Origin of the sequence: Sphingomonas sp. TF3, from assembly GCF_003985085.1 — a bacterium.
Taxonomy (GTDB): domain Bacteria; phylum Pseudomonadota; class Alphaproteobacteria; order Sphingomonadales; family Sphingomonadaceae; genus Sphingomonas.
Genome location: NZ_RWKS01000009.1, coordinates 56,171 through 111,378 on the forward strand (window position 1 = coordinate 56,171; position 55,208 = coordinate 111,378).

At 63.9% G+C, this 55,208-nt stretch carries 60 protein-coding genes (2 of these 60 running past the window's edge); 36 read left to right on the forward strand and 24 right to left on the reverse strand.

Translation table 11 applies throughout. From position 1 onward, the window contains the following. The 23 genes from efp to EJC47_RS10000 all read left to right on the forward strand — a co-directional run. A protein-coding gene (efp, locus tag EJC47_RS09890; RefSeq protein WP_126847269.1) for an elongation factor P crosses the window boundary here: on the forward strand, window positions 1-399 show its 3' portion. Its footprint begins 165 nt before the window's first position; only the last 399 of its 564 coding nucleotides appear in the window; its start codon lies off the left edge, out of view; it ends in the stop codon at window positions 397-399. Window positions 400-547: 148 nt separating this feature from the next. Further along, on the forward strand, window positions 548-1,360 hold the full coding sequence (locus EJC47_RS09895) for an inositol monophosphatase family protein (RefSeq protein ID WP_033963272.1): 813 nt from the start codon (window positions 548-550) through the stop codon (window positions 1,358-1,360). Window positions 1,361-1,642: 282 nt separating this feature from the next. After that, a complete protein-coding gene (ndhC, locus tag EJC47_RS09900; RefSeq protein ID WP_010402587.1) occupies window positions 1,643-2,017 on the forward strand; it encodes an NADH-quinone oxidoreductase subunit A in 375 nt (124 codons plus the stop codon). Further along, a complete protein-coding gene (locus EJC47_RS09905) occupies window positions 2,008-2,550 on the forward strand; it encodes a NuoB/complex I 20 kDa subunit family protein (RefSeq protein WP_010402589.1) in 543 nt (180 codons plus the stop codon). Before ndhC ends, EJC47_RS09905 begins: the two co-directional genes overlap by 10 nt. After that, a complete protein-coding gene (locus EJC47_RS09910; RefSeq protein WP_126847271.1) occupies window positions 2,547-3,386 on the forward strand; it encodes an NADH-quinone oxidoreductase subunit C in 840 nt (279 codons plus the stop codon). Before EJC47_RS09905 ends, EJC47_RS09910 begins: the two co-directional genes overlap by 4 nt. Before the next feature lie 121 nt (window positions 3,387-3,507). Beyond that, window positions 3,508-4,743, forward strand: a complete 1,236-nt coding sequence (locus tag EJC47_RS09920; protein WP_126847273.1) for an NADH-quinone oxidoreductase subunit D — start codon at window positions 3,508-3,510, stop codon at window positions 4,741-4,743. Then, entirely contained in the window at window positions 4,740-5,078 is a 339-nt protein-coding gene (locus tag EJC47_RS09925; RefSeq protein ID WP_126847275.1) for a nuclear transport factor 2 family protein, read from the forward strand. Before EJC47_RS09920 ends, EJC47_RS09925 begins: the two co-directional genes overlap by 4 nt. Then, a complete protein-coding gene (locus EJC47_RS09930; protein WP_010402596.1) occupies window positions 5,078-5,746 on the forward strand; it encodes a complex I 24 kDa subunit family protein in 669 nt (222 codons plus the stop codon). Before EJC47_RS09925 ends, EJC47_RS09930 begins: the two co-directional genes overlap by 1 nt. Beyond that, window positions 5,743-5,913 (forward strand): hypothetical protein, encoded by a 171-nt coding sequence (locus EJC47_RS21020; protein ID WP_185867630.1) that lies wholly within the window; start codon window positions 5,743-5,745, stop codon window positions 5,911-5,913. Before EJC47_RS09930 ends, EJC47_RS21020 begins: the two co-directional genes overlap by 4 nt. Before the next feature lies 1 nt (window position 5,914). Beyond that, window positions 5,915-7,219 carry an NADH-quinone oxidoreductase subunit NuoF gene (gene nuoF / locus EJC47_RS09935; protein WP_126847277.1) on the forward strand — a complete coding sequence of 435 codons (1,305 nt, stop codon included), beginning with the start codon at window positions 5,915-5,917 and terminating at the stop codon, window positions 7,217-7,219. Next, complete coding sequence (locus EJC47_RS09940) at window positions 7,216-7,446, forward strand: hypothetical protein (RefSeq protein WP_126847279.1); 231 nt, start codon at window positions 7,216-7,218, stop codon at window positions 7,444-7,446. Before nuoF ends, EJC47_RS09940 begins: the two co-directional genes overlap by 4 nt. A 1-nt stretch (window position 7,447) precedes the next feature. Beyond that, window positions 7,448-9,448, forward strand: coding sequence for an NADH-quinone oxidoreductase subunit NuoG (gene nuoG / locus EJC47_RS09945; RefSeq protein ID WP_126847281.1), 2,001 nt, complete (start codon window positions 7,448-7,450; stop codon window positions 9,446-9,448). After that, a complete protein-coding gene (gene nuoH, locus EJC47_RS09950) occupies window positions 9,445-10,500 on the forward strand; it encodes an NADH-quinone oxidoreductase subunit NuoH (protein ID WP_126847283.1) in 1,056 nt (351 codons plus the stop codon). Before nuoG ends, nuoH begins: the two co-directional genes overlap by 4 nt. After that, window positions 10,497-10,982, forward strand: a complete 486-nt coding sequence (nuoI, locus tag EJC47_RS09955) for an NADH-quinone oxidoreductase subunit NuoI (protein WP_126847286.1) — start codon at window positions 10,497-10,499, stop codon at window positions 10,980-10,982. Before nuoH ends, nuoI begins: the two co-directional genes overlap by 4 nt. 33 nt (window positions 10,983-11,015) lie before the next feature. Next, the gene (locus EJC47_RS09960) at window positions 11,016-11,627 is read left to right on the forward strand and encodes an NADH-quinone oxidoreductase subunit J (RefSeq protein ID WP_033963256.1); all 612 of its coding nucleotides are present in this window, start codon (window positions 11,016-11,018) and stop codon (window positions 11,625-11,627) included. Beyond that, window positions 11,624-11,929: an NADH-quinone oxidoreductase subunit NuoK gene (gene nuoK, locus EJC47_RS09965; RefSeq protein ID WP_010402606.1), complete on the forward strand. Its 306-nt coding sequence runs from the start codon at window positions 11,624-11,626 to the stop codon at window positions 11,927-11,929. Before EJC47_RS09960 ends, nuoK begins: the two co-directional genes overlap by 4 nt. Before the next feature lie 7 nt (window positions 11,930-11,936). Continuing rightward, window positions 11,937-14,024: an NADH-quinone oxidoreductase subunit L gene (gene nuoL, locus EJC47_RS09970; protein WP_126847288.1), complete on the forward strand. Its 2,088-nt coding sequence runs from the start codon at window positions 11,937-11,939 to the stop codon at window positions 14,022-14,024. Then, complete coding sequence (locus EJC47_RS09975; RefSeq protein ID WP_126847290.1) at window positions 14,021-15,550, forward strand: NADH-quinone oxidoreductase subunit M; 1,530 nt, start codon at window positions 14,021-14,023, stop codon at window positions 15,548-15,550. The genes nuoL and EJC47_RS09975 overlap by 4 nt, the downstream gene beginning before the upstream one ends. Next, window positions 15,547-16,986, forward strand: coding sequence for an NADH-quinone oxidoreductase subunit NuoN (gene nuoN, locus EJC47_RS09980; RefSeq protein WP_126847292.1), 1,440 nt, complete (start codon window positions 15,547-15,549; stop codon window positions 16,984-16,986). The genes EJC47_RS09975 and nuoN overlap by 4 nt, the downstream gene beginning before the upstream one ends. 8 nt (window positions 16,987-16,994) lie before the next feature. Beyond that, window positions 16,995-17,705 carry a biotin--[acetyl-CoA-carboxylase] ligase gene (locus EJC47_RS09985; protein ID WP_126847460.1) on the forward strand — a complete coding sequence of 237 codons (711 nt, stop codon included), beginning with the start codon at window positions 16,995-16,997 and terminating at the stop codon, window positions 17,703-17,705. Window positions 17,706-17,719: 14 nt separating this feature from the next. Then, window positions 17,720-18,502, forward strand: coding sequence for a type III pantothenate kinase (locus EJC47_RS09990; protein WP_126847294.1), 783 nt, complete (start codon window positions 17,720-17,722; stop codon window positions 18,500-18,502). Between the two features lie 201 nt (window positions 18,503-18,703). Next, a complete protein-coding gene (locus EJC47_RS09995; protein ID WP_185867637.1) occupies window positions 18,704-20,281 on the forward strand; it encodes a ribonuclease J in 1,578 nt (525 codons plus the stop codon). A 5-nt stretch (window positions 20,282-20,286) separates the two neighbouring features. Further along, window positions 20,287-20,565, forward strand: a complete 279-nt coding sequence (locus tag EJC47_RS10000; protein WP_010402623.1) for a DUF1467 family protein — start codon at window positions 20,287-20,289, stop codon at window positions 20,563-20,565. Between the two features lie 39 nt (window positions 20,566-20,604). Here the strand turns inward: EJC47_RS10000 and bfr are convergent, their stop codons facing one another. The 6 genes from bfr to aroQ form a co-directional block, all read right to left on the reverse strand. Further along, on the reverse strand, window positions 20,605-21,090 hold the full coding sequence (gene bfr / locus EJC47_RS10005; protein WP_010402625.1) for a bacterioferritin: 486 nt from the start codon (window positions 21,088-21,090) through the stop codon (window positions 20,605-20,607). Window positions 21,091-21,122: 32 nt separating this feature from the next. Then, window positions 21,123-21,293, reverse strand: coding sequence for a (2Fe-2S)-binding protein (locus tag EJC47_RS10010; protein WP_081988574.1), 171 nt, complete (start codon window positions 21,291-21,293; stop codon window positions 21,123-21,125). Window positions 21,294-21,375: 82 nt separating this feature from the next. Further along, entirely contained in the window at window positions 21,376-23,616 is a 2,241-nt protein-coding gene (purL, locus tag EJC47_RS10015) for a phosphoribosylformylglycinamidine synthase subunit PurL (protein WP_126847298.1), read from the reverse strand. 135 nt (window positions 23,617-23,751) lie between these two features. Continuing rightward, a complete protein-coding gene (gene accC / locus EJC47_RS10020; RefSeq protein WP_126847300.1) occupies window positions 23,752-25,104 on the reverse strand; it encodes an acetyl-CoA carboxylase biotin carboxylase subunit in 1,353 nt (450 codons plus the stop codon). Between the two features lie 129 nt (window positions 25,105-25,233). After that, window positions 25,234-25,713 (reverse strand): acetyl-CoA carboxylase biotin carboxyl carrier protein, encoded by a 480-nt coding sequence (gene accB / locus EJC47_RS10025; RefSeq protein ID WP_126847302.1) that lies wholly within the window; start codon window positions 25,711-25,713, stop codon window positions 25,234-25,236. 36 nt (window positions 25,714-25,749) lie between these two features. Beyond that, the gene (gene aroQ, locus EJC47_RS10030) at window positions 25,750-26,196 is read right to left on the reverse strand and encodes a type II 3-dehydroquinate dehydratase (RefSeq protein ID WP_126847304.1); all 447 of its coding nucleotides are present in this window, start codon (window positions 26,194-26,196) and stop codon (window positions 25,750-25,752) included. A gap of 173 nt (window positions 26,197-26,369) precedes the next feature. On the opposite strand from aroQ, the gene thiS reads away from it, so the two are divergent. Both thiS and EJC47_RS10040 read left to right on the forward strand, forming a co-directional pair. Then, window positions 26,370-27,374 (forward strand): sulfur carrier protein ThiS, encoded by a 1,005-nt coding sequence (gene thiS / locus EJC47_RS10035; protein ID WP_126847306.1) that lies wholly within the window; start codon window positions 26,370-26,372, stop codon window positions 27,372-27,374. A 45-nt stretch (window positions 27,375-27,419) separates the two neighbouring features. Beyond that, on the forward strand, window positions 27,420-28,175 hold the full coding sequence (locus EJC47_RS10040; RefSeq protein ID WP_260591536.1) for an alpha/beta hydrolase: 756 nt from the start codon (window positions 27,420-27,422) through the stop codon (window positions 28,173-28,175). Here the strand turns inward: EJC47_RS10040 and EJC47_RS10045 are convergent. After that, window positions 28,172-28,669, reverse strand: coding sequence for a class I SAM-dependent methyltransferase (locus EJC47_RS10045; RefSeq protein ID WP_126847308.1), 498 nt, complete (start codon window positions 28,667-28,669; stop codon window positions 28,172-28,174). The genes EJC47_RS10040 and EJC47_RS10045 overlap by 4 nt on opposite strands. A 160-nt stretch (window positions 28,670-28,829) precedes the next feature. On the opposite strand from EJC47_RS10045, the gene EJC47_RS10050 reads away from it, so the two are divergent. Further along, on the forward strand, window positions 28,830-29,000 hold the full coding sequence (locus EJC47_RS10050; RefSeq protein ID WP_029622322.1) for a CsbD family protein: 171 nt from the start codon (window positions 28,830-28,832) through the stop codon (window positions 28,998-29,000). A gap of 33 nt (window positions 29,001-29,033) precedes the next feature. On the opposite strand, the gene EJC47_RS10055 is transcribed toward EJC47_RS10050, so the two are convergent. From EJC47_RS10055 to EJC47_RS10070, 4 genes are all read right to left on the reverse strand, one after another. After that, complete coding sequence (locus tag EJC47_RS10055) at window positions 29,034-30,701, reverse strand: thiamine pyrophosphate-binding protein (RefSeq protein ID WP_126847310.1); 1,668 nt, start codon at window positions 30,699-30,701, stop codon at window positions 29,034-29,036. A 261-nt stretch (window positions 30,702-30,962) separates the two neighbouring features. Further along, the gene (gene grxD, locus EJC47_RS10060; RefSeq protein ID WP_010402645.1) at window positions 30,963-31,298 is read right to left on the reverse strand and encodes a Grx4 family monothiol glutaredoxin; all 336 of its coding nucleotides are present in this window, start codon (window positions 31,296-31,298) and stop codon (window positions 30,963-30,965) included. Window positions 31,299-31,302: 4 nt separating this feature from the next. Beyond that, complete coding sequence (locus tag EJC47_RS10065) at window positions 31,303-31,542, reverse strand: BolA/IbaG family iron-sulfur metabolism protein (protein ID WP_010402646.1); 240 nt, start codon at window positions 31,540-31,542, stop codon at window positions 31,303-31,305. Continuing rightward, on the reverse strand, window positions 31,542-31,865 hold the full coding sequence (locus EJC47_RS10070) for a DUF1476 domain-containing protein (RefSeq protein ID WP_033963241.1): 324 nt from the start codon (window positions 31,863-31,865) through the stop codon (window positions 31,542-31,544). The genes EJC47_RS10065 and EJC47_RS10070 overlap by 1 nt, the downstream gene beginning before the upstream one ends. Window positions 31,866-32,058: 193 nt before the next feature. Here EJC47_RS10070 and EJC47_RS10075 point away from each other — a divergent pair, with 193 nt between their 5' ends. After that, window positions 32,059-33,504 carry an Nramp family divalent metal transporter gene (locus EJC47_RS10075; protein ID WP_126847312.1) on the forward strand — a complete coding sequence of 482 codons (1,446 nt, stop codon included), beginning with the start codon at window positions 32,059-32,061 and terminating at the stop codon, window positions 33,502-33,504. 15 nt (window positions 33,505-33,519) lie between these two features. Here the strand turns inward: EJC47_RS10075 and EJC47_RS10080 are convergent, their stop codons facing one another. The 8 genes from EJC47_RS10080 to EJC47_RS10115 form a co-directional block, all read right to left on the reverse strand. Then, window positions 33,520-34,521, reverse strand: a complete 1,002-nt coding sequence (locus EJC47_RS10080) for an NADPH:quinone oxidoreductase family protein (RefSeq protein ID WP_185867631.1) — start codon at window positions 34,519-34,521, stop codon at window positions 33,520-33,522. Continuing rightward, the gene (gene leuD / locus EJC47_RS10085; RefSeq protein WP_126847315.1) at window positions 34,484-35,113 is read right to left on the reverse strand and encodes a 3-isopropylmalate dehydratase small subunit; all 630 of its coding nucleotides are present in this window, start codon (window positions 35,111-35,113) and stop codon (window positions 34,484-34,486) included. Before leuD ends, EJC47_RS10080 begins: the two co-directional genes overlap by 38 nt. A 226-nt stretch (window positions 35,114-35,339) precedes the next feature. After that, window positions 35,340-36,794 (reverse strand): 3-isopropylmalate dehydratase large subunit, encoded by a 1,455-nt coding sequence (gene leuC, locus EJC47_RS10090; protein ID WP_033963240.1) that lies wholly within the window; start codon window positions 36,792-36,794, stop codon window positions 35,340-35,342. Window positions 36,795-36,892: 98 nt separating this feature from the next. Next, the gene (locus tag EJC47_RS10095; RefSeq protein ID WP_033963239.1) at window positions 36,893-37,528 is read right to left on the reverse strand and encodes a CoA transferase subunit B; all 636 of its coding nucleotides are present in this window, start codon (window positions 37,526-37,528) and stop codon (window positions 36,893-36,895) included. After that, the gene (locus EJC47_RS10100; protein WP_126847317.1) at window positions 37,528-38,409 is read right to left on the reverse strand and encodes an HAD family acid phosphatase; all 882 of its coding nucleotides are present in this window, start codon (window positions 38,407-38,409) and stop codon (window positions 37,528-37,530) included. Before EJC47_RS10100 ends, EJC47_RS10095 begins: the two co-directional genes overlap by 1 nt. A 128-nt stretch (window positions 38,410-38,537) precedes the next feature. Continuing rightward, window positions 38,538-39,239, reverse strand: coding sequence for a CoA transferase subunit A (locus EJC47_RS10105; RefSeq protein ID WP_033963235.1), 702 nt, complete (start codon window positions 39,237-39,239; stop codon window positions 38,538-38,540). Window positions 39,240-39,322: 83 nt separating this feature from the next. Next, the gene (locus EJC47_RS10110) at window positions 39,323-40,015 is read right to left on the reverse strand and encodes a VIT1/CCC1 transporter family protein (RefSeq protein ID WP_033963230.1); all 693 of its coding nucleotides are present in this window, start codon (window positions 40,013-40,015) and stop codon (window positions 39,323-39,325) included. Window positions 40,016-40,039: 24 nt separating this feature from the next. Further along, window positions 40,040-40,954: an SMP-30/gluconolactonase/LRE family protein gene (locus tag EJC47_RS10115; protein WP_126847319.1), complete on the reverse strand. Its 915-nt coding sequence runs from the start codon at window positions 40,952-40,954 to the stop codon at window positions 40,040-40,042. Window positions 40,955-41,068: 114 nt separating this feature from the next. On the opposite strand from EJC47_RS10115, the gene EJC47_RS10120 reads away from it, so the two are divergent. The 8 genes from EJC47_RS10120 (at window position 41,069) to EJC47_RS10155 (ending at window position 48,052) form a co-directional block, all read left to right on the forward strand. Continuing rightward, entirely contained in the window at window positions 41,069-41,437 is a 369-nt protein-coding gene (locus tag EJC47_RS10120) for a BlaI/MecI/CopY family transcriptional regulator (RefSeq protein ID WP_033963229.1), read from the forward strand. Continuing rightward, window positions 41,434-42,990, forward strand: a complete 1,557-nt coding sequence (locus tag EJC47_RS10125; RefSeq protein ID WP_126847321.1) for a M56 family metallopeptidase — start codon at window positions 41,434-41,436, stop codon at window positions 42,988-42,990. Before EJC47_RS10120 ends, EJC47_RS10125 begins: the two co-directional genes overlap by 4 nt. A gap of 56 nt (window positions 42,991-43,046) precedes the next feature. Further along, entirely contained in the window at window positions 43,047-43,904 is an 858-nt protein-coding gene (locus tag EJC47_RS10130) for an MBL fold metallo-hydrolase (RefSeq protein WP_126847466.1), read from the forward strand. After that, on the forward strand, window positions 43,901-44,584 hold the full coding sequence (locus EJC47_RS10135) for a DUF4230 domain-containing protein (RefSeq protein ID WP_052191980.1): 684 nt from the start codon (window positions 43,901-43,903) through the stop codon (window positions 44,582-44,584). The genes EJC47_RS10130 and EJC47_RS10135 overlap by 4 nt, the downstream gene beginning before the upstream one ends. 74 nt (window positions 44,585-44,658) lie before the next feature. Further along, the gene (locus EJC47_RS10140; protein WP_033963223.1) at window positions 44,659-45,432 is read left to right on the forward strand and encodes a hypothetical protein; all 774 of its coding nucleotides are present in this window, start codon (window positions 44,659-44,661) and stop codon (window positions 45,430-45,432) included. Window positions 45,433-45,483: 51 nt separating this feature from the next. After that, on the forward strand, window positions 45,484-46,485 hold the full coding sequence (nadA, locus tag EJC47_RS10145; protein WP_126847324.1) for a quinolinate synthase NadA: 1,002 nt from the start codon (window positions 45,484-45,486) through the stop codon (window positions 46,483-46,485). Beyond that, window positions 46,482-47,327, forward strand: coding sequence for a carboxylating nicotinate-nucleotide diphosphorylase (gene nadC / locus EJC47_RS10150; RefSeq protein ID WP_033963221.1), 846 nt, complete (start codon window positions 46,482-46,484; stop codon window positions 47,325-47,327). The genes nadA and nadC overlap by 4 nt, the downstream gene beginning before the upstream one ends. A gap of 11 nt (window positions 47,328-47,338) precedes the next feature. Further along, window positions 47,339-48,052 carry a ribonuclease T2 family protein gene (locus tag EJC47_RS10155; protein ID WP_126847326.1) on the forward strand — a complete coding sequence of 238 codons (714 nt, stop codon included), beginning with the start codon at window positions 47,339-47,341 and terminating at the stop codon, window positions 48,050-48,052. A gap of 22 nt (window positions 48,053-48,074) precedes the next feature. Here EJC47_RS10155 and EJC47_RS10160 read toward each other — a convergent pair whose 3' ends face one another. The 5 genes from EJC47_RS10160 to EJC47_RS10180 all read right to left on the reverse strand — a co-directional run bounded on the left by EJC47_RS10160 (window position 48,075) and on the right by EJC47_RS10180 (window position 54,529). Beyond that, a complete protein-coding gene (locus EJC47_RS10160) occupies window positions 48,075-48,485 on the reverse strand; it encodes a DUF4112 domain-containing protein (protein WP_033963280.1) in 411 nt (136 codons plus the stop codon). Between the two features lie 27 nt (window positions 48,486-48,512). Beyond that, window positions 48,513-49,991 (reverse strand): ABC transporter substrate-binding protein, encoded by a 1,479-nt coding sequence (locus tag EJC47_RS10165; RefSeq protein ID WP_185867632.1) that lies wholly within the window; start codon window positions 49,989-49,991, stop codon window positions 48,513-48,515. A 67-nt stretch (window positions 49,992-50,058) separates the two neighbouring features. After that, entirely contained in the window at window positions 50,059-51,372 is a 1,314-nt protein-coding gene (gene fdhD, locus EJC47_RS21510) for a formate dehydrogenase accessory sulfurtransferase FdhD (protein WP_185867633.1), read from the reverse strand. 7 nt (window positions 51,373-51,379) lie between these two features. Then, window positions 51,380-52,189 carry a formate/nitrite transporter family protein gene (locus EJC47_RS10175; RefSeq protein ID WP_126847330.1) on the reverse strand — a complete coding sequence of 270 codons (810 nt, stop codon included), beginning with the start codon at window positions 52,187-52,189 and terminating at the stop codon, window positions 51,380-51,382. A gap of 54 nt (window positions 52,190-52,243) precedes the next feature. After that, complete coding sequence (locus EJC47_RS10180) at window positions 52,244-54,529, reverse strand: FdhF/YdeP family oxidoreductase (RefSeq protein WP_126847332.1); 2,286 nt, start codon at window positions 54,527-54,529, stop codon at window positions 52,244-52,246. A 236-nt stretch (window positions 54,530-54,765) separates the two neighbouring features. Between EJC47_RS10180 and EJC47_RS10185 the strand changes: the two genes are divergently transcribed. Next, window positions 54,766-55,208: the 5' portion of a 2-dehydro-3-deoxygalactonokinase gene (locus EJC47_RS10185; RefSeq protein ID WP_052191979.1), read on the forward strand. The gene runs 442 nt beyond the window's last position; the window shows 443 of its 885 coding nt (coding positions 1-443); the start codon lies at window positions 54,766-54,768; its stop codon lies beyond the right edge, outside the window.

The window sequence follows — 55,208 nt, forward strand, 5'->3', positions numbered from 1 at the left end:
CGCTCGGCGGAAAGCGTCGAGAAGGTCCGGCTCGATACGGTCGATTTCCAGTTCCTGTTCCGCGAAGGCGACACGCTGACCTTCATGGACAAGATCAATTACGAGCAGATCTCGCTCGACGCCGACATTCTGGGCGATGCCGCCGCCTTCCTGCAGGATGGCATGGATGTCGTGATGGAGCTGTGGGAAGAGCGGCCGATCTCGGTGCAGTTGCCCGACACGATCGAGGCGCTGATCGTCGAGGCCGACGCGGTGGTGAAGGGGCAGACCGCCTCGTCCAGCTACAAGCCCGCGATCCTGGAAAATGGCGTGCGCGTGATGGTGCCGCCGCACATTGGCGCGGGCACGCGCATTGTGGTCGATGTTTATGAACAGAGCTACGTCCGGCGGGCCGACTAACTAATGTCTCCCTCTCCCCGCTTGCGGGGAGAGGGTGGCCGAGCATAGCGAGGACGGGAGAGGGGCCGTTGTCGGGCGTAGCGCTCGAACCTGCCCCTCTCCCCGACCCTCTCCCCTGAAGGGGGAGAGGGAGATAGAAAGTAAGAATATGGCATCCCATTCCGGCCTGATGACGATCATGGACCGCGCCGCGCGCAAGGCCGGCCCGCGCTTGCGTCGCGATTTCAACGAGGTCCAGCAGTTGCAGGTCAGCCGCAAGGGGCCGGCCGACTTCGTGTCGATGGCCGATCAGCGCGCCGAGCAGACGCTGTATGAAGAATTGTCGCGCGCGCGGCCCGATTGGGGTTTCCTGATGGAGGAGCGCGGCGAGGTCGCGGGCGACCCCAACAAGCCGCGCTTCATCGTCGATCCGCTCGACGGCACGACCAACTTTCTCCACGGCATTCCGCATTTCGCGATTTCGATCGCGGTCGAGGAGCCGATGCCCAATGGCAAGCGCGAGATCACCTCGGGCCTGATCTATCAGCCGATCACCGACGAAGCGTTCTGGGCCGAAAAGGGGCGCGGCGCGTGGGTGCAGGAGCAGCGGCTGCGCGTATCGGCGCGCCGCGACCTGGCCGATTCGCTGATCGCGACGGGTATCCCGTTCCTGGGGCACGGCAATTTCGTCGAATGGAGCCGCATTTTCGGTGCGATTGCGCCGGAAGTCGCTGGGATCCGGCGGATGGGATCGGCCGCGCTCGATCTCGCCTGGGTCGCCGCTGGCCGGTATGACGGCTATTGGGAATCGGCGCTGCAGCCGTGGGACGTCGCGGCAGGGCTGTTGCTGGTCAAGGAGGCCGGTGGTTTCGTCACCGATTTCCGGGGTGGCGACCGCATGATGGAGCGCAGCGAATTCCTGGCGGCCAACGACGCGCTGCAATCGCGTTTGCACAAGCTGCTCGCGGGGGCACTCCGCTAAAATTTCGTCTCTCCCTCGACGCGAAGGGGAGCGGTACAGTCGAGCACCAACGCGATCGCTTCGTGCCTTTGTGTCTTCGTGCGAGAAGCTGTTTTTGCTCGCACGAAGACACAAACTCATAAAGAGCAGAACCGACTGCCACCGGCTGCGCTTATGGGCGAGACCGTCGGTCCTTGGGGGAAGGATTTTAGTTGCGATTCATTCTCACTCCCGCGACCCTTGCCCCTCAAAGTGCATCGTCCTAAAGCCCACGCACACCTGTTCGCACATGCGAGAAACCCATTGGTTGACCTGTCCCACTATTTGCCGATCCTGCTGTTCCTCGGCGTGGCACTCGCGCTCTCCAGCGCGTTCGTGTTTCTGCCGATGATCGTTGCCCGCCTGACCGGCGCGCACAAGCCGACCCCCGAAAAGCTGAGCGAATATGAGTGCGGCTTCCCCGCGTTCGAAGATCCGCGCAGCCAGTTCGACGTGCGCTTTTATCTCGTCGCCATCCTGTTCATCATCTTCGATCTGGAAGCGGCGTTTCTGTATCCCTGGGCCGTGTCGGTCTTCAAACTTGGCTGGGTCGCCTGGGGCTCGATGATGCTGTTCATCGTCGAACTGGCGCTCGGCCTGGTCTATGCGTGGAAGAAGGGAGCGCTCGAATGGGAGTAGAACTCATCCGTCCGTCCGGTCAGGATATCGTCCAGCCCGACGCGTCGTTCTTCAACGATCTCAATGGCGAACTCGGCGACAAGGGTTTCCTCGTCACCTCGACCGAAGAACTGTTCCAGTGGGCGCGTACCGGCTCGCTGTGGTGGATGACCTTCGGGCTCGCCTGCTGCGCGGTCGAGATGATCCACGTCAACATGCCGCGCTATGATCTCGAGCGTTTCGGCGCGGCACCGCGCGCGTCTCCGCGCCAGTCGGACGTGATGATCGTCGCAGGCACGCTGTGCAACAAGATGGCCCCGGCGCTGCGCAAGGTCTATGACCAGATGTCCGAGCCGAAATACGTCATCTCGATGGGGAGCTGCGCCAATGGCGGCGGCTATTACCATTACAGCTATTCGGTGGTGCGTGGCTGCGACCGGATCGTGCCGGTCGACATCTATGTGCCCGGTTGTCCGCCGACCGCCGAAGCGCTGCTCTACGGCATCATGCAGCTTCAGCGGAAGATCCGCCGTGTCGGGACGATCGAACGGTGAGGGCCCCCGCTCCAGCCTATGTCGCCAATGACGGCGTAATCGACGCGGCCCGCGCTGCGCTTGGTGCCAAGTTGCTCGCGCCGGTCGAGGCGGTGGGTGAGGTTGCGCTGCATGTCGATCGTGCCTCGCTGGTCGAGACGATGGTCGCACTGCGCGACACGCCGGGCCTCGAATATCAGCAGCTGATGGAAATCGCGGGCGTCGATTATCCCGATCGCGGTGTCGATCGGTTCGAGGTCGTCTATTGCCTGCTATCGCTGACGCGCAACCACCGCATCCGCGTGCATGTGCAGACCGATGACGAGAAGCCGGTGCCGTCCGTGACGGGCATCTGGCCGGTCGCGGGCTGGCTCGAGCGCGAAGTGTACGACATGTATGGCGTGCTGTTCTCGGGCAATGCCGATCTCCGTCGCATCCTGACCGATTACGGCTTTCGTGGTCATCCGCAGCGCAAGGACTTTCCGCTCAGCGGCTATGTCGAACTGCGCTATTCGGAAGAAGCCAAGCGCGTTGTATACGAGCCTGTCGCGCTGGCGCAGGATTTCCGCACCTTCGATTTCATGAGTCCCTGGGAAGGTGCCGAATACGTCCTGCCCGGCGATGAAAAGGCCAAGCTGCCTGAGGAAAAGGGCGCGCCGACGCCGCTCAAGGCCGACGAGGTCGTCAAGGCGGATGCGGCTGCCTCGCCCAAACAGGCATCGAGCCAGCCCAAGACGACCGACAGCACCGCGCAGTCCGGTGCCGGTAAGGCGGGGCCCGATGCGGGCGATAAGCCGGCCAATCCCGATCTCGTCCCTTCGAAGGGCAGCGGCACTGGCGGAGGACAGAACCAGTGAGCACTCTTCTTCCGTTCGTTTCGAGCGAAGTCGAGAAACCGACACGCGCGCCCGGATCCTGTTTCTCGACTTCGCTCGAGACGAACGGGGCGGGGGTGGCCGTACACTCAGAGGTGGTCGCATGACCGAATATCTCGACCAGATCGAACATCGCCTTGACGGGGAAGATCCCGAAGTCGGCGATGTCGAGATTCAGAATTACACGATCAACTTTGGCCCGCAGCATCCCGCCGCGCACGGTGTTTTGCGTTTGGTGATGGAGCTGGACGGTGAAATCGTCGAGCGAGTCGACCCGCATGTCGGCTTGCTGCACCGCGGCACCGAGAAGCTGATCGAGTACAAGACCTACACGCAGGCGCTGCCGTATTTCGACCGGCTCGATTATTGCTCGCCGCTGTGCATGGAGCATAGCTATGTGCTCGCGGTCGAGAAATTGCTCGATCTCGAAGTGCCACTGCGCGCGCAATATCTCCGCGTGCTGTTCGCCGAGCTGACGCGCATTTCCAACCACATGCTGAACCTTGGTTCGCATGTCATGGACGTCGGCGCGATGACGCCGAACCTGTGGCTGTTCGAAATCCGCGAAGATTGCATGAACTTCTTCGAACGCGTCTCGGGCGCGCGGATGCACAGCGCCTATTTCCGGCCGGGCGGCGTCCATCAGGATGCGCCGCTCAAGCTGCTGACCGACATCGCCGACTGGCTCGACACGCGCTTGCCGCGTTTGTTCGAGGATGCGATCTCGCTCGTTGCCGACAACCGCATCTTCAAGCAGCGCAACGTCGATATCGCGACGGTCAGCCGTGACGATGCGATCAAATGGGGCTTTTCGGGCCCGATGATCCGCGGTTCGGGCATCGCCTGGGATTTGCGCAAGGCGCAGCCTTATGACGTTTACGCCAAGATGGACTTTGAGGTGCCGGTCGGCACGCGCGGCGATTGCTATGACCGGTTCATGGTGCGCGTCGAGGAAGTCCGTCAGTCCGCGAAGATCATGAAGCAGTGCCTGCGTGATATGCCCGAAGGTCCGATCGCGTCGCTCGACCGCAAGGTGGTGCCGCCCAAGCGCGCGGAAATGAAGCGCTCGATGGAAGCGCTGATCCATCACTTCAAGCTCTACACCGAAGGCTATCACGTGCCTGCGGGCGACGTGTATGTCGCAACCGAAAGCCCCAAGGGCGAGTTCGGCGTGTATCTGGTCGCCGACGGCACCAACAAGCCGTATCGCTGCAAGATCCGCCCGACGGCGTTCTCGCATTTGCAGGCGATGGACTTCATGGCGAAGGGCCACATGCTGGCGGACACCACCGCGATTCTGGGCGCGATGGATATCGTGTTCGGGGAGTGCGACCGGTGAGCAGCGCCCGTCTCGCCACCGCGCATCGCATGATCGCGCGCTACAATGCGCAGGATGCCGATGGCTATGTCGCGGAGATGACCGGCGATGCGTGCGAGGCGACCTATCGCGGGGCGGTCATCCGCGACGGGCAGGAGGGCGTTCGCGCGGGCTTGAAGGCGATGTTCGCGCAATATCCCGAGAACCGGGCCGAGGTGCTGTCTTCCTACGTGCTCGGTGAGACGGTCGTCTTGCACGAAAACGTGTCGCGCGGCCCCGGTGCCGAACAGTTTGAAGTCATGTCCATTTATTCGTTTGAGGGCGACAAGGTCGCCCGCGTGGAGTTCATCCGCTAATGGCCGACGCGCCCAAAATTCCTGACGAAGCCGAAACCCGCGCGCGCTGGGGCGCGTTTGCGTGGACCGAGGAAAACCAGAAAAAGGCGAACGAGATCCTCGGTCGCTATCCCAAGGGCCGCGAGCAATCGGCGTCGATCCCGTTCCTTGACTTGGCCCAGCGCCAGGTCGGGGCGGAGACGCAGACGCAAGGCTGGTTGCCGGTCCCGGTGATCGAATTCGTCGCGCGGCAGATCGGCGTGCCGTACATGCGCGTCTATGAGGTCGCGACCTTCTACACGATGTTCAACATGGCACCGGTCGGCCGCTATCACGTTCAGGTGTGCGGCACGACGCCGTGCCTGTTGGGTGGCAGCGACGATGTACTGTCGGCGTGCAAGAATAAGGGCTTGTCCAAGGGGCACACCACCCCGGACGGCCTGTTCACGCTGACCGAGGTGGAGTGTCTGGGCGCGTGCGCCAATGCGCCGATGGTCCAGATCAACGACGATAATTTCGAAGACCTGGATTACGACAAGACGATCGCGCTGCTCGAGGCGCTGGCCGAGGGTAAGCCGGTGACGCCGGGTTCGCAGACCGGGCGCCGCGATAGCTGCCCGGCAGGCGGGCCGACCTCGCTCAAGGACATGGTTGCCGAGAACCACGATTATCGCGGGGAATGGGCATGAACAAAAACACCATCGTACTGATCCTGGCGATCATCGGCGGCATCGTGGTCGCGGGTTGGGTGTTGCGGCTGACGCTGTCGCTGCTCGGGCCGTTGGTCGTGATCGGTCTTGGCGTGGTGATCTATCTCGCGCTCACCGGCAACAAGCGGATCGGGGGGGGCAAGTAACGTGCTCGCTGACAAGGATCGCATTTTCACCAACGTCTACGGCTTCCAGCCGTGGACCCTCGACGCCGCGATCATGCGTGGCGATTGGGACGACACCAAGGGCCTGATGGCGCGCGGGCAGGATGCCCTGATCGACGCGGTCAAGGCGTCCGGCCTGCGTGGCCGTGGCGGCGCGGGTTTCCCGACCGGCACCAAATGGTCGTTCATGCCCAAGGAGCCGAAGGCCGATCGCCCGAACTTCCTGGTGATCAACGCCGACGAATCCGAGCCGGGTTCGTGCAAGGACCGCGAGATCATCCGGCATGATCCGCACAAGCTGATCGAAGGCGCGCTGATCGCGGGCTATGCTATGCGCGCGCGGGCGGCCTATATCTACATTCGCGGTGAATATATCCGCGAAGCCGAAGTGCTGTTTGCGGCGGTCGCCGAGGCGTATGCCAAGGGGCTGATCGGCAAGAATGCGAGCGGATCGGGCTATGATTTCGACGTGTTCGTCCATCGCGGCGCGGGCGCGTATATCTGCGGTGAAGAAACCGCGATGCTCGAAAGCCTGGAGGGCAAGAAGGGCCAGCCGCGGCTGAAGCCGCCTTTCCCGGCCGGGGCGGGCCTTTATGGCTGCCCGACCACGGTGAACAACGTCGAATCGATTGCGGTGGTGCCGACGATCCTGCGGCGTTCGCCCGAGTGGTTCGCCAGCTTCGGTGCGGAGAACAATCGCGGCACCAAGCTGTTCCAGATCAGCGGCCATGTGAACACGCCGTGCGTGGTCGAAGAAGCGATGTCGATCACCTTCCGCGAACTGATCGAAACGCATTGCGGCGGCATTCGCGGCGGGTGGGACAATCTGCTCGCGGTGATCCCGGGCGGTTCCTCGGTGCCGCTGGTGCCAGCCGCCGAGATCATGGATTGCCCGATGGATTTCGACGGCCTGAAGAAGGTCGGCTCGGGTCTGGGCACAGCCGCGGTCATCGTCATGGACAAGTCGACCGACATCGTCCGCGCGATCAGCCGCTTGTCGTACTTCTACAAGCATGAGAGCTGCGGCCAGTGCACGCCGTGCCGCGAGGGCACCGGCTGGATGTGGCGCGTGATGGAGCGGATGCGCACCGGCGACGCCGACATTTCCGAGATCGATACGCTGTATCAGGTGACCAAGCAGGTCGAAGGCCACACGATCTGTGCGCTCGGCGATGCGGCGGCGTGGCCGATCCAGGGCCTGATCAAGCACTTCCGCCCCGAGATGGAGCGGCGCATCACCGAAAAGCGCGGTGGTGGGTCGAGCCCGATGCTGGAGGCGGCGGAGTGACCGACGAACGCGCCGATATCATGCTCGAAATCCTGAAGAGCATTCAGGCTGACGTCGCCGCAGTCAAGCGGGAGCAGACTTCGCAAGGGATTCGCTTGCTGGCGCTTGAGGACCACATCCGGGGCCTGGTCGGTACGATTTACGGCATCCAGTCGGATGTCGCAGACCTTAAGATGCGTGTCGATCGGATCGATCAACGCCTCGGCCTAGCCGATACGGAACACTGATATGCCCATAGTCAAAGTCGATGGTGTCGAGATTGAAGTTCCCGCCGGGGCCACCGTGCTCCAGGCGTGCGAACTCGCCGGCAAGGAAATCCCGCGCTTCTGCTATCATGAGCGGCTGAGCATCGCGGGCAATTGCCGCATGTGCCTGGTCGAGGTGAAGCCCGGACCGCCCAAGCCGCAGGCATCCTGCGCGCTGCCGGCGGCGGACAAGCAGGAAATCTTCACCAACTCGCCAATGGTCAAGAATGCGCGCGAAGGGGTGATGGAGTTCCTCCTGATCAACCATCCGCTCGATTGCCCGATCTGCGATCAGGGTGGCGAATGCGATCTGCAGGACCAGTCGGTCGCTTATGGCCGTGGCACCTCGCGCTATGACGAGAATAAGCGCGCGGTCACCGAGAAATATATGGGGCCGATCGTCAAGACGGTGATGACGCGCTGCATCCAGTGCACGCGCTGCATCCGCTTTGCCGAGGAAGTCGCCGGCGTCGAGGAAATCGGTGCGATCGGGCGTGGCGAGAACATGCAGATCGTGTCGTATCTCGAGCGTGCCGTGACGAGCGAGCTGTCGGGCAATGTCGTCGATCTGTGCCCGGTCGGCGCGCTGACCTCCAAGCCTTATGCATTCGAGGCGCGCCCGTGGGAGCTGAAGAAGACGCTGACGATCGACGTGATGGACGCGGTCGGCACCAACATCCGGCTCGATTCACGCGGTCGGCAGGTGCTGCGCGCGCTGCCGCGCATCAACGAGGACGTGAACGAGGAATGGGCGAGCGACAAGACGCGCCACGCGGTTGATGGCCTCGTCCGCCGTCGCCTCGACAAGCCGTATATCCGTAAAGACGGTCGCCTGACCGAAGCGTCGTGGGATGCGGCGTTCCTGGCGATTTCGCAGGTCGACGCAGGCGCGAGCGTGGCTGCGGTCGCGGGCGATCTGGTCGATTGCGAGACGATGTATGCCACCAAGGCGTTGCTCGGCAGCATGGGCTCCACCCTGCTCGAAGGCCGCCAGACCGGCATGGATTATGACACGTCGAGCTTGGCCGCGGTCAATTTCAACACGACGATCGCGGGCACCGAAAAGGCCGATGTGATCCTGATCGTGGGCAGCAACGTGCGCTGGGAAGCGCCGCTGGTGAACACGCGCATCCGCAAGGCGATCAAGAAGGGCGCCAAGGTCTTCGCGATCGGGCCGGAAACCGAGCTGACCTATAAGGTCGAGTGGCTGGGTGCCGACCTCGGCGTGCTCGGAGCTCTGCCGGAAGCGGTGACCGAGGCGTTCGCCAAGGCGGAGCGTCCGATGGTGATCGTCGGCGGGGCTGGGCTCAAGGTGTTGGGTGCGGCACTCGCGCTGGTGCCGTCGCTGGGTCTGGTCAAGGATGGCTGGAACGGCTTCAACGTGCTGCACATGGCGGCGAGCCGCATGGGCGGCCTGATGCTGGGCTATGCGCAGAAGGGCGGCATTGCCGATCTGGTTGCGGCCAAGCCGAAGCTGGCTTTCTTTCTGGGTGCGGACGAGGTCGATTTCGGCGCGTTTGCGGACACGTTCAAAGTCTATATCGGCCATCATGGCGACAAGGGGGCTGCGGCAGCGGACGTGGTTCTGCCAGCGGCGAGCTATGCCGAAAAGTCCGGCACCTATGTCAATCTCGAAGGCCGGGTGCAGCGCGGCGAGCGCGCGGTGTTCCCGCCGGGCGATGCGCGCGAGGATTGGACGATCCTGCGCGCCCTGTCGGGCGTGCTGGGTAAGACGCTGCCGTTCGACACGATCGAGGAACTGCGCGCAGCAATGGCGGTCGATACGCCTGCGCTGGGGACGCTGGGGCTGGCGACGTTCGATTGGGCACCGCCTGCGCTGGATGCGGCGGCTGCGGGCGAGATTGCCGGTTATCTGATCAAGGATTTCTATCTGACGAACGCGATCTGTCGTGCGTCGCCGACGATGCAGCGCTGCTCGGCTGAACTTGTCCACGGCCAGGAATTCGCGGAGGCGGCGGAATGACCAGTTTCTTCACCTACCGTTTCGGCCTGCCCTTTGGTTGGGCGTGGTTCCTTGCCACGCTGATGGACATCTTGCTGATCGCGCTGCCGGTGATGCTGGCGGTGGCGATGCTGATCTATGCCGATCGCAAGATCTGGGCGTCGATGGCGCTGCGCCGGGGGCCGAACGTGGTTGGCCCGCTCGGGCTGCTGCAGTCCTTTGCCGACGGCCTCAAGGTGTTCCTGCAGGAAACCATCGTTCCGGCCGCCGCCAACAAGGCGCTGTTCCTGATCGCGCCGATCATCACCTTCACGGTCGCATTGATTGTGTGGGCGGTGGTGCCGTTCGATGCGCGCGCCGCACTGGCCGATATCAATGTCGGCTTGCTCTATGTGCTCGCGGCGTCATCGCTTGGCGTTTACGGCATCATTCTCGCCGGTTGGGCGTCCAACTCGAAATATCCGTTCTTCTCGGCGATCCGCGCGGCGGCGCAGATGGTGTCGTATGAAGTCGCAATCGGCTTCGTGCTGATTTCGATCGTGATGTGGGCGGGCAGCTTCAACCTGACCACGATTGTGGAGGCGCAGAAGAGCGTGATGGGGACGCCGGTCAACGGCTTCTTCCTCAACCCCTTGCTGTTCCCGATGGCGGTGGTTTTCTTCATCTCGTCGCTGGCCGAGACGCAGCGCGCACCGTTCGATCTGGCCGAGGCCGAGAGCGAGCTGGTCGCGGGTTATCAGACCGAATATTCGTCGATGGCGTTCGCACTCTACTGGCTTGGCGAATATGCCAACGTCATCCTGATGTGTGCGCTGAATGCCACGTTGTTCTGGGGTGGCTATCTGCCGCCGCTGGATCTTCCGATCCTGTATGCGGTGCCGGGGATCCTCTGGCTGTTTATCAAGATCCTGCTGTTCTTCTTCGTGTTCAGCTGGGTGAAGGCGACCGTCCCGCGTTACCGCTATGACCAGCTGATGCGGCTGGGGTGGAAGATCTTCCTGCCGCTGTCGCTGTTCTGGGTGTTCCTGGTGTCCGGCTTCCTCATGCTGACCCGCGTTGGAGTTCCGTCATGAGCCTTGCTCAGATCATCAAATCCTACACGCTTTGGGAGTTCCTCAAGGCGCACGCGCTGACCTTGCGGTATTTCTTCAAGGCCAAGGCGACGATCAACTATCCGTTCGAGAAGAACCCGCTCAGCCCCCGCTTCCGCGGCGAGCATGTGCTGCGGCGCTATCCGAATGGCGAGGAACGCTGCATCGCGTGCAAGCTGTGCGAGGCGGTGTGCCCGGCACAGGCGATCACGATCGAGGCCGAACCGCGTGACGACGGCAGCCGCCGCACGACGCGCTACGACATCGACATGACCAAGTGCATCTTCTGCGGCCTGTGCCAGGAAGCGTGCCCGGTCGATGCGGTCGTCGAGGGACCGAACTTTGAATATGCGACCGAAACGCGCGAGGAACTGATTTACGATAAGGCGAAATTGCTCGCCAACGGGGATCGCTGGGAAAGCGCCATCGCGGCGAACCTTGCCGCCGATGCGCCGTACCGTTAATCGCCAGCCGACTGTAAGGGGCCCACTGATTCCGTGATACAGGCACTCGCCTTTTATCTCTTCGCGACGATCGTTATCGTGTCGGCCGCGTTGACGATTACCGCCCGCAACCCGGTCCATGCCGTGCTGTGGCTGATCCTCGCTTTCTTCAACGCCGCCGGCCTGATGGTGCTGGTGGGGGCGGAGTTTATCGCGATGCTGCTCGTCATCGTCTACGTGGGCGCAGTCGCCGTGCTGTTCCTATTCGTGGTGATGATGCTCAACATCGATTTTGCGGAGCTGCGCGCGGGGTTCGTGCGCTACGCGGCACTCGGCGCGGTGCTCGCGATCGGGCTGGCGGCGGAGATCATGGTCGCTTTCGGGGCCTGGAGCGCGGGCAAGATCGAGCTCGCCCGCCGCGCCGCGCCGACGCCGGAAACGGTGCCCAATATCGAAGCGCTCGGGATGCTGCTCTACACGCGCTATCTGTTCGTGTTTGAAGGGGCAGGGCTGGTACTGCTGGTCGCCATGATCGGCGCAATCGTGCTGACACACCGCGACCGCACGGGTTCGCGCAAGCAGAACATCGCACGCCAGAATGCGCGGCGTCCGCAGGATGCGACGCGCAACACGCAGCCGACTGTCGGCGGAGGGATAGACCTGTGATTGGGCTCGGCCATTATCTCGTCGTCGGGGCGATCCTGTTCGCGCTCGGCGTGTTCGGCATCATCGCCAATCGCAAGAACCTGATCGTCATGCTGATGGCGATCGAGTTGATCCTGCTGGCGGTGAACCTCAATTTCGTGGCCTTTTCGGGCTATCTGCATGACCTGGTGGGCCAGGTTTTCGCGATGTTCGTGCTGACGGTGGCGGCTGGCGAGGCCGCGATCGGCTTGGCCATTCTCGTTATCTATTTCCGCAGCCGCGGGACGATCTCGGTTGACGATGTCAACCGGATGAAGGGGTGATCGCGACGTGACGTCTATCCTTTTCATCGTTTTCCTGCCGCTGCTGGCGGCGATCGTCGCGGGCTTCTCGAACAAGACGTTCGGGGCGGTCCTGCCGAAGATCGTGACGACGGGCGCGCTGTTTATCTCGGCGTTCCTGAGCTGGACAGTCTTCATCCCATATCTGAGCGGTGGCGAAGCCACGGTGACGCCGGTGCTCGACTGGATCCACTCGGGCGACATGCGCATCGACTGGGCGCTCCGCGTTGATGCGCTGACGGCCGTGATGCTGGTGGTGATCACCAGCGTCTCGGCGCTCGTCCATCTGTATAGCTGGGGCTATATGGATGAAGACCCGGACCAGCCGCGCTTCTTCGCCTATCTGTCGCTGTTCACCTTCGCCATGCTGATGCTGGTGACCGCCGATAATCTGGTCCAGATGTTCTTCGGCTGGGAAGGCGTGGGTCTCGCATCCTACCTGCTGATCGGCTTCTGGTTCCGCAAGCCCAGCGCCAATGCCGCCGCGATCAAGGCGTTCGTCGTCAACCGTGTCGGCGACCTTGGTTTCATGCTCGGCATCTTCGGCACCTATCTGGTGTTCCACACCATTTCGATCCCCGAAATCCTGCGGCTCGCGCCGGGGATGGCGGGGTCGACGATCGGGTTCGTCGGCTATCGCATCGACACGATGACGCTGCTGTGCCTGCTGTTGTTTGTCGGCGCGATGGGCAAGTCGGCGCAGCTCGGCCTGCACACCTGGTTGCCCGACGCGATGGAAGGGCCGACCCCGGTGTCGGCGCTGATCCACGCGGCGACGATGGTCACCGCCGGTGTGTTCATGGTGTGCCGCCTGTCGCCGATGTTCGAAACGTCGCCGTTCGCGCTGCATGTGGTGATGACGATCGGTGCGGCGACCTGCCTGTTCGCGGCGACAGTCGGGCTGGTGCAGACCGACATCAAGCGCGTGATCGCTTATTCGACCTGTTCGCAGCTCGGCTACATGTTCTTCGCGGCCGGGTGTGGCGCTTATGGCGCGGCGATGTTCCACCTGTTCACGCACGCTTTCTTCAAGGCGCTGCTGTTCCTGGGTGCGGGGTCGGTGATCCATGCAATGCATCACGAGCAGGACATGCGCTATTATGGCGGCCTGCGGAAACACATCCCGTGGACCTTCTGGGGGATGATGATGGGGACGCTGGCGATTACCGGCGTTGGCATTCCGGCGGTGTTCGGGAACCCGATCGCCTTTGGCTTTGCGGGCTTCCACTCGAAGGACGCGATCATCGAAGGCGCCTGGGCCGCAGGCCAGCATGGCGCGTCGATCGTCGGCATCATCGTTGCGTTGCTGACCAGCTTCTATTCGTGGCGCCTGATGTTCCTCACCTTCTGGGGCAAGCCGCGCTGGGAGCAGTCCGAGCATATCCAGCACGCGTTGCACGATGCGCATGGCCACCGCCATAACGATCATGGCCACGACGACCATGCGCACGCCCATGCTGATCACGGCCATGGCCATGCGGCGCATAGCGAAGGGACGGGCGGCTATCATCCGCATGAGAGCCCGGTCCCGATGCTAATCCCGCTGATCCTGCTGTCGATCGGTGCGGTGTTGGCAGGCTTCGTGTTCCACGGCTATTTCATCGAGCCGAGCGCAGGCGAGGCTTATTGGCATGGCGCGATCGCGTTCAACGAGCATCTGATGCATGCGATGCACGAGGTGCCGCTTGGTGTGAAGCTGTCGGCCTCGGTGGCGATGCTGCTCGGCCTGCTGGGCGCATACATCTTCTACATCCGCTCGCCGGAAGCACCGGCCAGGCTGGCCGCGACCTACCGTCCGATTTACCTGTTCCTGTTGAACAAATGGTATTTCGACGAACTCTACAACCTGCTGTTCGTGAGGCCTGCCTTCGCGCTCGGCCGCTTCTTCTGGCACCGTGGTGACGAGAAGACGATCAACCGCCTGGGGCCGGATGGTGCCGCGTGGGTGGTCGAGCGGAGTGCGCGCGTCGCGGGCAGGGTCCAATCGGGATATGTATACACTTATGCGTTCGTCATGCTGCTGGGGTTAACCGGGGCCGTGACCTGGGCGATCAACATTTGGGCGACGAGCAAGTGAGCGGCCTTCCCATGCTATCGATCATGCTCGCCATCCCGGCGATCGCAGCCATTGCCTGTCTCTTTGCCAGTGCGCAGGGCGCGCGCTGGATCGCGTTGATCGCGACGCTGGTCGATCTCGTGCTCGGGATCTGGCTGTGGGCCCATTTCGACATTGGCGGGCCGCAGTGGCAGTTCGTCGAGAATGCCGGCAGCCTGGGCGTGTTCAGCTGGAAGCTCGGTATCGACGGCTTCGCGCTGATGCTGGTGATGCTCAGCGTGTTCTTGATGCCGATCTGCATCGGCGCGAGCTGGGTAGCGGTCACCGAGCGCGTGCAGGAATATATGGCGGCGTTCCTCATCACCGAAATGCTGATGATCGGCACGTTCACGGCGCAGGACATGTTCCTGTTCTACATCTTCTTCGAGGCTGGTCTGATCCCGATGTACCTGATCATCGGCATCTGGGGCGGCGCGAACCGCATCTACGCTTCGTACAAATTCTTCCTCTACACGCTGCTGGGCTCGCTGCTGATGCTCGTCGCGATGCTGTGGATGGTCAGCTATTCCGGCACCAGCGACATTCCGACGCTGCTGGGCACCGATTTCCCGGTGCGCGTGCAGCCGTGGCTGTGGCTTGCTTTCTTCGCCTCGTTCGCGGTGAAGATGCCGATGTGGCCATTCCACACCTGGTTGCCCGATGCGCACGTGCAGGCACCGACGGCAGGTTCTGTGATCCTGGCCGGCGTCTTGCTGAAGCTGGGCGGATACGGCTTCCTGCGCTTCTCGCTGCCGATGTTCCCGGAAGCCTCGGCGCAGTTCGGCTGGCTGATCCTGTCGCTGTCGGCGATTGCGGTGATCTACACCTCGCTGGTCGCGCTGGTGCAGTCCGACATGAAGAAGCTGATCGCCTATTCCTCGGTCGCGCATATGGCGATCGTGACGATCGGTTTGTTCGCCTTCAACCGGCAGGGCATCGAAGGCGCGATGGTCGTCATGCTCAGCCACGGCCTGGTATCGGCGGCGCTGTTTCTGTGCGTCGGCGTAATTTACGATCGGCTGCACACCCGCGAAATCAACCGTTATGGTGGCCTTGCGATCAACATGCCGCGCTACGCCTTGCTGTTCATGCTGTTTACCATGGCATCGGTCGGCTTGCCGGGCACTAGCGGGTTCGTCGGCGAGTTCCTGTCGCTGGCCGGGACCTATCGCGTGTCGACGCTGGCGACCTTGCTGTGCACCACCGGGATCATCCTGGGGGCTGCCTATATGCTGTATCTGTATCGCCGCGTGGTGTTTGGGGAGATCGTCCATGACGATGTCCGCGCCATGCCGGATTTGAGCCTGCGGGAGATTGCGTTGCTGGCCCCGATTGCCGCCGTTGTGTTGTGGATGGGGGTTTACCCTGAGAGCTTCCTTGCGCCCATGCGCGGCGATGTGGCGACCTTGCAGGCGCGGATCGCGCGGGCAGCGCCGGCTGGCGATTCGCTGCCGACCGCTGGCAAGGCGCTGGCGACACCCGCCGAACATGCGGAGGCACGGCCATGAACGCTTCGCTATTGATGACCTTGCCGGAACTGGTGCTGGCGGTTGGCGCGATCGCGTTGATGCTGGTGTCGGCCTGGGGTGGACAAGCCTCCACCCGGTTGGTGTCCTGGGCATCGGTTGCGGTGCTGATCGGCGCAGGCATTGCGCTGATGGGTCCGGCCTCGTCGGGCGGTTCGGCTTTTGGTGGGCTGTACCGTGCCGATGCCTTTGCCGCCTTTGCCAAAGTGCTGATCTATGGCGCGTCGGCCGTAGCAATTATCCTGGCCCCGCGCTTCTTCGCGATTGGTCGCGGCGACGATCTGCGTCCTGAATATCCGGTGCTGATCCTGCTGTCGGCTGCGGGCATGGGCATGATGGTGTCGGCGGGGGATCTGTTGACGCTGTATGTCGGCCTCGAACTGCAGAGCCTTGCGGCCTATGTGCTGGCAAGCTTCATGCGGCGCGATGTGCGCTCGGCCGAAGCGGGTTTGAAGTATTTCGTGCTGGGCGCGCTGGCGAGCGGCATCCTGCTCTACGGCATCAGCCTGGTCTATGGCTTCAGCGGGACCACGTTGTTCTCGTCGATTGCCACCGCTTATGGCGCCGGCCAGTCGCTTGGATTGACCTTCGGGCTCGTGTTCGTGTTTGCCGGGCTGGCGTTCAAGATGAGCGCGGTGCCGTTCCACATGTGGACCCCCGATGTGTACGAAGGCGCGCCGACGCCAGTGACGGCGTTCTTCGCCTCGGCCCCCAAGGTGGCGGCGATCGGGCTGGCGGTGCGCGTTGCGGTCGAGGCAATGGGCCCTGCGACCGACCAATGGCGGCAAATCGTGATCTTCGCGGCGCTTGCCTCGATCATCTTCGGTGCGGTTGCGGCGATCGGGCAGACCAACGTCAAGCGCCTGCTCGCCTATTCGTCGATCAACAATGTCGGCTTCGTGCTGATCGGTCTTGCCGCCGGTACGCAGGACGGCGTGGCGGCAGTGCTGTTCTACCTTACGGTCTATGTCGTGATGACGCTGGGCAGCTTCATCGTGGTGCTGCAGATGAAGGATAGCGAGGGGCAACCTGTCGAGACGATCGCGAGCCTCGCCGGCCTGTCGCGCTCGCGTCCGGCGCTGGCCTTGGCGATGGCGACCTTCATGTTCTCGCTGGCGGGGATTCCGCCACTGCTGGGCTTCAACGCGAAGCTGGCGGTGTTCAACGCCGCAGTGCACGGTGGTTTGTATCCGCTGGCGGTCGCAGGTTTTGTCGCGTCGGTGATCGGTGCCTATTATTACCTGCGCGTGGTCAAGGTGATGTACTTTGACGCACCGGGCGAGGCCTATAGCGGCCGCGCCACGCCGGTGGAGAGCCTGCTGGTTACGCTAGCGGCGTTGTTTGTCTCGCCGGTCGGGTGGCTGACCTTGGGTACGCTCGGCGTGTGGACCACCACCGCCGCCAAGGCGCTGTTCTGACGGTTACGATCCGCACCGTCGCCGAGACGGGGTCGACCAACGCCGACATGCTGCAGCTTGCCCGTTCCGGGGTAGGCGAGGGGCTGTGGTTGCGTGCCGAGCGACAGCTTGGCGGGCGCGGGCGGCAAGGGCGGGCGTGGGTGTCGCCGGTTGGCAATTTCTACGGTTCGACGCTGGTGCGGGTGCGCGCGAGCGATCCGCCGCCCGCAACGCTGGCGCTGGTGGCGGCGGTCGCGTTGGACGAGGTCGTGCGGGCCTATCTTGGCCTTTCGGGGGCGGATGAGGCGCTGCTGATCAAATGGCCCAATGATTTGCTGATTGCGGGTGCGAAGCTCTCGGGCATTTTGCTCGAACGGGCCGATGACGCGGTAGTGGTGGGGATCGGCGTCAATCTTGCCCATTACCCGGATGATACCGATCGCGCCGCCACCAGCCTCGCGGCGCGGGGCGCGGGCGTTGACCCGGCCGACTTCGCCCAAACCCTGGCCGAGTCGTATGCTCGCTGGCTCGGCCTGTGGCGAGGGCAGGGGCTTGCGCCCGTCCGGGCGCGCTGGATCGAACGGGCGCACCGCCCAGGTACCGCGCTGACCGCGCGTCTCGCCGATGGCACGGCGGTGGACGGCTTGTTCGACGGGCTGGGCGAGGACGGTGCCCTTATCCTGCGCTTGGCGGATGGCGCGGCCCGTGTCATTCACGCTGGCGACGTTTTTCTGCTGTGAGAGGCTCTACGCCCATGTTGCTCGCGATCGATGCCGGTAACACCAATGTCGTCTTCGCGCTGGTCCAGGGCCGCACGATCAAGGCGCGCTGGCGTATCGCGACCGACCCGCGCCGCACCGCCGACGAATATGCGGTGTGGCTGAGCCAGTTGCTGACGCTGGAAGGTTATGATCGGAGCGAGGTGACCGGTGTCATCATCGCTACCGTAGTCCCGCGCGCGCTGCACAATTTGCAAACGCTGGCGCGCAAATATTTCGGCGGCGAGCCACTGATTGCCGGCGAGCCGCCGGTCGAATGGGGCATGGCGCTCGATGTCGACGAGCCGCGCAGCGTCGGGGCCGACCGCGCCGTCACCATGATCGCGGCGCACGCGTTGCACAGCGGCGATTTGATCGTGATCGATTTCGGCACCGCGACGACGCTCGACCTAGTCGACTATAGCGGTGCCTATAAAGGCGGCATCATCGCGCCGGGCATCAACCTGTCGCTCGATGCGCTGGTTACCGCTGCAGCCAAGCTTCCGCGCATCGCGATCGAAGCGCCTGCGTCGACAAGCGTGATCGGTCGGGACACCGTCAGCCAGATGCAGATCGGCATCTTCTGGGGCTATGTCGCCATGATCGAGGGGCTGGTTGCGCGGATGAAGGCGGAGGTTGGGCGTCCCGTGCGCGTCATCGCGACGGGAGGCCTCGCGATCCTGTTCGAGCAGCATACCACTATGTTCGACATGGTCGAACCCGACCTTACAATTCAGGGGCTGGCGATTTTGTGGGATCGCGCCCATATAGCGTCCTAGAGTCAGCGTGCGTGCGCCTCCGCCAGAACCCTGTGGTTGTGCGGTGCCCCGCTTCCCCGATCTCTACGAAATTCCGCGCCTGACCGCGCACATCCCCCGGTTCGCGTTCGCGCGACCATCTTTGAAAGAACAGACACCTCCGTGACAACACCCAAGAAAGAACTCCTGTTCCTGGCCCTGGGCGGGTCGGGCGAAATCGGCATGAACGTCAATCTCTATGGCTGCAACGGCAAGTGGTTGATGGTCGATTGCGGCATCACCTTTGCCGATCCGCAATATCCCGGCATCGACGTGATCCTGCCCGACCTGCAATTCATCGAGGAGCGTCTCGACGATCTGGTCGGCATCGTGCTGACGCACGGCCATGAAGACCATATCGGCGCGTTGCCGTATCTGGCCGAAGATCTGGGCGTGCCGCTTTATGCAACGGCGTTCACCGCCGGGCTGATCCGCGGCAAGCTCGAGGAAGAAGGTAATGCCAACCGGGTCAAGCTGAAGGTCATCAAGCCCGATACCAAGGTCGACCTTGGACCGTTTGGCGTGACCTTCGTGCCGTTGTCTCACTCGATTCCCGAGGCGAGCGCGCTGCTGATCGATACCCCATATGGCCGGGTGTTCCACACCGGCGACTGGAAGCTCGATGCGGCTCCGGTGATCGGCCATCCCACCTCGCCGGAGGCGCTCGAGGCGATCGGTAACGAAGGCATCCTCGCGCTGGTTTGCGATTCGACCAATGTGTTCAACGCCGAGGCTTCGGGGTCTGAGAGCGACGTGCTGTCAGGCCTGATGGGCGTGATCAGCCAGGCCAAGGGCCGGGTGATGGTCACTTCGTTCGCGTCGAATGCGGCGCGGTTGCACACGCTTGGCGTGGTCGCACGGGAGACGGGACGCCAGCTCAGCGTACAGGGGCGCTCGCTCGATCGCATCCTGAAGGTTGCGCGCGCTACGGGGTATCTCAAGGATTTCCCCGACACGATCGATGCCGAGGCGGCGATGCGGTTGCCGCGTGACAAGGTGCTGGTGGTGGCGACGGGCGGGCAGGGCGAAGACCGCGCCGCCTTGGCGCGCGTTGCCAATGGGCAGCATCCGATTTCGCTCGATAGCGGCGATACGGTCGTATTTTCGTCCAAGCAGATCCCCGGCAATGAAGTCGCGATCGGGCGTATCCAGAATCAGCTCGCGGCCAAGGGCGTGATCATGATCACCGATCGACAGGCGCACGTGCACGTGTCGGGCCACCCGGGCCGGCCCGAGCTGCTGCAAATGTACCGCTGGATGAAGCCGGAATTGCTGATGCCGGTACACGGCGAAATGCGGCACCTGATGGAGCAGGCGCGCTTCGGCTTGTCCGAGGGCGTGCCGCGCGCGTTGGTGCAGACCAATGGCGACATCGTGCGGCTCGCCCCCGGCGCGCCGACTAAGATCGGCAATGCACCGGTCGGGCGCTTGGTGCTGGACGGCGATGTGATCTTGCCGGGTGACGGCCAGACGATCAACGAACGCCGCAAACTGGCGATCAACGGGCAGATCTCGGTCGCGGTGGCGATCGGCTCGCGCGGGCTGATCGGCACGCCGCAAGTGCGCATCCAGGGCATTCCGGTCGAGGAAGACCGCGATCCGTTCCTGGAGGAGACGGTCGATGCCGTCATCGCCGCCGCCAAGCAGAACGGGCGCGACCGCGAGAAACTGCGCGAGAACATCCGGCTGGCCGCGCGCAAGGTCGCGACGCGCTGGACCGGCAAGAAGCCCAATGTCGACGTGCTGCTGATCGAGGCCTAACCGACATGCGGTGGACCTCGGCGCTGGCGATTTATTTCCTGTTCTGGGCGTTCTCGGTGTTCTTCGTCTTGCCCTTCGGGGTCAAGACCAGCGACGAGGCCGGGGTCGAACGCGTCCCCGGCCAGGCCGAGAGCGCCCCGCACGAGTTCCATCCGCGCAAGGTCGCGATCCGCGTAACCATCGTCGCGACGATCCTGTGGTCGCTCTATATGCTGAACTACCATTTCGGCTGGTTGACGCCGCAAATGATCGACGTGTTCGGCGCGTGGAACGGGGTGGAGTAAGCCCCCTCCCGAGCGGGAGGGGGTAATGCGGACGAGGGTTTACCCCTCGTCGTCGGCAGGCTTGCTCTGCAGCTGGACGTAATTTTCGATGCCCATGCGCGCGATCATCTCAAACTGGCGTTCGAGCGTGTCGACATGCTCTTCCTCGCTGTCGAGGATGCGGCGGAACAGGTCGCGGCTGACATAGTCACGGACCTTCTCGCAATGCTCGATCGCGTCGCGCAGAAGCGGAAGCGCGTCCATCTCGAGCGCGAGATCGGCCTTGAGGACTTCCTCAACGGTCTCGCCGATGCGCAGGCGACCGAGCATCTGGAAATTGGGCAGGCCATCGAGGAAAAGGATGCGCTCCGACAGCCAGTCGGCATGCTTCATCTCGTCGATCGATTCATGGCGCTCGAATGCCGCGAGCTTGCGTACGCCCCAATGATCGAACAGCCGATAATGCAGCCAATATTGGTTGATCGCGGTCAGTTCGTTTTTGAGTGCCTCGTTAAGATACTCGATGACCTTGATATCGCCCTGCATTTATACGTCCTTTTTGCGGTTCGCGGACGATCTTAGGCGACGGCGCGCTCTTCGTCGATAATGGCGCGGGCAACGGGCACGCATTGGCCACATTTCGCCTGACAGCCCATCGCCCGATACGCTTGGCACGCAGTCCGTGACCCGCTGCGTGCGGCAGCGCGGACATCGCGTTCACGGATGGCATTGCAGATGCAGACGACCATGGATTCTCCCTTCGGAACCCATGTTGTATCGCTAATGAGAATGGATCGCAATCGCTGTTGCGATCCATTCTCACAAGAAGTTTCAGCTCTCGACCGGAGCGACGTCGCCCATCAATTTCGGGAAGAAGCCCTCGTGCGCTGCGCGCAGATCGGCGAGCGTGACGACATAGTCATCGTCGGGCAGTTCGAAGATCAGGCGATTGGCGATGGTGCGCCCGATTCGTTCGATCTCGACGCCCGCCGCATCCGCTGCGGTCAGCGTGTCGAGCAGCAGATGGTCGGCGACGGTGGCGACATACAGGCCCTGGTCCTCGCCGAACAGCGCACAAGCGACCCCGCATGGCAGCGGAGCGTGCAGCATCGCACCGATATTGCCCGCCAGTGCCATCTCGGCGACCGTCACGGCAATGCCGCCGTCGGACACGTCGTGCACTGCGGTGAGCGCGCCCGTGGCGATATGCGCACGGACGAACTCGCTGTTGCGGCGCTCGGCTTCGAGGTCGACCGTGGGTGGCGCACCTTCCTCGCGACCATGGACTTCGCGCAGCCATAGCGACTGCCCGAGATGGCCCGAGCGTTCGCCGATCAGCACGATGACGTCGCCGGTGCCCTTGAATGCGATGGTCGCGGATTTCGACCAGTCGGCCAGCAGCCCGATCGCGCCGATCGCGGGGGTCGGCAGGATCGCCGAGCCGCCGCCGGTCGCCTTGCTCTCATTGTACAGCGAGACGTTGCCCGACACGATCGGAAAGTCGAGCGCACGGCAGGCGTCGCCCATGCCATCGAGACAACCGACGAACTGCGCCATGATTTCGGGGCGCTGCGGGTTGGCGAAGTTGAGGCAATTGGTGACGGCAAGCGGCGTCGCGCCGACCGCCGACAGATTGCGATAGCATTCGGCGATCGCCTGCTTGCCGCCTTCATAAGGATCGGCATAGCAATAGCGCGGCGTGCAATCGGTGCTCATCGCCAGCCCCTTTTGCGTGCCGTGGACGCGCACGACGGCGGCGTCGCCGCCCGGGCGCTGGACCGTGTCCGCGCCAACTTGCGTATCATATTGCTCGTAAATCCACCGGCGCGACGCGATGTCGGGCGAGCCCATCAGCGTCAGCAGATCCGCAGCGACGTCGGTCGAGTCGGGGATCTCGCCCAGCGGCCTGACCTTGGCCCAGGCCTGATACTCTTCCTTCGAAGCCGCGGGGCGATCGTAGAGCGGTGCCTCGTCGGCGAGCGGGGCGAGCGGGATGTCGGCAACCGTCTCGCCATTGAAGGTCAGCACCATGTGGCCGGTATCGGTGACGTGGCCGATGACCGCGAAATCCAGCTCCCATTTGCGGAAGATGGCTTCGGCGAAATCCTCACGGCCGGGCTTCAGCACCATGAGCATCCGCTCCTGGCTCTCGCTCAGCATCATCTCATAGGGCGTCATGCCGGTTTCGCGCTGCGGCACCGCATTCATGTTGAGTTCGATGCCGACGCCGCCCTTGGACGCCATTTCGACCGAGGAAGAAGTGAGACCGGCGGCACCCATGTCCTGGATCGCGACGATCGCGTCCGAGGCCATCAGTTCAAGACAGGCTTCGATCAACAGCTTCTCGGTAAAGGGATCACCGACCTGCACGGTCGGACGCTTGTCGCCGGTCTCCTCGGAGAAATCGGCCGACGCCATCGTTGCACCGTGGATGCCGTCGCGACCGGTCTTGGAGCCGACATAGACGATCGAATTTCCGATGCCCGACGCCGCCGAATAGAAGATCTTGTCGGTCTCCGCGACGCCGACCGTCATCGCGTTGACGAGGATGTTGCCGTCATAGGAGGAGTGAAAGTTCACTTCGCCGCCAACCGTCGGCACGCCAACGCAATTGCCGTAGCCGCCAATGCCATGCACAACGCCCGAAATGAGGTGGCGCATCTTGGGATGATCGGGCCGACCGAAGCGCAGCGCGTTGAGGTTGGCGACGGGCCGCGCGCCCATCGTAAAGACGTCGCGCAAAATGCCACCAACGCCGGTCGCTGCGCCCTGATAAGGCTCGATATAGGACGGGTGGTTGTGGCTCTCCATCTTGAAGATCGCCGCCTGGCCATCGCCAATGTCGACCACGCCGGCATTCTCGCCGGGGCCGCAAATCACTTGCGGGCCGGTGGTCGGCAGCTTTTTCAAATGGATGCGGCTGGATTTATACGAGCAATGCTCGGACCACATGACCGAGAAAATGCCAAGCTCGGTCAGATTGGGCTCGCGGCCCATCGCGTGCAGGACACGCTCATATTCTTCAGGGGACAGCCCGTGCTGGGCGACGATCTCTGGGGTGATGTCGGTCATGGCGCGGCTTTAGCGAGCGTGGGCGGCGGCGTCACCCCATCCAGCATCAAACCGACATTTTTGCGCCGCTGCACCGGTTGCGCAGTGGCGGGGGCGGCCTCGATTCGCCGCCCCCGCGCTCGTGCAGGCCCGTTTTTAGCTCTCGTTACGCGCCAGCCATTCTTCGAGCCACTTGATCGTATAGTTTCCGTCCTGGAAGTCGGGATCCTCGATCAAGGCCTGGTGTAGCGGGATGGTCGTCGTCGGGCCTTCGATCACGAACTCCTCGAGCGCGCGGCGCAGGCGGCGGATCGCGCCGGCGCGGGTGGTGCCGTAGACGATCAGTTTGGCGATCATCGAATCGTAATAAGGCGGCACGCGGTAACCGGCATACAGCCCGCTATCGACGCGGACGTTCATGCCGCCGGGCGCGTGATACGCCTTCACCAGGCCGGGCGACGGCGCGAAGGTGCGCGGATCCTCGGCATTGATGCGGCATTCGATGGCATGGCCACGGAATTGCACGTCTTCCTGGCGCAGCGTCAGGCCATGGCCTTCGGCAATGCGGATCTGCTCGCGCACCAGATCGAGCCCGGTGATCGCCTCGGTCACGGGATGTTCGACCTGTAGGCGCGTGTTCATTTCGATGAAATAGAACTCGCCATTTTCCCACAGGAACTCGATCGTGCCAGCACCGCGATAGCCCATATCGGCCATCGCCTTGGCGCAAATGCCGCCCATGCGCGCGCGGTCTTCTTCGCCCAGCACGGGCGATGGGGCTTCTTCGAGCACCTTCTGGTGGCGGCGCTGGAGCGAGCAGTCGCGCTCACCCAGATGGATGGCGTTGCCATTGCCGTCGCCGAACACCTGGAATTCGATGTGGCGCGGGTTGCCGAGATATTTTTCGAGATAGACGGTCGCATCGCCGAACGCGGCCTTCGCCTCGCTGCCGGCCTGCTGCATCAGCGTTTCGAGCTGATCCTCGGAGGTGCAGACCTTCATGCCGCGCCCGCCGCCGCCCGAGGCGGCCTTGATGATGACGGGATAGCCCGCTGCCGCCGCGATTTCCTTGGCCTCGGCCAAATCGCTGATCGGGCCGGCCGAGCCCGGCACCAGCGGCAGGCCGAGCGCGCCTGCGGTGCGCTTGGCTTCGATCTTGTCGCCCATGGTACGGATATGTTCGGGCTTGGGGCCGACGAAGATGATGTCGTGCGCCTCGACGATCTCAGCGAACTTGGCGTTTTCGCTGAGGAAACCGTAACCCGGATGGATCGCGTCCGCGCCCGAGATTTCGGCGGCGGAAATGATGTTGGGGATGTTGAGATAGCTCTCGACCGCCGAAGGCGGCCCGATGCAGATTGCCTGATCGGCCAGGCGCACATGCATCGCATCGCTGTCTGCGGTCGAATGCACCGCGACCGTCTGGATGCCCATTTCATGGCACGCACGGTGGATGCGCAGCGCGATCTCACCGCGATTCGCGATCAGCAGTTTCTTGATTTCAGGCATTCGTAACTGTCCAATCCGCAAACCCAGGACGCCGTTCGCCCTGAGCCTGTCGAAGGGCTACCCTGCTCTGGCGAACGGGCGCAAAAGGAGGGCAGGGCTTCGACAGGCTCAGCCCGAACGGTTCTCTGGTCATTCCACCACGACGAGCGGCTGGTCGAATTCGACCGGCTGGCCGCTTTCGACGAGCACGGCCTTCACCGTGCCGGCGCTGGGGGCGAGAATCGGGTTCATAACCTTCATCGCCTCGACGATGAGCAAGGTATCGCCCGCTGCAACCGTGTCGCCAACGCTGACGAACGGCTTCGCTTCCGGGTTGGGCGACAGATAGGCGGTGCCAACCATCGGCGATTTGACCGCGTTGAACGCGGCCTGCGGTGCGGCGACGATCTCGGCGGGTGCCGTGATGGCCGCAGTGGGTGCGCTTGCTGCGGGCGCGGGGGCATATTGCACCGCGGCGGCAACGGCGGCAGCCTTGCGCGCGATGCGGATCTTGCGACCGCCATCCTCGACTTCGATTTCGGTCAGCTGCGTGTCATCCAGCAGCTGGGCGAGCTGACGCACCAGATCGACATCGATCCGCATTGCATCGGTGTGTGTTTCTTCGGCCATACGACCCCATTATCTCCCTTATTGCGGCGCGTCCTGTCAGAGTCGCGCCGCCGCTTCAAGCGCCAGCAGATAGGAAAGTGCCCCAAAACCGCAGATCGTGCCCTTTGCCACAGGCGAGATACGGCTGATATGACGAAAAGCCTCACGCGCATGCGGGTTGGACAAGTGGACTTCGATCACCGGCGTGCGGATCGCCTTGATCGCATCGTACAGCGCGATCGAGGTGTGGGTGAAGGCCCCGGCGTTGAGCAGCACGGCCTTGGCGGGCAGCGCCTGGGCTTCGTGCAGCCAGTCGATCAAATGCCCTTCATGGTTTGACTGGCGCAGGTCGATGTCCAAGCCGAGCTCGCGGGCGCGGTCTTCCAACTGGCCGGCAATGTCGTCGAGCGTTTCATGCCCGTAGATTTCGGGCTCGCGCGTGCCGAGCAGGTTCAGGTTCGGGCCGTTGAGGACGAAGATGGTTTCGGGGCTGATTTTGGGCATCTGGGCTCGCTTTCTGATGGCAGCGCGGTTTCCCCGCCCTATATCAGCGCACACCATTCCTCCACCCGTTCGTGTCGAGCGAAGTCGAGACACCCGTCACGACATTGGCGCAGGTGTCTCGACTTCGCTCGACACGAACGGCAAGGGGAGCGTTCAACGGGATTGAGACGTACATGCACACCGATGGAACCCTGACGATCCAGATCAATGGCGAGCATCGCCGTGTGCGCGCTGGGTTGAGCCTGGCCGATCTTGCCGCCGACCTTGGCTTGCTGCCGGAAAAGGTGGCGGTGGAGCGCAATCTGGAAGTGGTGCCGCGCTCGACGCTGGCGCAGGTGCAGGTGGAAGATGGCGATACGCTGGAGATCGTCCATTTCGTCGGCGGCGGTGACCATGCCCCCGCAGCGAAGGCCGACACCTGGACCGTGGCGGGCCGGACGTTCCGTTCGCGCCTGATCGTGGGAACGGGCAAATATAAGGATTTCGCGCAGAATGCCGCGGCGCTGGAAGCCTCGGGCGCCGAGATCGTTACGGTAGCGGTACGACGCGTCAATTTGTCGGATCGCAATGCGCCGATGCTGACCGATTTCATCGACCCCAATAAAGTGACCTATCTGCCGAACACCGCGGGGTGTTTCGATGCCGAATCGGCGATTCGCACGCTGCGCCTGGCGCGCGAGGCGGGCGGCTGGGATCTGGTGAAGCTGGAAGTGCTGGGCGAGGCCAAGACGCTGTACCCCGACATGGTGGAGACGCTGCGCGCGACCGAGGTGCTGGCCAAGGAAGGTTTCCTGCCGATGGTGTACTGCGTCGATGATCCGATTGCGGCGAAGCGGCTGGAAAATGCGGGCGCGGTGGCGATCATGCCGCTGGGCGCGCCGATCGGATCGGGTCTGGGCATCCAGAACCAGGTGACGATCCGGCTGATCGTGGAAGGGGCGAGCGTGCCCGTGCTGGTCGATGCCGGGGTCGGCACTGCGTCCGATGCGGCGGCGGCGATGGAACTGGGTTGCGACGGCGTGTTGATGAACACCGCGATTGCCGAGGCCAAGGACCCGGTGCTGATGGCGGCGGCGATGAAGGCGGGCGTCGAGGCCGGGCGCATGGCGTATCTCGCGGGGCGGATGGGCAAGCGGCGCTATGCCGATCCCTCCAGTCCTTTAGCGGGGCTCATTTGACCCGCGCGCTGTTATTCCGGCGACGATCGGCCTAGCCTTGCGCGCATGATGCACCGCCTTCTTCCCATCGCCATGCTCCTGACGGCGTGCAGCGCGCCGCAAGCCGACACCACCGCTTCGGCGTTCGAGGTTCCAGCACAGGCGGTGACGCTGACGGCGGCGGATGGAAAGCGCGTCTTTGGGCGGCTGTACCGTGCCGAGCATCCCAAAGCGACGATCCTGCTGTTTCACCAAGCGGGATCAAGCAAGGACGAATATCGCACGATCGCGCCGCGGCTGGTGGCCGCAGGCTATAGCGCGCTGGCGATCGATCAGCGCGCCGGTGGGACGCTGTTCGGCCCGAACGAGACCAGCGCACAATATCCGCATCCCGCAACCTATCTGGAGGCGGTTCCCGATCTGCAAGCCGCGATTGACTGGGCGGCGCAGCAGCACGCCCCGGTGATCCTGTGGGGGAGCAGCTATTCGGCTGCGCTCGTCTTTGTGGTGGGGGCGAGCAATCGCCAAAAAATAACCGCGATTTTGTCGTTTTCGCCGGGCGAATATTTCGACAATAAGCAGCTTATAAAGCGCGGGGCGGCGCAGCTATCGGTCCCTGCCTATATTACCGCCGCCGCCAATGATGAGGAAACCGCCGCCGCCAAGAGCATTGCCGATGCGATGCCATCCCGCCTGGTGACGCGCTATATCCCCAAGCAGGGCGTGCACGGCTCTTCGACGTTGATCCGCGCCAAAGACCCAAAGGGCGCGGAAGACAATTGGTTGCCTGTGCTCGCTTTTCTGCGGAAAGTGGCCCCTTAAGGCTTACGCGCTAGCCAAACGCCCGCGCCGCCGCAACTGGCGTCTTCGGCGACATACGCCATTTCGACCAGGCCGCCCGCTTGGATCGCCGCGCTGTAATTCGCCGCCTCCAAGTCGGCGCGGTAGGGGGTTCCACTGCGATAGTCGTCGCGCGTCGGGTCGCGGTCGGGCGGCGCGTTGAACAAGAGCCGCCCGCCGCGTTTCAGCCAGTCGGCGGCGCGGCGCGCCATCAGCGCCTGGTCGGCGTGGGTAAACCAGGTCAGCGAATTCCAGGCGATCACGCCGTCAAACTGCCCGTCGAGCGTGACGGTGCGCATATCGGCCTTGACCCAGCGCTCGCGCGGGAACCGCGTTTGCGCCAAGCTGATCATCGATTGCGCGTGATCGACCCCAACGACCGCGTGGCCGCGCGCGATCAGAAAGCGCCCGATCGGCTCGCCGGCGCCACAACCAAGATCGAGGATCCTGCCACCGCGCGGCAGCGGCTCGATCATGCGTTCGATCCAGTCGCGCGCCTCGAACGCGCCAGGGCGGATGGGTTTAGCCAAGGTGTTTGGGAACCTGTTCGATTTTAAGCTGTTTTACAATCAGAAGCCGCTGATGTCGTCCAACCGACATCGCCCCTTCTTGGCGCAAGACGGAAAGGAAGCTCTCATGGGCGAACTCATCGACAAGATCAAAGGCAACGTCAACGAAGCCATTGGCAAGGCCAAGCAACACAGCGACAATCCTGACACGCAGGCCGAAGGTGCTGCGCAGGAGCTGAAGGGCAAGGCCCAGCAGACCGCAGGCAAGATCAAGGGCGCGCTCGGCGACGATATCTGAGCCAGCCTGACGTGGTGAAAGGAGGCCGCTTCGCTACCGCGAGGCGGCCTTTTTCATGGCGGTCAGCGTGGTGCCCGCGGTGATGGTCTCCACGTCAGTTTTGAGGTGGAGCAGGCGCACGCCGGTCTGGCCCATCGCGCGGGCGAGGGCGGGGGCGAACTCTGCCGTCGTCTCGACCGTTTCCGCCCAGCAGCCATAAGCGCGGCCAAGCGCGGCAAAGTCCGGATTGGCAAGCGCGGTGCCGCTCACGCGACCGGGAAATTCGCGCTCCTGGTGCATTCGGATCGTGCCGTAAGCACCATTGTCGATGACGAGGACGAGCATGTTTGCGCCGTGCGCCACCGCCGTCGCGAGCTCCTGCCCGTTCATCAGGAAGCACCCGTCGCCCGCGAGCGCGACGACGGTGCGATCCGGATGGCGCAAAGCGGCGGCGGTGGCGGCGGGGACGCCGTAGCCCATTGCACCAGCGGTGGGGGCGAGTTGGCTGTTGCGCTCGTACCGCCAGTAGCGGTGCCACCAGCCGGAATAATTGCCCGCGCCGTTGCAGATAATGCTGTCCGCCGGAAGTTGATCGCGCATCGCCGCGACGCACGGACCGAGATCGAGTTTCACGCCCGCGCGCGGGGCGGGGGTGGACCAGGCGAGATAGTCGGCATGGGCTTCTCGTGCATCGGCGCGCGGCTCGGGCGGCTCCTTTGCGCTGACCAGAGCGTCGGCGATCGGCCACATGCCCGCACAGATCGCGATGTCGGCGCGATAGGTGCGGTTCAATTCGTTGGGATCGGGGTGGACGTGAATGAGCGTCTGGCTGGGATGATCGGGCGTGAGGAGCGTATAGCCGTCGGTAGTCGCTTCTCCCAGGCGGGGACCGACCACCAAAAGGACGTCGGCTTGCTTGATCCGCGCGACCAGTTTGGGGTTCGGGCCATAACCGAGGTTGCCGGCCCACACCTTATGGGTATTGTGGATGGCATCCTGCCGCCGGAAAGCTGCGGCGACGGGAATGCCCCATAGCTGGGCAAAGTGGCTGAACGCGGCACCAGTGGCCAAATCCCAACCGGCACCGCCGACAATCGCCATCGGGGCCTTGGCCTGGCCGATAGCATCGAGCGCACGCGCGACCAGATCGGGATTGGGCATCGAATCCACCCGTTCCACCCTCGGGCGATCCACCGCCACCACCTGATCGAGCAGCATATCCTCGGGCAACGCCAGCACGACCGGGCCGGGCCGTCCCGAGATCGCGACGTTCCAGGCCCGCGCGACATATTCGGGAATGCGGCGGGCGTCGTCGATCTTGGCGGCCCATTTGGCGATGGGGCCAAACATCGCGGGAAAGTCGATTTCCTGAAACGCCTCGCGGTCCTTGGTTCCGCGATCGACATCGCCGATGAACAACACCATCGGCTGCGAGTCCTGCATCGCGACATGCACCCCGATGGAGGCATTGGTCGCACCCGGGCCGCGCGTGACGAAGGCGACGCCCGGCCGCCCGGTGAGCGCGCCATCGGCACAGGCCATGAAGGCGACGCCACCTTCCTGTCGGCACACCACCAGATCGATTTCGGGCGTGTCGTGCAGCGCATCGAGCACCGCGAGGAAGCTTTCGCCGGGGACGGTGAAAATGCGGTCGCAGCCTTGCGCGACGAGTTGGTCGACCAGGATACGGCCGCCAGTGCGGGGGGGAGGGGCTAAGTTCATCGTCGGTTTTTAGCGACGAAGCTGCGGCTTGGGTAGGGCGCTCTCGAGCCGAGCGCGCGCGAGGCGCGTGGCCGCGAGTGTCGGGAATTTTGACAGTGTCGCGTGGTGCAGCACCTACGTTAACCACCAAAGCCTTAGAAAATCAGAGCTTTGCGAAATCTGGCACGTAGGGTGCTATACCTAGGACATGCCGAGCGGTAATCGCTTCAGCAGGGCGGGCCAGCGCACCAGCGCACCAGCGCGGCCCGCCCGACCCGGCAATCAGCCCGCTTTCACGACACCTTGCTCTTCAAGCAGCGTCGCAAGCTCACCGCTTTCATACATTTCCATCATGATGTCGGACCCGCCAATGAACTCGCCCTTCACGTAAAGCTGGGGAATCGTCGGCCAATCCGAGAATTGCTTGATGCCCTGCCGCACGCCTTGATCCTGCAGCACGTCGACGCTGTCGAATTCGGCACCGAGATGATTGAGGATCGCGACGGCGCGGCTGGAAAAACCGCACTGTGGGAACAGCGGACTACCCTTCATGAACAGCAGGACGTCACTTTTGCCGACGAGTTCGGCGATACGGATCTGGTCTGGGTCGGTGCTCATCGTTTTACTCCTGTACAGGCACGGCGGTGGTGAGTTGCAGGGCGTGCAACACCCCGCCCATGCGGTCGCCGAGCGCGGCATAGACCGCGCGTTGTTGTTTCAGTCGCGGCAGCCCGCGAAAACTCTCGGCGGTGACGCGCGCCGCCCAATGATCGCCATCACCGGCGAGATCGGTCATTTCGACGCGCGCGTCGGGGATGCCCGCGACGATCAGCGCCTCGATTTCGTCCGCCGCCATCGGCATTATTCGGACCCCATCAACTGACGGCGTGCTTCGACCGTCTTTTCCTCGATCGCGCGCCGGATCGCCGCTTCGTCGATCGCGACATTGGCTGCGGTCAGATCGCTGACGAGCTTGCGGATGACGTCTTCGTCGCCGGCCTCTTCAAAATCGGCCTGGACCACGGCCGTTGCGTAAGCGTCGGATTCCTCTTTCGTCAGGCCCATCAGTGTAGCGGCCCATTGGCCGAGCAAACGGTTGCGTCGCGCCACGATGCGGAAGGCGACTTCTTCATCGCGGGCATATTTGGTCTCGAAGGCGCGCTCGCGATCGTCGAAAGTGGTCATGTGGATGGTCCCTTGGGCCTGACGAATAACGCAAGGGAGATAAGCGTGACGGGGGGCGTGCGCAACGCCCGTGGTGAAAGCAGTACAAATGTATCCTTGCGTATAGTTGTAGCGGTTGGCGGTAGCCCAATTGCCGCAGGGCGGTATAAGCGCAGCCGATCGCCTATGTTCAATCGGGAACCGCAAACCGCCAATGCCGCCTCTTCCCGACCGACCTTCTTCGAACGGCACGCTTCGGCCGCCCGGCACGCATGGTTTCCTCCCGTCGCTGCCCGAGGCGCATCGCACGCTGAAGGTATGGGAAACGGGAGATGTCCGTCGGCCGCGCTGGCGGCAATGGCTTGGTTTCGCCGGTCCTGGCTTCATGGTGTCGGTGGGCTATATGGACCCTGGCAATTGGGGGACCGATCTCGCCGGCGGCAGCCAGTTTGGCTATGCGCTGTTGTGGGTGATCCTGGCCTCCAATCTGATGGCGATCTTCCTGCAGGTCTTGTGCGCGCGGCTCGGCATCGTCACCGGGCGCGACCTCGCCCAAACCTGTCGCGACCATTACCCCCGTCCTGTGGCCGTCGGCCTGTGGCTGTTGTGCGAAATCGCGATCATCGCGTGCGATCTGGCCGAAGTGATCGGGTCGGCCGTTGCGCTGAACCTGTTGCTTGGGTTGCCGCTGGTGTGGGGTGTGCTGGTAACCGGGCTCGACGTCCTATTCCTGCTGCTGCTGATCAATTTGGGTTTCCGCAAGATCGAGGCAGTGGTGATCGTGCTCGTTTCCACGATCGCATTGTGCTTCGCCTATACGATCTATCTCGCGAAGCCCGATTGGGCTGCCGCTGCGCTTGGCGCGATTACGCCATCGATTCCCAATGAAGCGGCATTGGTCGTTGCGCTGGGAATTCTGGGGGCCACTGTCATGCCGCACAACCTGTACCTGCATTCCGCAATCGTGCAGACGCGCGCCTTCGGCAGGGGTGCACGCGATATCAAGGCCGCGCTCGCGTTCAACACAATCGATACGGTGCTGGCGCTCGGTGCGGCGTTCTTCGTTAATGCCGCCATTCTGGTGCTCGCGGCGGCAGTGTTCTGGCGCGGCGGCGTGATGGTCACTGAGTTGCAGGATGCGCACCAGCTGCTGCGTCCGGCGCTGGGCGGGGCGGCAGCGACCGCATTTGCGCTGGCGTTGCTCGCTTCGGGGCAATCGAGCACCATCACCGGGACGCTTGCCGGGCAAATCGTGATGGAAGGGTTTCTGCGCATTCGCATCGCGCCGTGGCTGCGACGTCTGGTGACGCGATCCCTCGCGATCATCCCGGCGCTGATCGTGATTTCGGCGACGGGGGGCAAAGATACTGTCGAATTGCTGGTCGTCAGCCAGGTCGTGCTGTCGATGCAACTGCCCTTCGCGATCTTTCCGCTGATGCTGGCGACGAGCAGCCGCGAGCAGATGGGCGAATATGCCAACCCTGGCTGGGTGAAGGTGCTGGGATACGCGATCTGCACGGTGATTGCGGTGCTGAACGTCTATCTGCTCTGGCAGACGATCGGCCCGGTGTGGGTCGGTGCGATGGCGGCGGGATTTATCGGATTTACAGGATATGTGCGGTTTCTCAGCCCCTCCCCGGCACTGGCCAGGGAAGGGTGAGGCGAGCAACCTAGCCTATTCTGCGACGGTGACCACGAGTTTGCCGATCGCTCCGCGCGCGGCCATCTTGGCGATGGCCTTGCCGCCATCTTCGAACGCGAAGGTCTCCGTCACGCGTGGCGCGATCTGGCCGTCTCTCCACAGCAAGAACAGCCGTTCGATATGCGCGCGGTTCGCCTCCGGGTCGCGCGCCGCGAACGCACCCCAAAATACGCCGCACACGTCGCAGCTTTTGAGCAAGGTGAGGTTGAGCGGCAATTTCGGGATGCCGGCGGGGAAGCCGACGACGAGATAGCGTCCTTCCCAGCCGATGGAGCGCAGCGCGGGCTCGGCATAGTCACCGCCGACCGGATCGTAGATCACGTCATAGCCGCTTTTACCCCCAGCACCCTTGAACTGTTCGGCCAGGGCCTTGGACTGGTCCTTGTCGAAGGGCGCGCGGGCATAGACAATCGTGTCGTCCGCACCGGCTTGGCGGGCGGCCTCGGCCTTTTCCTCGGACGAAACCGCCGCGACGACGCGCGCGCCGAAGGCTTTACCAAGCTCCACTGCGGCGAGGCCCACTCCGCCTGCGGCACCGAGGACCAGCAGGGTTTGCCCCTCGGCAAGGTGTCCGCGGTCGAGCAGGGCGTGGATCGTCGTGCCATAGGTCAGCAACAGCGACGCGCCTTCGGCGAAGCTGCGGCCTTCCGGCAAGCGATACAGGCTGGTGACGGGCAGGGCGATCTTTTCGACCAATCCACCCGACCCCGTTGTTGCGATCACGCGATCGCCGGGCTTCCAGTCGGTCACGCCTGCGCCGACGCTGTCGATCACACCCGCAATTTCGCTGCCCGGCGCGAAGGGGCGCGGCGGCTTGAACTGATATTTGTCCTCGATGATCAGGACGTCGGGATAGTTGATCGAGCAGGCCTTGACCGCGACCACCACCTGGCCGGGCCCCGCCACCGGGTCCGGCAAGGTATCGATGACTAGTGTTTCAGGTCCGCCCGGTGCCTTCGACAACAATGCCCGCATGTGCCCGTTCTCCGATCATCCACGGCCGGTGTTCAGCTACCCCGGCTTCGTATTTCGAAATCTGGGTATCTCTTGCCAGCGTGAGGCCGACTTCGTCCAGCCCCTCCATCAGGCATTGGCGGCGGAAGGCATTTAGTTCGAACGGAAAACGGTCCTGATAGGGAGTGGTGACGGTCATCGTTTCGAGGTCGACGGTAATTGGCTGGTCCTGCGCGACCGCGAGCAGCCGGTCGATCGCATCTTGTGGCAGCACGACCGCGACAATCCCGTTCTTGAAGGCGTTTCCGGAAAAAATGTCGGAGAAACTGGGCGCGATCACGGCGGTGATGCCCATGTCGGCAAGCGCCCAGGCAGCATGTTCGCGGCTAGAGCCACAGCCGAAATTGTCGCCCGCGATCAGGATCTGGGCTCCGGCGTAGCGCGGATCGTCGAAGACATTGCCCGCTTGCGCGCGCACCGTTTCGAACGCGCCCTTGCCAAGGCCCTCTCGCGTGACGGTCTTCAGCCAATGCGCAGGGATAATGACGTCGGTATCGACGTTCTTCTGTCCCCACGGATAGGCCGTGCCGGAAACGCGCGTTACCGCCTGCATCACTGCGCTCCCGCTGGGCGATAGCCGCCGGAGCCCATGCGAAATATTTTCATCACGGAATATTTTCCTCAGGTTTCCGACCCGACCGGCACGACAGGCGGGTCTGCAGCACCAGCAGCCGGTTATTTGCCGGTCGAAATGCCGATCGCGCTGGTCTTGGCGGTGGCGGCATAAGCGGCGAGACCGCTCAACACGGTGCCCATGATAAGCACAACCAGAACACGCTTCATACTCGATCCCCTTCCGCGGGATGTGTTACCAGATCTCGCACGTCACACAATTTACCCGTCACCGCAGCGGCTGCGGCCATCGCCGGCGACACCAGATGCGTCCGCGCGCCTGGGCCCTGCCGTCCTACGAAATTACGGTTCGAAGTGGAAGCGCAGCGCAACCCCGGTGGTACTTTGTCGGGGTTCATGGCGAGACACATCGAACAGCCCGGCTCGCGCCATTCGAACCCGGCGGCGAGGAAAATGCGGTCGAGCCCCTCGGCTTCGGCCTGGCGCTTGACCAGGCCGGATCCTGGCACGATCAGCGCGTGCACGCCATCGGACACGCGGCGTCCGTTGGCGACCGCGGCGGCGGCCCGCAGATCCTCGATCCGGCTGTTGGTGCAACTGCCGATGAAGACATAGTCGACGCCGATATCCTGCATCGCGGTGCCGGGGGTGAGCCCCATATATGCAAGCGACTTGCGCGCGGCATCGCGCTTGGCCGGATCGGCGAAGCTCTCCGGATCGGGCACGGTGCCGGTAATGGCGATAACGTCCTCGGGCGAGGTGCCCCAGGTCAATTGGGGCGCGATGTCGGTCGCGTCGAGCGTCACGACGCGATCATAGATCGCACCGGGGTCACTCGGCAGTGTCTGCCAATAAGCGACCGCCGTATCCCAGGCGGCTCCGCGCGGTGCCATCGGACGGCCCTTGAGATAGGCAAAGGTCGTTGCGTCGGGCGCGATCAAGCCCGATCGGGCACCGCCCTCGATCGACATGTTCGAAACGGTTAGTCGCCCCTCGATCGACATCTCGCGAATGATCGACCCGGTATATTCGAGCACATAGCCCGTGCCGCCTGCCGCGCCGATCTTGCCGATGATGGCAAGCGTTACGTCCTTGGGGCTGATTCCGAAGCCGAGCGTCCCATCGACGCGCACTTCCATCGTCTTCGACTGGCCGAGCAGCAGGGTCTGTGTGGCGAGCACATGCTCGACCTCGCTCGTGCCAATGCCAAAAGCGAGCGCGCCGAGCGCGCCGTGCGCCGAGGTATGGCTATCGCCACAGACCAGGGTCGTTCCAGGTAGCGTGAAGCCCTGCTCGGGGCCGACAACGTGGACGATGCCCTGTTCCGGGGCGAGTGCATCGATATAATCGATGCCGAAATCGCGGGTATTGCGTTCGAGCGCGTCAAGCTGCGCCGCACTTTCCGGATCGGCGATCGGCAACGGGGCACCCGCCGCATCGCGTCGTGCCGTCGTGGGCAAATTGTGATCGGGCACCGCCAGCGTCAGATCGGGGCGTCGCACCGTGCGCCCGTTGGCGCGAAGGCCCGAAAAGGCCTGCGGGCTGGTAACCTCATGGACGAGGTGACGATCGATGTAGATCAGGCAGGTGCCATCGTCGCGGCGTTCCACGACGTGATCGGCCCAGATCTTTTCGTACAATGTGAGGGGACGGCTAGCCATTGGAGGTCTTTAACCGAAAGATGCGCCGTTTCAAGGATTAGGTAACAGAATGTTACGTCACCGTCAGCGCGTGCGCGGACAGTCCCTCCGCGACACCGCTAGCGGATATAATGGGCTGTGGTTTTGGCAGCGATCTCTTCGGGGGTGACTCCGGGAGCCGTTTCGATCAGTTTGAACGGCGATTGATGATCGGGGCGCTGGAACACCGCCAGATCGGTAACGATCATGTCGACGACGTTCTTGCCGGTCAGCGGCAGCGTGCAGGCGGGAATGAACTTCGGGTCCCCGTTCTTGGACGTATGTTCCATCACCACGATGATCTTCTTGACGCCCGCGACGAGATCCATCGCCCCGCCCATGCCCTTGATCATCTTGCCCGGGATCATCCAGTTGGCGATGTCGCCATTTTCAGCGACTTCCATCGCGCCGAGCACGGTCAGATCGATATGGCCGCCGCGGATCATCGCGAAACTGTCGGACGAACTGAAATAGGCCGATTGGGGGAGTTCGCTGATCGTCTGCTTGCCGGCATTGATCAGATCGGCATCTTCTTCGCCGGCGAGCGGGAAGGGGCCGATGCCGAGCATGCCGTTTTCGGACTGGAGCGTCACTTCGACGCCTTCGGGAATATGGTTGGCCACCAGAGTGGGGATGCCGATGCCGAGATTGACGTAGAAGCCGTCCTGCAGCTCGCGTGCGGCGCGCGCGGCCATTTCGTCACGAGTCCAGGCCATTACTTCTCTCCAGATGCGGGGGGCGACCAGCGCTTGTCGGCGGGAAAAACATCGTCGAGCCCGCCCTTGAGCGCGGTCCCGTAAACCGGGTTGGGGAGCACAAACCAGAAGCGGCCCCACATGCCGTGGATGGCGGGCGAGGAGACCGCCGCTCGGCGCTGTTGCGGGGTGCCGGTGAACAGGTCGGAGAAATCGCCGAGTTGATCTCCGCCCATCGCCACCACGCAATAGCGCGCGGCAATCGCCCGACGCCGCGAATCCTTGCCCGAGCCGCTGCCGAGGTCGCCCTTCAGCCACAGCGTTTCGCCGTGTTTGGCAGAGCCCAGACCGGCATGGGCGATGGCGGCCTCGGTGAAGGCGGCGTTGGCGGCACTGCGGTTGGTGTTGAACACCACGGTTACGCCCATGTTGCGCAGTTCGTTGACCGCAGCGACAGCGCCGGGCACGGCTGCGACCCGGTCGACCCCGGCCTGCTCCCATTGCAGCCAGTGCGCCTCGTCATAGGGCGCACCCGGATGCGTCGCATCGTCATATTCGAAGCCGAGATTGAGCAGCAGCGTTTCGTCCACGTCGAACACGACCGCGCGAGGGCGGTCTCCGCACGGCAAGGTGGCCGGCTGGTCGAGCGTCGCATCGGGGGTGAGCACCGCCGAGGTGCGGTCGCTCAGCGCCTTGGGGTCGGCCTTTTCGCTCGCCAGGCGGCGGCGCACGGCATCGACCAGCGTGTTATACGCCTGATGATCGAGCGCGGCGGCTTCGCCCGAGCCGTAGAGGAATTGCATGCCGGGTGTGACAGTGGGGGCCACCACGGGGGCTGGTGCAACTGTCGCCTGCGGTACAGTCGTGCACGCGGACACCATCAAAGCGAGCGCGAGCACCATCCCCCTCCCGCTTGCGGGAGGGGTTAGGGGAGGGGCGTGTCTGTCGAGCGCGATCTGGGGTTCAAGCCCTCCCCCAGCCCCTCCCGCAAGCGGGAGGGGAGCAGAAGAGCGAACTTGCGACGGTCGCATCACGCCGCCTCGCGAACAGTGCGGAATTCGATCTTCTTGTCATAGGGCGCGCCGACGATCAGCCGCTGGACATAGACGCCAGGCAAATGAATGCAGTCGGGATCGAGCGCGCCGACGGGAACGATCTCCTCGACCTCGGCCACGCAGATCTTGCCCGCAGTCGCCATCGGCTGGTTGAAGTTGCGCGCGGTCTTGCGGAAGATCAAATTGCCGCTTTCATCCGCCTTCCAGCCCTTGATAATCGCAAGGTCGGCGCGAATGCCGCGCTCGAGGATATACTCCTCGCCGTCGAAGGTCTTCACTTCCTTGCCTTCTGCAACCAGCGTTCCGACGCCGGTCTTGGTGTAGAAGCCCGGAATACCGGCCCCGCCAGCACGACAGCGCTCGGCCAGCGTGCCTTGCGGGCAAAATTCGACCTCAAGCTCGCCCGACAGATACTGCCGCTCGAATTCCTTGTTCTCGCCGACATAGGACGAGATCATCTTCTTGACCTGGCGCGTGCGCAGCAGTTTTCCAAGGCCCTCACCGTCGATACCGGCATTGTTGCTGGCGATCGTCAGATCCTTGGTGCCCGCGTCGCGGATCGCGTCGATCAACCGCTCGGGGATGCCGCACAGACCGAAGCCGCCCGCGCAAATCGTCATGCCGTCATGAAGCACTCCTTCAAGAGCGGCGGCGGCATTGGGATAAAGCTTGCGCATCGGCGGTGCCTTTCGATTTTGGGCGTCGAGTACGGCGGGGAAGGGCAGACGGTCAAGCCGCTGATTCTGGTGGGCGGTACAGCTTAAACCCTGGTGCCGAACACATGCCCGATCCCGGCCGTCACCGCCATTGCCAGCGCGCCCCAGAACAGCACGCGCAATGCCCCTTTCCACAGGTTCGCGCCGCCGACATAGGCCCCCGTTGCGCCCAAGACGGCCAGTAGCACCAGTGTCGCCACCGCGACCGCTTCGACCAGCGCGGTGCCCCGGAAAAGAAACGCCATCAACACCGGGAAGATCGCGCCAACGGCAAAGCTGGCGGCCGATGCGATGGCGGCTTGCACCGGTTTTGCCTCCATCGCTTCGTGGATGCCCAGCTCATCGCGCATGTGGGCACCCAGCGCGTCATGCGTCATCAACTGCTCGGCGACTTGCGCAGCCAGCGCCGCGTCGAGCCCACGTTGGCGATAGATCGCGGCAAGTTCCTTGGCCTCGGCCATGGGGTCTTCGGCGAGTTCGGCTGCTTCGCGCGCGCGCTCCGCACCTTCTGTGTCGGCTTGTGAACTGACTGAAACATACTCGCCGGCCGCCATCGACATCGCGCCGGCGACCAGGCCGGCGATCCCGGTCGTAAGAATAGCGCTCTGGCTCTGCGCGGCGGCAGCCACGCCCACGATCAGACTGGCTGTCGACAGCAAGCCGTCATTTGCGCCGAGCACCGCCGCCCGCAACCAGCCGATACGCTGGACCACATGTCTTTCACCGTGCCGAATCACGCTATCGCCCTAGCCATGTTGGTCTCAATGCGCCAGCGCAAGGCCGGGCCTCGGCCATGGCATGCGCACCAGCCGTCCCGTACCGGACAGGGTGATATAGGCGGTCTGCCGGTCGACCCCACCCCAGCAGATGTTGGTGGTGAAAGGGTCCGGAGTCGGGACGAATTCGACCAGCGCCCCCGCCGGTGAAATCACCGAAATGCCGCTTTCGCCGATCGTCGCGACACAAATGTTACCGCATTCCTCGATCCCCAGCGAATCGAAGAACGTATAGCCAGCCGGGCGGTACAACGGGATGCCGGCTCCGCCGATCCCGACGGTCGGGTCCACCTTGCCGGGTGCGGTGATATCGAAGGCCATCAGCCGACACGTGTAGGTTTCCGCGACGTACAACCGCCTGCCGTCCGGGGAGAGGCCGATGCCGTTGGGGTTTTCGCTGGGGAAAATGACCTCTTCGAGATGAGTTCCATCTGCCTTCGCATAGAAAATGCCGGTGACGTCACGCTCCCGGTGCCGGGTCTTGCCGTGGTCGGTAAACCAGAAGCCGCCGTGGGAATCGAACACGATGTCGTTCGGGCCGCGCAGTACGCAGCCAAAGTCTCCGTCGCGGTATAGGATTTCGACGGCCCCGGTCGCGGGATCGATCCGTTCGATGCGGCCGCCGGAATAATCGTGCGCTTGCCCGTGCGGGATCAGCAGCCCGGCGGGGTGCTCAAAATATTCGAATCCTCCATTGTTGCAGCAATAGAGCATCCCGTCGGGACCGAGCGCCAGGCCGTTGGGGCCGCCGCCCGGCTCTGCCACCGTCTCAATCGTTCCGTCGGCGCGAACGCGGCTGATCCTGCCCGCTGCAATCTCGACCAGCACGACGCTGCCATCGGGAAGGGCGACGGGGCCTTCCGGGAAACGCAGGCCGTCCGCGATCGTGGCTAGGGTCACCCGAACTCTCCTGTTTTTTTTGTTCTATCGCTGGGTCGGGGGACTGCAAGGGGCCTCTTGACTACGCATGTAAACAATATGATTACATCCGTAGTCAGTACGGAGGCGAGTCGAATGGCCGAGCGAATCAGTGATGCCGAACATGCGGTGATGGAGGTGCTGTGGGATGAAAGCCCGCTGACCGCACAGGACGTGGCGGAACGGATCCCGGCGACGCGCGAATGGACCTCCAACACCGTCAAGACGCTATTGGGGCGGTTGCTCGCGAAGAACATCATCGCCCATGAGGAGGACGGCAGACGCTATCGCTATCGTCCATTGGTGCAGCGGGAAGATTACGTTGCGGGCGAATCGCGCAAGCTGATGGATCGCCTGTTCGGCGGCAAATTGAGCCCGCTGGTCGCGCACCTCGCCGAGCGGGATGCGCTGACGGCACAGGATATCGCCGAAATCGAGGCATTGCTGAAGGAGCTCAAGGCATGATCGGCTGGCTCATCGAGGGTTTGATCGCGTCGACCGTGCTGATGGTGGCGGTGCTGGCACTGCGTGCTCCGGTGCGCAAGGCATTCGGGGCCGATATCGCTTACGCCCTGTGGCTGCTGCCGGTGCTGCGCTTGCTGCTGCCGCCATTGCCGAGCGCTTGGCACGCGGCGGCGGTCGCCCCGGTTCTGCGCGCCAGCCAACAAGTTACCGTTCTCTTCGTCGATCCGATTGGCGAAGGGTCCGTCGGTCCGGCGGTGCAGCCCTTTGGGGCGATGCTTGCCCCGGTACTTGCGATATTGTGGATCGCTGGGGCGGTGGCGTTTTTCGGGTGGCATTGGCGACGGCATGTGCGGTTTTGTCGCCGCATGCTGGACCAGGGGGCGGCTACCGACGATCTGGACGGTGTTCAGGTAATCGAAACCGACGCGGCCACCGGCCCGCTCGCCTTTGGCGTGTTGCGGCGTTACGTCGCCTTTCCGCGCGATTTCGCCGAGCGCTACGAACCTGAAGAGCGCGATCTCGCGCTGGCGCACGAGCTTGGTCATCATGCGCGCGGCGACCTTATCGCGAACTGGGTCGCGCTGGTCGTGCTCGCCCTGCACTGGTTCAATCCGATTGCCTGGCGTGCGTTCCGCGCCTTTCGGGCCGACCAGGAAATCGCCAACGACGCGCGTGTACTCGCGGGCATGAACCCGATGCGACGGCACACCTATGCCTGCGCGATCCTAAAGGCGGCGCACCCGACCTTCCTGGGTGGCGCGGTGTCGGCGACCTGCCACCTTCACACCATCAATGACTTGAAAGGGAGATTGAGGATGCTGACGACCACCAAGATATCGCCGGTACGTCTGGTAACCGGGGCAGGGGCGCTGTCGCTGCTCATCGTCGCCGGGCTGGGCCTGACCGCCTCGGGAACGGCCGCCGTCGCCAAAGTGCGGAAGTCGGTGGAGACGGCGACCGGGGTTGATATCGCGCGCCTCGACCAAGCGTCCGTGCCGCCGCCGCCCGTTGCTGAGGCAGCGGCACCCGCACCCGCTGATGTTTCGGAGCCGCCCGTGCCTCCGGCCCCGCCGCGCGCCACGACAACCACCACCATGACCGACACGACCACCACCATCGCGGAGGATGGAAAAGACCATCGCAAAGTCGTGCGCGTCATCCGCCGCGACAAGGACGGCAAGGTGACCTTGGAAAACCTCTCCGGGATGGAGAATATGTCGGGGATAGAGACCATTCCCGAGGTCACGTCGGCGCGCTGCAGCTCTGAGGGCGACCCGCGCCAGATGGTTCTTCATCGTGAAAAGGACGGCAAGAAGCTCATCGTCATCTGTTCGAACCGTATCGAAAAAGTGGCGGCGGAGGGCGCTGCGATAGCCGCGAACAGCAAGGATATCGAACGCAAGGCTTACGCCGGTGCTTTGGCGGGCTTGCGTGCGGCGCGCGAGAAGATGTTGCGGTCCCCCGAGATGGGGGCGGAGGCCCGCGCGCAGGCCTTGGCAGGGATCGACACCGCTATCGCCGAAATCCAGGCGGACATTGCCAAGGTGGAATGACCGGGCAGGGTCGTACGGGCTTGCGTCTGCCCGCACGACCCGCCATCTCGGCCGATATGAGCGAGCAATTTCCCGGTGTGCCCGAGCAACTCGAGCCCCTCGTCGTGCGATTGCTTGCCCCCAATCCGTCGCCGTTCACCTCGACAGGCACGCAAGTACATTTGGTCGGTACCAGCGACCTCGCGGTGATCGATCCCGGCCCGGACACGCCAGACCATATCGCGGCGATCGTCCACGCCATCGCCGGGCGTCCGGTCCGGGCGATCGTGATCACCCACACTCACCGCGATCACAGCCCCGGCTCGCGCCCGCTCGCGGCGGCAACGGGCGCGCCGATCGTTGGATGCGCGCCGCTCGCGCTCGATGACGATCGTGTCCGGAGCGATGCATCTTTCGATCGGGAGTACGCGCCCGATCGTATTCTGACGGAAGGCGACTCGGTTGCGGGCGACGGCTGGACACTGACCGCGCTCGCGACGCCGGGCCACACCTCCAACCATCTCGCCTTTGCGCTGCCCGAGAGCCGGGCGTTGTTCACCGGCGATCATGTAATGGGCTGGTCGACCAGCATCGTCTCGCCGCCCGACGGAGATATGGCGGCGTATATGGCAAGCCTGGAAAAGCTGCTGCCGCGCGACGACCGTATCTATTATCCCGCGCATGGCGATCCGGTTACCAATCCGCAGCGGCTGGTGCGCGGGATGCTCGGCCATCGCAAGCAGCGCGAGGGGCAGATCCTGCGGCTGCTCCGCACCCAGTCGGCGACCATCGCCGTGATGGTCGAGCGGATGTACGTCGGCATCGACCCGCGCTTGTTTCCAGCGGCCGAGCGATCGGTTTTGGCGCATTTGATCGATCTGGCGCAGCGTGGCGAAGTCTGTGCAGACGGTGATGTGTGGAGCGTAAAGGAATGACTTTCGTCGGAAAGTTTGCGGCGGCGCTGGCCCTGATCACCGTGTTCATCCTCGCGCTGGTGTGGGGCATCGGCGCGATGGTCGAGCACAAGCTCGCCGGGCCCGATCCTGTGACCATCGCCAGTGGGTCGCTGCAGGGACTGCGCGAGCAGAACCGCCTGTCGGCCTTCGCGGCACGGTTCGTCGCGGTGTCGACCTCGACACAGACGCAATTCGGCTTGCAGGCGAAGAAGACGCTCATCATGCCGGGGACCGTGGAATATCACGTCGATATGGCGAAACTGAACGCGCGCGACGTAACGTGGGACGCCAAGACCCGCACGCTCGGCGTAGTACTGCCGCCGGTCGAAGCATCGGCACCGCAGATCGACATGACGCAGATCCGTGAATATGGCGAAGGCGGAATCCTGTCCAAAATTACCGACGCCGATGCGAAACTCGAGGCGGCAAACCGCGCTGCCGGTCAAAAGGAACTCGTACGCCAGGCGCACGAAGCGGTGCCCATTCGCCTCGCCCGCGACGCCACGCGCCGTGCGGTCGAGCGGAGCTTTGCGCTGCCACTCAAAGCGGCCGGTTTCGACGCGACCGTCAAGGTGCGCTTCGCGGATGAGGGGCGCGACGGCAGCGAAGTGTGGGATACGACCAAGTCGATCGCCGAAGTTCTGGCAAACCGCCAATAAGGCGTGACGCGGTTCCTCCAGCGCCAATCCAATGGTATAGAGCCCCAGCGATTCGGTTTCGTCGGGGGGCGAATATGGCATCTTTAGCAGAACCACATTCCGCGGTCGCGAAAGACGATCGTTTCTTTTTCATCACTTCGCTGATTATGGCGGCGATCGTCGTCGCGGGCTTCTCGTTGATGATCGTCACGGGGCGCTCCAGCTTCGCCTCGCCGCCGATTGTCCATGCCCATGCCGTGGTCTTCATGGGCTGGGTGGTGTTGTATGTGACGCAGAATGCGCTGGTCGCGCGGGGCTCGATCGCGCTGCATCGTCGGCTTGGCTGGATCGGGGCGGGCTGGATCGTCGCGATGGTTGTGCTTGGCACGATCGTGACGGTGCGCCTCGTACGGCTCGGCCATGCGCCTTTCTTCTTCCCGCCTGCTTTGTTTCTGGTGCTGAATCCGGTGACGATCCTGACGTTCGCGGCGTTGACGACCGCAGCGATCGTGCGGCGGCGGCAGACGGAATGGCATCGACGGCTGCATTTTTCCGGAATGGCGTTGCTGCTGGGCCCGGCATACGGGCGATTGCTGCCGATGCCGTTTCTGATCCCTTACGCTTATGAGGTTGATGTTCTGGCAGTCCTGATCCTCCCCATCGTTGGCATGGTGTTCGATCTGCGTCGTACCGGTAAAGTGCATCCGGCCTGGTGGTGGGGCCTTGCAGCGATCATCGGATCGACCGTGCTGTCCGAAGCGATCACCTACAGTCCGCTCGGAACCGCGCTCTATCGCGCGGCGACGGCAGGATCGCCGGGCGCATCGGTTGCGCCGCTGGCCTATCCGCCATTCCCGCCACTCTCTTGATCGCGCGGCCCCGCGCGTCCATGTGCAGCCCACAAACGCGGGAGCATGGTGATGGACGCACGTGGTGGTATCGGCGGAAGCCTGACCGGGCTCGATTTGAGGGCTGAGATCGACCGGCTGCGCAAGGAACGCAACGCCGTGATCCTGGCGCATTATTACCAGAAGCCCGAAATCCAGGATCTGGCCGATTTCGTCGGCGACAGCCTCGATCTGTCGCGCAAGGCAGCGGCGACCGATGCCGATGTCATCGCCTTTTGCGGCGTGCGCTTCATGGCCGAGACCGCCAAGATCCTGAGCCCCGACAAGATCGTGGTGCTGCCCGACATGGATGCCGGGTGCAGCCTGGAGGACAGTTGCCCGCCCGACCAGTTCGCCGCGTTCCGCGCCGCGCACCCGGATCATATCGCGCTGACCTATATCAACTGCTCGACCGAGGTGAAGGCGCTCTCCGACGTGATCGTCACATCGTCTTCGGCGGAAAAGATCCTCAGCCAGATCCCGCTCGACCAGAAAATCATCTTCGGGCCGGACAAGAATCTGGGCGGTTATCTGGCGCGCAAGACCGGGCGCGAGATGCTGCTGTGGCCGGGCGTGTGCATCGTGCACGAGGCGTTCAGCGAAACCGAATTGCTCAAGCTGCAATTGCAGCACCCCGGCGCGCCGGTCGCGGCGCACCCCGAATGCCCGCCTTATATCCTCGACCATGCCGATTATGTCGGCTCGACCAGCGGCATTTTGGCCTATGCCGATGCCATGGCGGGCGACACGCTGATCGTCGCGACCGAGCCGCACATCATCCACCAGATGGAAAAGGCCGCGCCGCTCAAGAACTTCATTGGCGCGCCCGGCGCGGACGGCAATTGCAACTGCAATGTCTGCCCGTACATGGCGCTGAACACGCTGGAGAAACTCTACCTCGCCCTGCGCGACCTGACCCCGCGCGTGGAAATTGAGGAAGGGCTGCGGCTACAAGCCAAGAAGAGCCTCGACGCGATGCTCGCCATGGCCAGCGGCACGGTGGGGCAGGGCGACCTGGGTCCTGTAAAGGCATGACCTTTCAGCTCGACCGTTTCGACCTCGCAAGCTTCGTGCAGGCGACGCTGGCCGAGGATTTGGGGCCGGGCGGGGACATTACCTCTGCTGCGGTGATCCCGGCGGATGCGCGGTTTACCGGGGTGATGGACAGCCGCGATGCGATCGTCGTCGCGGGGTTGCCGATCGCCGAGGCGTTTTTCCGCGCGTTGGACCCGGATGTGGAGATCGAGCGGCTGGTCGAGGACGGGCAAGCGGTGGCGGCGGGCACCGATCTGTTGCGCCTCCAGGGACGCGCGCGGGCGATGCTGACGGCGGAGCGCTCGGCGCTCAACACGGTGCAGCATCTGTCGGGCATCGCGACGATGACACGCACCTATGTCGAGGCGATTGCGGGCACCGGCGCGACTTTGCTCGATACACGCAAGACCATACCTGGCCTGCGCGCGCTGGAGAAATATGCGACGCGGATGGGCGGGGCGACCAACCACCGCATGGGCCTGTGGGACGCCGCTATGATCAAGGACAATCATGTCGCGGTCGCAGGCGGCGTAGGTCCGGCGATTGCGCGGGCGAAGGCCGCAGGGATCGCGCGGATCATCGTCGAGGTGGATGCGCTGGACCAGATCGAACCGGCGCTTGCGGCGGGGGCAACGCATCTGCTGCTCGATAATATGGACGTGGCCACACTGCGCACGGCGGTGGCGCAGGTTGCCGGGCGCGTGCCGACCGAAGCGTCGGGCGGGGTGCGGCTCGATACGATCGGCGCGATCGCCGCGACCGGGGTTACCTATGTCAGCGTCGGGCGCTTGACGCAGTCGGCTCCGGCGGCTGATATCGGGCTCGATTTCACGGCAGCATGAGGGTGCGGACGATGCGGATTTCTCTGGCGATCGGATGTGGCGTGCTGGCGATGCTGCCGGTGGCAGTGCAGGCGCAAAGCTATCAATGCACTGTCCCCACCACGCTGCCGCGCCCGCACCCCGACGTCGCCTCGGCGAGCCAGCCGCAGCGACTGCGCCCGATCACCGGCTATACGCTCGCGCTGACCTGGGCACCGGAATATTGCCACAACAATTTCCGCGATCCCTCTGCCAAATTCCAATGCCAGAGCGGCAACCGGTTCGGCTTCACGTTGCATGGTTTGTGGCCCGACGGCGTGGGGAAGGAGTGGCCGCAATATTGCACGTCCACGGCGTTGTTGCCCGCGGCGCTGATCAAGCAGCACGTCTGCTCGACGCCCTCGCCACAATTGCTCCAACACGAATGGGCCAAGCACGGCACGTGCATGGGCACCACAGCTGACGCCTATTTCAGCAAATCGACCGACCTTTACGCCAAGCTCCACTATCCCGACATGGACGCCCTGTCGCGCAAGCCGCTGAACGCCGGACACTTGGCGGAAGCGATCGCGGCGGCCAATCCGGGGCTACCGGCCAACGCCGTGCGTGTCACCGTCAACGAACGCGGGTGGCTCGACGAGCTATGGCTGTGCCTCGACAAGCGCTTTGCCTATACGCGCTGCGAGGCGGGTTCGGGCGGTGTTGCCGACACCGCGACGGTGAAGGTCTGGCGCGGGAAGCGCTGATCGCCTTCCCGCCACCGCGCGGTCAGCCGACGATGGTGGCGGTCGATGGGTGATGCTTGTCGAGATGGCGTTTGATGATCTTCAGGTTGCGCGTATTCGAGCGGAACAGGAAATCGGGAACGGCACCCACCACCGGAATGATGCCCAGCAGAAAATCGATCCCGACATTGCCGAACATCCGCGCCATCTGGAGCTTCGACATGCCGAGGTTACGCGCTTCCCACACCATCCACGCGCCCATCGCTGCCCCGATCGCGTCGCCACCGATCGGGATCAGGTCCAGGATCACGTCGAGGCCAATTTTGCGATTGAGCAACGGCACCGTGAACAGCCCTTCGAGCAAATGCTCCATCGCCTCGATCCGCTTGCGCACCGCCGCCGGATCGCGCCCGGCATAGCTGGAAGCGAACGCACCGAGGGGCGGGGGGCTCATGCGAGTTGTGGTGTCGGCCATGTCATCTCAATTGGTGTCGCTGCGGAGATGATTCAACGGGTGCCACGCGCGGGAGTTCCCGGTCCAGGCTTTCAATCGGATACTCACCAGCGACCAACGAAGCGGACGCGCGATCGGAATGAAGGCCACCTCATTGGCGAGCGCTGCATCGGCAATGGCAATTTGCTGCGCGCGCATCCGCGGCGAATCCGCATCGCGGGCGGCGTCGATCGCAGTTTGGGTCGCCTCGCTGCACAATTGGCACGCGGTTGCCACGTACCAGCGGGCGCTGTCATAGGGCGCGACCGCGTCGATCAGGCGGAGGTCGGCCGGTGCATCGGCGGCAACCCGCTCGGGCGCGATTCCCAGCGATACCAACGCCGCGCCGATATAGCCGTAGAGCAAGGTTGCGCCCGGGCCGTCGGGGAGCGCGACGCGCAGCGCGATTTCGCCCGGATGCGCGGCCTTCCATTGGGCGATGCGAGTCACGGCCTCTTGGGGCGGGCCGCTTTCGGCTTGCGCCCATGCGGGGCTTGCCGGGGGGGCCGCCGAATCGAGTTGCTCGGGCAGCAATTGCGATACCGGTGCCCAATCGGGGGCAATGGCGGCGGCGAAGGCCGCGCGGTCAAATGCCTGAGCGATGGCCGCGCGATTGGCGGGATCAGCGAGCACGCCTTCCCGGCTGACAATCGCCAGGCCGAACACGCCAGCCGATGGATCGAGCCGTCGGTTGATGGGCGCGATCTGGGTAAGCTCGACAAGCGGCCAATCGGTGAAAGTACCGCCGGTGACAAGTTGCGCCTCGCGCCGCTCGAAGCGAACGATGGCGCGTGCCGCGCGTTCGCCAATCAAATGGATACTGGCGGCGGCAGAGGGTTCGACCACGTCGTCGTCCGGGCTGCGCGCGGGGTCGAACGCGGGACGCAGCAAGACACTGCGACCGCGCTGCGCGGTCGCCCGAAACGGCCCACTTCCGCCGGGTGGCCGAATGCGAAAAATCGCAAGTTCGGGCTGTGCGAACAGTTTCAGAAGGTCCGGACGCGGCCGCTTCAGGCGGATCTCGATCACCTCGGGCGTCATCTCGACGATTTCGTCGATTGCGGTCAGATAAGGGCGCAAAACGTTATGCGACCCGGGCGCGAGCTGACGGCGCAGCACCTTCACCACTTCGGCAGCGGTGACCCTTTCCCCGTCATTCCACTCGCTGTCGCGCAAGCGGAAGATGTAGCTTCTGCCTTGGTCGATCACGCTCCAGCGCTCGGCAATACCCGGTTCGATCTGGCCGCTTGCGTCGAAGCGGACGAGGCCCTGTGCGGTCGCGTCGAGCAGGAGCCTGGCAGGGGTGTCCAGCGCACCGCGCGCCGGGTCGGCCAGTACGGGATTGCTGCCGATAGCGCTGACCGTCACCGGGCCGTCGTCACCACGCGGGCCGCACCCGGCGAGCGCGGCGAGCGAGACCAGGGCGATAGGGCGAACCATCAAAAGGGGCAGGCGTAGGCGGGTCATGGCCATCCTTGTGCCACCCGGTCGCGGCCCGCGCCACCCGGTCGTTTAGATCGGTTGTGTGCCCGGTTTAACCGAACGACCGGTGCGGATCGTGCGCGATCAACATCGTGTCGTCCCGTGCGATGACGGCGAGCGCCAGCCCTGCCTCGCGCGCGCGATCGATCGCAAGGCTGGTAGGGGCGCTGATGGTGATCAGCATCGGGAAACCCGCGCGGACCGTCTTTTCCACCAGCTCCTGGCTGCACCGCGCCGATAGCAACACGAAGCCCGTGGCGCTCGAAATGCCATGGCGCGCAAGCGCTCCGATCAATTTGTCGAGCGCATTGTGGCGGCCCACGTCTTCGCGCGCGAGCACGATATCGCCGAACGGGCTGCAAAACGCCGCAGCATGAGTCGCGCCGGTCGCACGGCCGAGCCGTTGATGGTGGCGCAACTGGCCGAGCGCCCGCGCTATGGCTGTACGCTCCAGCGATATTCTGGCCGTGACGGGGGAAAGCGGGGCGAGCGCGGCGGCGATGCTGTCGATACCGCAAATGCCGCAGCCGCTTTCCGACACGCGGGTGCGCGCGCGCGCGAGGACGCGAGGGGTGGAGCGTTGCGGAAGTTCGGCGCGCACGATCCAGCCGCCATCGACCGCAACGATGCTTGGTTCGGTGAGTTCGTCGAGCGTCGCCAGGCCTTCGCTGATCGTGAAGCCCGCGACAAAGTCGGCCAGATCGGTGGGCGTGCCCATCATCACGGCATAGCCGATCCCGTTATATTCCAGCGCGATCGGCGCTTCGACCGGGACCGCGCGATCGATCCAGTCACCCGGTGTGTCATCGTAGGCGACGCGCAGCACCGGGACATCGCGAACCGCCATAGTCAATTGGCTGAGATCGTCGGGGCGGTTGATATTGACCAGATCCAGGTTCGAATCATCCACCCGGCGGCTTCCCGCAAGTGCGATCCAGGATTCGAGCGAGCGCCCGCCCGCGGCGATGTGCGCGTCGAGCCGGGCGGCTAGCGCGGTTGGCCACCAGCCGATCGCCGTCTGCCGGTTCAGCACGGCTGCGTCCTCCCCCTCCAGCAAGCGCCGTAGCGTGGTCGGCAAGGGATGGACATCGACGGGCACGGTCAGCACCGCGTCATATCCGTGACGGGCACCATAATGCAGCGCGGCGTTGAGCGCCCCTAATGGCCCGAGGCCGGGTTCCGGCCGGTCGGCCACGCCCTCCAGGCCCTCCCACTCCCGTCCGCACAGCACCACATGATCGACCTGTGGCGACAGCGCGGCGACGCAGTGCGCGAGCAACGGCGCGCCGTTCCACTGCGCCACCGCTTTGTCGGTGCCGAAGCGGCGTGACTGCCCCCCGGCAAGGATCGCGCCTAGCAAACGCATGGCAGCCTCATTTCGCCTCCGCATCGCTGCGCACCTGCGCGTGCGCAAGCAGGGCGAAGATGCCGGCTCCGCCGAGCAGATTGCCGAGGATGGCCGGGATCAACGACGCCGCGATCAGCGCGAGCGCCGATGCCTTGCCGCTGAAGATCAGCAGGAACACCTCGGACGAGCCGACGATCGAATGGCTGAATCCCGCGAGCGCGACGAGATAGGTGATCGCGCTGATGATCAGAAAGGACTGGGCGCGGGCCCCGGGCAGGGTCCAGGCGAGGATCGCGATGAAGAAGCCAGCCGGGATGGCGTTGAGGAAGGTCGCGCCCGCGCCAAGCGTCATCACCTTGGCCGAAACCGCGATCATCGCGGCGCGTAATGCATCGTCCCCGATCAGCCCGCCCGCCATTGCCGACGCGACCAATGCGGTGCCTGCAAGGTTGGCGAGGATGACTAGCGCCCACAGCCGAAGCGTCCGCCCCAGTGCCGCGAGCGACGGCTTGGTCGCGAGCGGCAGCATTGCGGTGATTGTGCTTTCGGTGAACAACTGCATCCGTCCGAGCACGACGATCAAAAATCCAATCGGGTAGCCGAGCGACACCACCGTCGGCCGCCACGGCGCATCGGGCAAATGCGCGTACAGCGCACCCTCGAACAACAGCGAAGCGTTGATCGCGATGCCCGCTGCAAGGCCCGACCACAACAAGGCGGCGGCCGGACGGTTGACCGCCGTCTCGCCCTCTTCGCGCACCGTGCGATGAAGGTCGGTCGCGTCGGCCGCACCGAGATCGTCGTCGCTTTTTGAAGTATCTTTGCTGGAAACCATCGGTCTGTTGCTATGCGCAAAAGCGCGGCTTGGCCAGCGAACGCGAAGCGGCCATCACCTCGCCTCCACTCGCACCGGCACCGATTTCGAAGCGGGCGTGCCCGACAGTTCGTCATGGTGCTGCATCGGCACCAGCACGTTACACTCGGGGTAATAACCCGCGATCGTGCCGCGCGGGAGCTGGTAGGCGGTCAGTGTAAGGCCGGTCAGGCGGCGGTCGTGGCCGTCGGCGACGTCGGTCACCAGCGTAATCGTCTGGCCGTCGGTGAGCCCGGCTTCGGCCATGTCCTCCGGGCACATCAGCACGATATCGCGCGAGCCTTCGAGCCCGCGCAGCCGATCCGAATAGCCGTAAATCGTGGTGTTGAACTGATCGTTGGAGCGCATCGTGATGAGGCGATAGCGGCCGGGTGCATCCTGGAAGCCGACCGAATTGAGCGCGCCGGGCGTGGTGAACACCGCTTTGCCCTCGGGCGTCTTCCACACCCGCTCATGCGCGCCATTGCCGCGATAGAAGCCGCCGGCCTGATACATGCGCTTGTTATAATCGCGGAAATCGTCGGGATAGGTACGCTCGATCAAATCGCGTACCAGCGCGTAATCGCCGGTCCAGGCGTCCCATTGCAGCGCGGGCAGCGGCGGTAGCGTCGCCTTGGCGATACCCGCGACGATCGCCAACTCGCTCCTTACGCTCTCCGACACGGGCGGGCGATAGCCGATCGAGGCGCTGATCATCGAAAAGCTGTCCTCGCTGGTGATGGTCTGCGGCCCGGTCGCTTGCGCGTCGGTTTCGAAGCGGCCGAGACAGGGCAGGATATAGGCCTGTTTGGCGGGGAACAGGTGGCTGCGGTTGAGCTTGGTCGAAACCATCACGGTGAGGTCCTGCGCCGCCCAGGCGGCCTCCATCCGTTGCTGATCGGGCACGGCGCGCACCAGATTGCCGCCGAGCGAGATGAACGCCTTCACCTCGCCCTCGAACAACGCCTCGGCGGCGTGGACGATATTCATGCCGTCCTCGGTCGGCGGATCGAAGCCGAACAGCTCCTTCAATTTGTCGAGCGGGACGAGATGTGCCTTTTCGGCAATGCCGACGGTACGCTGGCCCTGCACATTGCTGTGTCCGCGCACCGGGCAGCAGCCGGCGCCGGGGCGACCGATATTGCCGCGCAGCAGCAGCAAATTGACCAGCATCGCGATGTTCAGCGCGCCGTGCGCGTGCTGCGTCAGGCCCATGCCATACACGCCGATCACCTTTTCGGCGGCGATATAGACTTCGGCGGCCTCGCGCAGCGCGGCTTCGCTCAGGCCGGATTCGCGCTCGATCTCGGCCCAGTCGGCGTCGCGGCAGGACTGGATGAAGCTGTCGAAGCCGGTGGTGTGCTGTTCAACGAAGGCGTGGTCGATCACTTCCGCCGTGCCCGCCGCCCTGGCGGCATCGTCGGCCTCGACCACGCATTTGCACAGGCCAAGGATCGCGGCGATGTCGCCGCCGGCCTTCACCTGATGATATTGGTCGGAGATCTTGGTCTCCTTGCCGGTGAGCATCGCGGCCGGGCTTTGCGGATCGACGAAGGAGACGAGGCCTTGTTCGATGACGGGGTTGAAGGTGACGATCTTGCCGCCGCGATCCTTCAATTCCTTCATCGGGTGGAGGAAGCGCGGGCTATTGGTGCCGGGGTTCTGGCCGAACACGAAGAAGGCGTCGGTTTCGGCGAGATCCTCCCACACGATCGTGCCAACGGGCGAGCCGATCACCTTGGTCAGCCCGACCGAGGTGGTCTCGTGACACATGTTGGAGCTTTGCGGCAGGTTGTTGGTGCCGTGAACGCGCGCGAGCAGCGCGTAGAGATAGGAGGCTTCGAGCCCGGCATGGCCCGAAGCGTAGAACACCGCGCTATTTTTGGGGAGCGCGTTCAGCGTCGCGCCAATCGCGGCGAAGGCTTCGTTCCACGACACTTCCTCATAGCGGTCGGTCGCGGCATTGTAGCGCAGCGGGTGTGTCAGGCGGCCGGTCTTTTCGAGATCATGATCCTTCCAGTCGCGCAGTGCGGTGACGGTATGGCTGTCTTCTTCCCAAAAGGCGGGGGTGCAGCGTGCGCTGGTGAGCTCCCACAGCGTCGCCTTCGCGCCGTTTTCGCAAAATTCGAACGCCGAATAATTGGCGGGCTTGGGCCAGGCGCAGGACACGCACATCACGCCCTTGGGCTTGTTGATTCGCCCGAGGCTGCGCAAGGCGGCGGGGCTGGGCAAGGCGTCGCCATAGGCGTGCGCGATTCCCCGCAGCGAACCCCAGCCGCCAGCGGGACCGGAAGCGTGGGGAAGGTCCTTGTGCTCGGCCATGTCTGCGCGCCTTGTCGATAGAATTAGGGGAGGGGATGAATACGTACGCTGCAACTGTCCCCCGGCTCAACGCCGAATGCTGCACGAGGTTGCGCGGCGGACTTGTCAGCCGGTGGGGAGTCGAACATGACGCCGCACAGCGGTTTTTGCTCAAGTGGGCGTGTTCCCCGAAAACCCGGAGGTGTCATGGCGGACGTTGCAATCATGGATCGTGTGGCGCGGGAAGTGCTGCCGCGATGACGGGATTGATCGGCATCGACTGGGGCACGTCCAACCTGCGAGGTTTTCGCTTCGACGCAACGGGGAAGGTGATCGAACGGCGCGTCTCATCGCGTGGCATCGCGACGATCGAGGATGGCGCGTTCGAGGCGGTCTTGGGCACGTTGATCGACGGGTGGATCGGCGATCGGCCGGTGATCGTATTGGCCGGCATGATCGGAAGCCGCAATGGCTGGCACGAGGCCGCCTATCTGCCATGCCCGGCCGATCCGGTCGCGCTCGCAGCGGCGACGCAGGGCTTCGATACCGCGCTTGGCCAGTGCCACATCGTGCCCGGGCTCTCGGTCGATCAGCCGGTTCGACTGGGCGACGTGATGCGCGGAGAGGAAACGCAGATTCTGGGTGCGGGCGTGCGTGACGGGGTGGTCGTGCTGCCCGGAACGCACAGCAAATGGGCGAT

Coding starts and splice junctions, on each gene's coding strand:
- EJC47_RS09895 (WP_033963272.1), top strand. CDS start 548: ATGGCATCCCATTCCGGCCTGATGACGATCATGGACCGCGCCGCGCGC.
- EJC47_RS09905 (WP_010402589.1), top strand. CDS start 2,008: ATGGGAGTAGAACTCATCCGTCCGTCCGGTCAGGATATCGTCCAGCCC.
- EJC47_RS09920 (WP_126847273.1), top strand. CDS start 3,508: ATGACCGAATATCTCGACCAGATCGAACATCGCCTTGACGGGGAAGAT.
- EJC47_RS09930 (WP_010402596.1), top strand. CDS start 5,078: ATGGCCGACGCGCCCAAAATTCCTGACGAAGCCGAAACCCGCGCGCGC.
- EJC47_RS21020 (WP_185867630.1), top strand. CDS start 5,743: ATGAACAAAAACACCATCGTACTGATCCTGGCGATCATCGGCGGCATC.
- nuoG (WP_126847281.1), top strand. CDS start 7,448: ATGCCCATAGTCAAAGTCGATGGTGTCGAGATTGAAGTTCCCGCCGGG.
- nuoH (WP_126847283.1), top strand. CDS start 9,445: ATGACCAGTTTCTTCACCTACCGTTTCGGCCTGCCCTTTGGTTGGGCG.
- nuoI (WP_126847286.1), top strand. CDS start 10,497: ATGAGCCTTGCTCAGATCATCAAATCCTACACGCTTTGGGAGTTCCTC.
- nuoN (WP_126847292.1), top strand. CDS start 15,547: ATGAACGCTTCGCTATTGATGACCTTGCCGGAACTGGTGCTGGCGGTT.
- EJC47_RS09990 (WP_126847294.1), top strand. CDS start 17,720: ATGTTGCTCGCGATCGATGCCGGTAACACCAATGTCGTCTTCGCGCTG.
- EJC47_RS09995 (WP_185867637.1), top strand. CDS start 18,704: ATGAACGTCAATCTCTATGGCTGCAACGGCAAGTGGTTGATGGTCGAT.
- EJC47_RS10000 (WP_010402623.1), top strand. CDS start 20,287: ATGCGGTGGACCTCGGCGCTGGCGATTTATTTCCTGTTCTGGGCGTTC.
- bfr (WP_010402625.1), bottom strand. CDS start 21,090: ATGCAGGGCGATATCAAGGTCATCGAGTATCTTAACGAGGCACTCAAA.
- EJC47_RS10010 (WP_081988574.1), bottom strand. CDS start 21,293: ATGGTCGTCTGCATCTGCAATGCCATCCGTGAACGCGATGTCCGCGCT.
- purL (WP_126847298.1), bottom strand. CDS start 23,616: ATGACCGACATCACCCCAGAGATCGTCGCCCAGCACGGGCTGTCCCCT.
- accC (WP_126847300.1), bottom strand. CDS start 25,104: ATGCCTGAAATCAAGAAACTGCTGATCGCGAATCGCGGTGAGATCGCG.
- accB (WP_126847302.1), bottom strand. CDS start 25,713: ATGGCCGAAGAAACACACACCGATGCAATGCGGATCGATGTCGATCTG.
- aroQ (WP_126847304.1), bottom strand. CDS start 26,196: ATGCCCAAAATCAGCCCCGAAACCATCTTCGTCCTCAACGGCCCGAAC.
- thiS (WP_126847306.1), top strand. CDS start 26,370: ATGCACACCGATGGAACCCTGACGATCCAGATCAATGGCGAGCATCGC.
- EJC47_RS10040 (WP_260591536.1), top strand. CDS start 27,420: ATGATGCACCGCCTTCTTCCCATCGCCATGCTCCTGACGGCGTGCAGC.
- EJC47_RS10045 (WP_126847308.1), bottom strand. CDS start 28,669: ATGATCGAGCCGCTGCCGCGCGGTGGCAGGATCCTCGATCTTGGTTGT.
- EJC47_RS10050 (WP_029622322.1), top strand. CDS start 28,830: ATGGGCGAACTCATCGACAAGATCAAAGGCAACGTCAACGAAGCCATT.
- EJC47_RS10055 (WP_126847310.1), bottom strand. CDS start 30,701: ATGAACTTAGCCCCTCCCCCCCGCACTGGCGGCCGTATCCTGGTCGAC.
- grxD (WP_010402645.1), bottom strand. CDS start 31,298: ATGAGCACCGACCCAGACCAGATCCGTATCGCCGAACTCGTCGGCAAA.
- EJC47_RS10065 (WP_010402646.1), bottom strand. CDS start 31,542: ATGCCGATGGCGGCGGACGAAATCGAGGCGCTGATCGTCGCGGGCATC.
- EJC47_RS10070 (WP_033963241.1), bottom strand. CDS start 31,865: ATGACCACTTTCGACGATCGCGAGCGCGCCTTCGAGACCAAATATGCC.
- EJC47_RS10075 (WP_126847312.1), top strand. CDS start 32,059: ATGCCGCCTCTTCCCGACCGACCTTCTTCGAACGGCACGCTTCGGCCG.
- EJC47_RS10080 (WP_185867631.1), bottom strand. CDS start 34,521: ATGCGGGCATTGTTGTCGAAGGCACCGGGCGGACCTGAAACACTAGTC.
- leuD (WP_126847315.1), bottom strand. CDS start 35,113: ATGCAGGCGGTAACGCGCGTTTCCGGCACGGCCTATCCGTGGGGACAG.
- leuC (WP_033963240.1), bottom strand. CDS start 36,794: ATGGCTAGCCGTCCCCTCACATTGTACGAAAAGATCTGGGCCGATCAC.
- EJC47_RS10095 (WP_033963239.1), bottom strand. CDS start 37,528: ATGGCCTGGACTCGTGACGAAATGGCCGCGCGCGCCGCACGCGAGCTG.
- EJC47_RS10100 (WP_126847317.1), bottom strand. CDS start 38,409: ATGGTGCTCGCGCTCGCTTTGATGGTGTCCGCGTGCACGACTGTACCG.
- EJC47_RS10105 (WP_033963235.1), bottom strand. CDS start 39,239: ATGCGCAAGCTTTATCCCAATGCCGCCGCCGCTCTTGAAGGAGTGCTT.
- EJC47_RS10120 (WP_033963229.1), top strand. CDS start 41,069: ATGGCCGAGCGAATCAGTGATGCCGAACATGCGGTGATGGAGGTGCTG.
- EJC47_RS10125 (WP_126847321.1), top strand. CDS start 41,434: ATGATCGGCTGGCTCATCGAGGGTTTGATCGCGTCGACCGTGCTGATG.
- EJC47_RS10130 (WP_126847466.1), top strand. CDS start 43,047: ATGAGCGAGCAATTTCCCGGTGTGCCCGAGCAACTCGAGCCCCTCGTC.
- EJC47_RS10135 (WP_052191980.1), top strand. CDS start 43,901: ATGACTTTCGTCGGAAAGTTTGCGGCGGCGCTGGCCCTGATCACCGTG.
- EJC47_RS10140 (WP_033963223.1), top strand. CDS start 44,659: ATGGCATCTTTAGCAGAACCACATTCCGCGGTCGCGAAAGACGATCGT.
- nadA (WP_126847324.1), top strand. CDS start 45,484: ATGGACGCACGTGGTGGTATCGGCGGAAGCCTGACCGGGCTCGATTTG.
- nadC (WP_033963221.1), top strand. CDS start 46,482: ATGACCTTTCAGCTCGACCGTTTCGACCTCGCAAGCTTCGTGCAGGCG.
- EJC47_RS10155 (WP_126847326.1), top strand. CDS start 47,339: ATGCGGATTTCTCTGGCGATCGGATGTGGCGTGCTGGCGATGCTGCCG.
- EJC47_RS10160 (WP_033963280.1), bottom strand. CDS start 48,485: ATGAGCCCCCCGCCCCTCGGTGCGTTCGCTTCCAGCTATGCCGGGCGC.
- EJC47_RS10165 (WP_185867632.1), bottom strand. CDS start 49,991: ATGACCCGCCTACGCCTGCCCCTTTTGATGGTTCGCCCTATCGCCCTG.
- fdhD (WP_185867633.1), bottom strand. CDS start 51,372: ATGCGTTTGCTAGGCGCGATCCTTGCCGGGGGGCAGTCACGCCGCTTC.
- EJC47_RS10175 (WP_126847330.1), bottom strand. CDS start 52,189: ATGGTTTCCAGCAAAGATACTTCAAAAAGCGACGACGATCTCGGTGCG.
- EJC47_RS10180 (WP_126847332.1), bottom strand. CDS start 54,529: ATGGCCGAGCACAAGGACCTTCCCCACGCTTCCGGTCCCGCTGGCGGC.